This window comes from Neisseria mucosa (assembly GCA_003028315.1).
GTDB lineage: Bacteria > Pseudomonadota > Gammaproteobacteria > Burkholderiales > Neisseriaceae > Neisseria > Neisseria mucosa.
Genome location: CP028150.1, coordinates 1552477 through 1609613, shown reverse-complemented (window position 1 = coordinate 1609613; position 57137 = coordinate 1552477). Strand labels below are relative to the sequence as shown.

General features: G+C 51.5%; 54 protein-coding genes and 6 pseudogenes (2 of these 60 only partly in view). 35 read left to right on the top strand and 25 right to left on the bottom strand.

Annotated features, from left to right (window positions below; translation table 11 throughout):
- The 6 genes from trpB to NM96_08060 form a co-directional block, all read left to right on the top strand.
- Positions 1-400 carry the 3' end of a tryptophan synthase subunit beta gene (trpB, locus tag NM96_08085; protein ID AVR79296.1) on the top strand. It extends 803 nt beyond the left edge of the window, so 400 of the gene's 1203 nt are visible here — the last part of the coding sequence; its start codon lies beyond the left edge, outside the window; its stop codon occupies positions 398-400.
- Between the two features lie 163 nt (positions 401-563).
- Positions 564-1232, top strand: a complete 669-nt coding sequence (locus tag NM96_08080) for a methyltransferase domain-containing protein (GenBank protein ID AVR79295.1) — start codon at positions 564-566, stop codon at positions 1230-1232.
- 352 nt (positions 1233-1584) lie between these two features.
- On the top strand, positions 1585-2412 hold the full coding sequence (locus NM96_08075) for a bifunctional DNA-formamidopyrimidine glycosylase/DNA-(apurinic or apyrimidinic site) lyase (GenBank protein AVR79294.1): 828 nt from the start codon (positions 1585-1587) through the stop codon (positions 2410-2412).
- 98 nt (positions 2413-2510) lie between these two features.
- Positions 2511-3281, top strand: coding sequence for a 1-acyl-sn-glycerol-3-phosphate acyltransferase (locus tag NM96_08070; GenBank protein AVR79293.1), 771 nt, complete (start codon positions 2511-2513; stop codon positions 3279-3281).
- 188 nt (positions 3282-3469) lie between these two features.
- Complete coding sequence (locus NM96_08065; protein AVR79292.1) at positions 3470-4207, top strand: glutathione peroxidase; 738 nt, start codon at positions 3470-3472, stop codon at positions 4205-4207.
- Between the two features lie 252 nt (positions 4208-4459).
- Positions 4460-5866 (top strand): dihydrolipoyl dehydrogenase, encoded by a 1407-nt coding sequence (locus NM96_08060; GenBank protein AVR79291.1) that lies wholly within the window; start codon positions 4460-4462, stop codon positions 5864-5866.
- A 282-nt stretch (positions 5867-6148) separates the two neighbouring features.
- Here NM96_08060 and NM96_08055 read toward each other — a convergent pair whose 3' ends face one another.
- The gene (locus NM96_08055) at positions 6149-7108 is read right to left on the bottom strand and encodes an AraC family transcriptional regulator (protein ID AVR79290.1); all 960 of its coding nucleotides are present in this window, start codon (positions 7106-7108) and stop codon (positions 6149-6151) included.
- A 129-nt stretch (positions 7109-7237) separates the two neighbouring features.
- Here NM96_08055 and NM96_08050 point away from each other — a divergent pair, with 129 nt between their 5' ends.
- From NM96_08050 to NM96_08040, 3 genes are all read left to right on the top strand, one after another.
- On the top strand, positions 7238-7573 hold the full coding sequence (locus NM96_08050; protein AVR79289.1) for a carboxymuconolactone decarboxylase family protein: 336 nt from the start codon (positions 7238-7240) through the stop codon (positions 7571-7573).
- Between the two features lie 126 nt (positions 7574-7699).
- Positions 7700-8065 (top strand): rhodanese-like domain-containing protein, encoded by a 366-nt coding sequence (locus NM96_08045; GenBank protein ID AVR79288.1) that lies wholly within the window; start codon positions 7700-7702, stop codon positions 8063-8065.
- 54 nt (positions 8066-8119) lie between these two features.
- A complete protein-coding gene (locus tag NM96_08040; GenBank protein ID AVR79287.1) occupies positions 8120-8614 on the top strand; it encodes a DUF302 domain-containing protein in 495 nt (164 codons plus the stop codon).
- Between the two features lie 76 nt (positions 8615-8690).
- Here NM96_08040 and NM96_08035 read toward each other — a convergent pair whose 3' ends face one another.
- Both NM96_08035 and NM96_08030 read right to left on the bottom strand, forming a co-directional pair.
- Complete coding sequence (locus tag NM96_08035; protein AVR79286.1) at positions 8691-9158, bottom strand: recombination regulator RecX; 468 nt, start codon at positions 9156-9158, stop codon at positions 8691-8693.
- A gap of 276 nt (positions 9159-9434) precedes the next feature.
- Positions 9435-10145: a phosphoglycolate phosphatase gene (locus tag NM96_08030; protein ID AVR79285.1), complete on the bottom strand. Its 711-nt coding sequence runs from the start codon at positions 10143-10145 to the stop codon at positions 9435-9437.
- 113 nt (positions 10146-10258) lie between these two features.
- On the opposite strand from NM96_08030, the pseudogene NM96_08025 reads away from it, so the two are divergent.
- Positions 10259-10528 (top strand): annotated as a pseudogene (locus NM96_08025) (hypothetical protein).
- A 12-nt stretch (positions 10529-10540) separates the two neighbouring features.
- Positions 10541-11806: a Glu/Leu/Phe/Val dehydrogenase gene (locus tag NM96_08020; protein AVR79284.1), complete on the top strand. Its 1266-nt coding sequence runs from the start codon at positions 10541-10543 to the stop codon at positions 11804-11806.
- A gap of 81 nt (positions 11807-11887) precedes the next feature.
- Here the strand turns inward: NM96_08020 and NM96_08015 are convergent, their stop codons facing one another.
- Genes NM96_08015 through NM96_08005 form a run of 3 tightly spaced genes read right to left on the bottom strand, consistent with a single transcriptional unit; the run spans position 11888 to position 13704 of the window.
- On the bottom strand, positions 11888-12502 hold the full coding sequence (locus NM96_08015) for a hypothetical protein (protein ID AVR79283.1): 615 nt from the start codon (positions 12500-12502) through the stop codon (positions 11888-11890).
- Between the two features lie 25 nt (positions 12503-12527).
- The gene (locus NM96_08010) at positions 12528-13127 is read right to left on the bottom strand and encodes a septum formation inhibitor Maf (GenBank protein AVR79282.1); all 600 of its coding nucleotides are present in this window, start codon (positions 13125-13127) and stop codon (positions 12528-12530) included.
- Between the two features lie 40 nt (positions 13128-13167).
- Positions 13168-13704, bottom strand: a complete 537-nt coding sequence (locus NM96_08005) for a gamma carbonic anhydrase family protein (GenBank protein AVR79281.1) — start codon at positions 13702-13704, stop codon at positions 13168-13170.
- Positions 13705-14157: 453 nt separating this feature from the next.
- Here NM96_08005 and NM96_08000 point away from each other — a divergent pair, with 453 nt between their 5' ends.
- Positions 14158-14781, top strand: a complete 624-nt coding sequence (locus NM96_08000; GenBank protein AVR79280.1) for a heme oxygenase — start codon at positions 14158-14160, stop codon at positions 14779-14781.
- Between the two features lie 212 nt (positions 14782-14993).
- Positions 14994-16910 (top strand): transferrin-binding protein, encoded by a 1917-nt coding sequence (locus NM96_07995; GenBank protein ID AVR79279.1) that lies wholly within the window; start codon positions 14994-14996, stop codon positions 16908-16910.
- A gap of 111 nt (positions 16911-17021) precedes the next feature.
- On the opposite strand, the gene NM96_07990 is transcribed toward NM96_07995, so the two are convergent.
- Positions 17022-18152 (bottom strand): deacetylase, encoded by a 1131-nt coding sequence (locus NM96_07990; GenBank protein ID AVR79278.1) that lies wholly within the window; start codon positions 18150-18152, stop codon positions 17022-17024.
- Between the two features lie 245 nt (positions 18153-18397).
- Here NM96_07990 and yajC point away from each other — a divergent pair, with 245 nt between their 5' ends.
- The 3 genes from yajC to NM96_07975 all read left to right on the top strand — a co-directional run bounded on the left by yajC (position 18398) and on the right by NM96_07975 (position 21532).
- The gene (yajC, locus tag NM96_07985) at positions 18398-18664 is read left to right on the top strand and encodes a preprotein translocase subunit YajC (protein AVR79277.1); all 267 of its coding nucleotides are present in this window, start codon (positions 18398-18400) and stop codon (positions 18662-18664) included.
- A gap of 75 nt (positions 18665-18739) precedes the next feature.
- Complete coding sequence (gene secD / locus NM96_07980; GenBank protein ID AVR79276.1) at positions 18740-20593, top strand: protein translocase subunit SecD; 1854 nt, start codon at positions 18740-18742, stop codon at positions 20591-20593.
- Positions 20594-20596: 3 nt separating this feature from the next.
- On the top strand, positions 20597-21532 hold the full coding sequence (locus NM96_07975; protein AVR79275.1) for a protein translocase subunit SecF: 936 nt from the start codon (positions 20597-20599) through the stop codon (positions 21530-21532).
- A gap of 90 nt (positions 21533-21622) precedes the next feature.
- Here NM96_07975 and NM96_07970 read toward each other — a convergent pair whose 3' ends face one another.
- Together NM96_07970 and NM96_07965 are read right to left on the bottom strand one after the other, a co-directional pair.
- Entirely contained in the window at positions 21623-22519 is an 897-nt protein-coding gene (locus tag NM96_07970; protein AVR79274.1) for a hypothetical protein, read from the bottom strand.
- A pseudogene (locus NM96_07965) lies at positions 22423-22830 on the bottom strand (transposase). Before NM96_07965 ends, NM96_07970 begins: the two are co-directional and overlap by 97 nt.
- On the opposite strand from NM96_07965, the gene NM96_07960 reads away from it, so the two are divergent.
- Positions 22820-23026: a hypothetical protein gene (locus NM96_07960; GenBank protein AVR80298.1), complete on the top strand. Its 207-nt coding sequence runs from the start codon at positions 22820-22822 to the stop codon at positions 23024-23026. The pseudogene NM96_07965 and the gene NM96_07960 sit on opposite strands and share 11 nt — an antisense overlap.
- Before the next feature lie 79 nt (positions 23027-23105).
- Here NM96_07960 and NM96_07955 read toward each other — a convergent pair whose 3' ends face one another.
- Positions 23106-23663 (bottom strand): hypothetical protein, encoded by a 558-nt coding sequence (locus tag NM96_07955; GenBank protein ID AVR79273.1) that lies wholly within the window; start codon positions 23661-23663, stop codon positions 23106-23108.
- 123 nt (positions 23664-23786) lie between these two features.
- Positions 23787-23969 (bottom strand): hypothetical protein, encoded by a 183-nt coding sequence (locus tag NM96_07950; protein AVR79272.1) that lies wholly within the window; start codon positions 23967-23969, stop codon positions 23787-23789.
- A gap of 27 nt (positions 23970-23996) precedes the next feature.
- On the opposite strand from NM96_07950, the gene NM96_07945 reads away from it, so the two are divergent.
- Complete coding sequence (locus NM96_07945) at positions 23997-25433, top strand: succinate-semialdehyde dehydrogenase (NADP(+)) (protein ID AVR79271.1); 1437 nt, start codon at positions 23997-23999, stop codon at positions 25431-25433.
- Between the two features lie 68 nt (positions 25434-25501).
- Here NM96_07945 and NM96_07940 read toward each other — a convergent pair.
- From NM96_07940 to NM96_07930, 3 genes are all read right to left on the bottom strand, one after another.
- A protein-coding gene (locus tag NM96_07940) for an IS5 family transposase (protein AVR79270.1) occupies positions 25502-26294 on the bottom strand; the annotation gives its coding sequence in 2 pieces (ribosomal slippage) (positions 25502-26030 and positions 26029-26294; 795 coding nt in all).
- 215 nt (positions 26295-26509) lie between these two features.
- Positions 26510-27829 (bottom strand): DUF445 domain-containing protein, encoded by a 1320-nt coding sequence (locus tag NM96_07935; GenBank protein ID AVR79269.1) that lies wholly within the window; start codon positions 27827-27829, stop codon positions 26510-26512.
- Positions 27830-28099: 270 nt separating this feature from the next.
- Entirely contained in the window at positions 28100-28780 is a 681-nt protein-coding gene (locus tag NM96_07930; protein ID AVR79268.1) for a hypothetical protein, read from the bottom strand.
- Positions 28781-29229: 449 nt separating this feature from the next.
- Here NM96_07930 and NM96_07925 point away from each other — a divergent pair, with 449 nt between their 5' ends.
- The 4 genes from NM96_07925 to NM96_07910 all read left to right on the top strand — a co-directional run bounded on the left by NM96_07925 (position 29230) and on the right by NM96_07910 (position 36744).
- Positions 29230-32484 carry a receptor gene (locus NM96_07925; GenBank protein ID AVR79267.1) on the top strand — a complete coding sequence of 1085 codons (3255 nt, stop codon included), beginning with the start codon at positions 29230-29232 and terminating at the stop codon, positions 32482-32484.
- A gap of 314 nt (positions 32485-32798) precedes the next feature.
- Positions 32799-34571, top strand: coding sequence for a DNA primase (locus tag NM96_07920; protein ID AVR79266.1), 1773 nt, complete (start codon positions 32799-32801; stop codon positions 34569-34571).
- 73 nt (positions 34572-34644) lie between these two features.
- Complete coding sequence (locus NM96_07915; protein AVR80297.1) at positions 34645-34791, top strand: endonuclease; 147 nt, start codon at positions 34645-34647, stop codon at positions 34789-34791.
- Between the two features lie 3 nt (positions 34792-34794).
- A complete protein-coding gene (locus NM96_07910) occupies positions 34795-36744 on the top strand; it encodes an RNA polymerase sigma factor RpoD (GenBank protein ID AVR79265.1) in 1950 nt (649 codons plus the stop codon).
- 84 nt (positions 36745-36828) lie between these two features.
- On the opposite strand, the pseudogene NM96_07905 reads toward NM96_07910, so the two are convergent.
- From NM96_07905 to NM96_07895, 3 genes and pseudogenes are all read right to left on the bottom strand, one after another.
- Positions 36829-36936 (bottom strand): annotated as a pseudogene (locus NM96_07905) (IS5/IS1182 family transposase).
- A 280-nt stretch (positions 36937-37216) separates the two neighbouring features.
- Complete coding sequence (locus tag NM96_07900; GenBank protein AVR79264.1) at positions 37217-37966, bottom strand: 1-acyl-sn-glycerol-3-phosphate acyltransferase; 750 nt, start codon at positions 37964-37966, stop codon at positions 37217-37219.
- Between the two features lie 114 nt (positions 37967-38080).
- A complete protein-coding gene (locus tag NM96_07895) occupies positions 38081-38830 on the bottom strand; it encodes a hemolysin (protein ID AVR79263.1) in 750 nt (249 codons plus the stop codon).
- A gap of 327 nt (positions 38831-39157) precedes the next feature.
- Between NM96_07895 and NM96_07890 the strand changes: the two genes are divergently transcribed.
- The 9 genes from NM96_07890 (at position 39158) to NM96_07850 (ending at position 47516) form a co-directional block, all read left to right on the top strand.
- Positions 39158-40489: an adhesin gene (locus tag NM96_07890; GenBank protein AVR79262.1), complete on the top strand. Its 1332-nt coding sequence runs from the start codon at positions 39158-39160 to the stop codon at positions 40487-40489.
- A 139-nt stretch (positions 40490-40628) separates the two neighbouring features.
- Entirely contained in the window at positions 40629-41747 is a 1119-nt protein-coding gene (locus NM96_07885) for an NADH-dependent flavin oxidoreductase (GenBank protein ID AVR79261.1), read from the top strand.
- A gap of 174 nt (positions 41748-41921) precedes the next feature.
- Entirely contained in the window at positions 41922-42701 is a 780-nt protein-coding gene (locus NM96_07880) for a 16S rRNA (adenine(1518)-N(6)/adenine(1519)-N(6))-dimethyltransferase (GenBank protein ID AVR79260.1), read from the top strand.
- 17 nt (positions 42702-42718) lie between these two features.
- A complete protein-coding gene (locus tag NM96_07875) occupies positions 42719-43447 on the top strand; it encodes an amino acid ABC transporter ATP-binding protein (protein AVR79259.1) in 729 nt (242 codons plus the stop codon).
- A 122-nt stretch (positions 43448-43569) separates the two neighbouring features.
- Entirely contained in the window at positions 43570-43929 is a 360-nt protein-coding gene (locus NM96_07870) for a hypothetical protein (protein ID AVR79258.1), read from the top strand.
- 4 nt (positions 43930-43933) lie between these two features.
- Positions 43934-44368, top strand: coding sequence for a transcriptional regulator (locus NM96_07865; GenBank protein ID AVR79257.1), 435 nt, complete (start codon positions 43934-43936; stop codon positions 44366-44368).
- Positions 44369-44500: 132 nt separating this feature from the next.
- A complete protein-coding gene (locus tag NM96_07860; protein ID AVR79256.1) occupies positions 44501-45775 on the top strand; it encodes a bifunctional tetrahydrofolate synthase/dihydrofolate synthase in 1275 nt (424 codons plus the stop codon).
- A gap of 12 nt (positions 45776-45787) precedes the next feature.
- The gene (locus tag NM96_07855) at positions 45788-47017 is read left to right on the top strand and encodes a cell division protein FtsN (GenBank protein ID AVR79255.1); all 1230 of its coding nucleotides are present in this window, start codon (positions 45788-45790) and stop codon (positions 47015-47017) included.
- Complete coding sequence (locus NM96_07850; protein ID AVR79254.1) at positions 47010-47516, top strand: CvpA family protein; 507 nt, start codon at positions 47010-47012, stop codon at positions 47514-47516. Before NM96_07855 ends, NM96_07850 begins: the two co-directional genes overlap by 8 nt.
- Before the next feature lie 312 nt (positions 47517-47828).
- Here NM96_07850 and NM96_07845 read toward each other — a convergent pair whose 3' ends face one another.
- The 5 genes from NM96_07845 to NM96_07825 all read right to left on the bottom strand — a co-directional run bounded on the left by NM96_07845 (position 47829) and on the right by NM96_07825 (position 52203).
- Positions 47829-48194: a 50S ribosomal protein L19 gene (locus NM96_07845; GenBank protein ID AVR79253.1), complete on the bottom strand. Its 366-nt coding sequence runs from the start codon at positions 48192-48194 to the stop codon at positions 47829-47831.
- A 13-nt stretch (positions 48195-48207) separates the two neighbouring features.
- Entirely contained in the window at positions 48208-48957 is a 750-nt protein-coding gene (locus NM96_07840) for a tRNA (guanosine(37)-N1)-methyltransferase TrmD (GenBank protein ID AVR79252.1), read from the bottom strand.
- Positions 48957-49466 (bottom strand): ribosome maturation factor RimM, encoded by a 510-nt coding sequence (locus NM96_07835; protein AVR79251.1) that lies wholly within the window; start codon positions 49464-49466, stop codon positions 48957-48959. The genes NM96_07840 and NM96_07835 overlap by 1 nt, the downstream gene beginning before the upstream one ends.
- Before the next feature lie 18 nt (positions 49467-49484).
- Positions 49485-49733: a 30S ribosomal protein S16 gene (locus tag NM96_07830; GenBank protein AVR79250.1), complete on the bottom strand. Its 249-nt coding sequence runs from the start codon at positions 49731-49733 to the stop codon at positions 49485-49487.
- A gap of 76 nt (positions 49734-49809) precedes the next feature.
- Positions 49810-52203 carry a GNAT family N-acetyltransferase gene (locus NM96_07825; protein AVR79249.1) on the bottom strand — a complete coding sequence of 798 codons (2394 nt, stop codon included), beginning with the start codon at positions 52201-52203 and terminating at the stop codon, positions 49810-49812.
- A gap of 276 nt (positions 52204-52479) precedes the next feature.
- On the opposite strand from NM96_07825, the pseudogene NM96_07820 reads away from it, so the two are divergent.
- Positions 52480-52633, top strand: a pseudogene (locus tag NM96_07820) (IS5/IS1182 family transposase).
- 44 nt (positions 52634-52677) lie between these two features.
- Here the strand turns inward: NM96_07820 and NM96_07815 are convergent.
- The 3 genes and pseudogenes from NM96_07815 to NM96_07805 form a co-directional block, all read right to left on the bottom strand.
- Complete coding sequence (locus NM96_07815; GenBank protein ID AVR79248.1) at positions 52678-54093, bottom strand: sensor histidine kinase; 1416 nt, start codon at positions 54091-54093, stop codon at positions 52678-52680.
- 15 nt (positions 54094-54108) lie between these two features.
- Positions 54109-54786, bottom strand: coding sequence for a DNA-binding response regulator (locus NM96_07810; GenBank protein ID AVR79247.1), 678 nt, complete (start codon positions 54784-54786; stop codon positions 54109-54111).
- A 285-nt stretch (positions 54787-55071) separates the two neighbouring features.
- Positions 55072-55216, bottom strand: a pseudogene (locus NM96_07805) (IS5/IS1182 family transposase).
- 93 nt (positions 55217-55309) lie between these two features.
- Here NM96_07805 and NM96_07800 point away from each other — a divergent pair.
- The 3 genes and pseudogenes from NM96_07800 to NM96_07790 form a co-directional block, all read left to right on the top strand.
- Entirely contained in the window at positions 55310-56398 is a 1089-nt protein-coding gene (locus NM96_07800) for a prephenate dehydratase (protein AVR79246.1), read from the top strand.
- 101 nt (positions 56399-56499) lie between these two features.
- Positions 56500-56785, top strand: a pseudogene (locus tag NM96_07795) (helix-turn-helix domain-containing protein).
- Positions 56754-57137, top strand: partial view of a hypothetical protein gene (locus NM96_07790; GenBank protein ID AVR79245.1) — the 5' portion only. It continues 513 nt past the right edge of the window; only the first 384 of its 897 coding nucleotides appear in the window; the start codon lies at positions 56754-56756; its stop codon lies off the right edge, out of view. Before NM96_07795 ends, NM96_07790 begins: the two are co-directional and overlap by 32 nt.

Below are 57137 nucleotides of genomic sequence, written 5' to 3'. Positions count from 1 at the left end.
CACCCCCGACCACGCCGCGCCGATTACCAGCAAAGCCCCCATCGGCGTATTGCACGGCTTCCGCAGCTACCTGATGCAGGATGAAAACGGTCAAGTCTTGGGTACACACTCCGTTTCCGCAGGCTTGGATTACCCCGGCATCGGCCCGGAACACAGCCACCTGAACGACATCAAGCGCGTCGAATACACCGTCGCCAAAGACGACGAAGCACTCGAAGCCTTTGATTTGTTGTGCCGCTTCGAAGGCATCATCCCCGCGCTCGAATCCAGCCACGCCCTCGCATGGGCAGTCGCCAACGCGCCGAAAATGGGCAAAGACCAAGTGATTCTAGTCAACCTGTCCGGCCGCGGCGATAAAGACATCAATACCGTGGCGAAGCTGAAAGGGATTGAGTTGTAAGCATCTCCGTTGAGCGGATAAAGACAAGAGGTCGTCTGAAAACTGGGTAAATAAGTTTCAGACGACCTTTTACCTTTTCAATAACAAATTAAAGTTATGGCGGTTTGGTCTGCCGCATCATGCCGTTATAATGCGGGTTGCAGCATTTTGAAAGGGCAGGGTGATGGAAGAATGGTTTGAACGGACTATTATCGGCCGCTATACGGCGGAGCGGGAAAAGCAGTTTTTTGCGCATTACTTGGAGCGGTTTGCGCCTTGCGGTGTTCAAACCGTCGTCCAACAGGGCGGCGAATGGCTGAGATCGTCTGAAAACGTGGTTACTGTGCCCCGTGATGTATTGATGACAGCGGACGCTATGGCTTGGGAGAGTCATTCTATTGATGTGCTGCTGATGCCGCACAGTCATGAAACTGCCGCGCTGACGCAAGTGCTGCATGAAGCGTCCAGGGTGTTGAAACCTGAAGGGCGGTTGGTTTTGACGGGGTTTAATCCGAAATCTTTGTGGTTTTTCAGCAGGTGGTTTGATGGAACGCGCTTGCCTAAAAAGGAGCATTGCCTGACTTTGCCGGCTTTGAAACAGCGGCTGGCGGATTTGGATTTTGAAGTGGAATTCGGAAAGTTTATGGTGTACCTGCCTGCTGTGAATTCGCAAAAGGGGCTGCGGTTTTGGCGTTTTATGGAGAAGGCGGGGGACAGGTGGTGGCCGCAGTGCGCGGCGGTGTACGGTTTGGTTTTGGTCAAGCGTATGGCGGGGGTAACGCCCTTGCCGGAGTTTGAAAAAATATTGGGAACGCAGACGGTGGCTTTGGGCGCGGCGCGGATTTCGGATTGAGAAATGCGGCGTTGGTAAAACCGGAATGACTGGTTTTCAGACGACGTTTTGAGGCGGAATATAGTGGATTAAATTTAAATCAGGACAAGGCGACGAAGCCGCAGACAGTACAAATAGTACGGCAAGGCGAGGCAACGCCGTACTGGTTTAAAATTAATCCACTATATTTGAAAACGAGAGGTTTGACTCCATAAAAATAGCCTCTTCTATATTTGTCATTTTGCCTTGGATTTGCTGCTTGCTTCCTGTAAAGCCGATTGGTTGCAAATTGTCAGGCCGCTTTGGCATCGGTAGAATCTTAGGTCGTCTGAAAAAGGCGATGTTGATTGTATTAGCTTGAGGATAAAGAAAAATGCCGGAATTGCCTGAGGTGGAAACGACGTTGCGCGGTATCAGCCCGCATATTCAAGGTAAAAAGGTGGCGGATGTCGTGTTGCGCCAAACCAAGCTGCGCTGGCAGGTCAATCCGCAGTTGGCGGAGCTTTTGGCGGGGCAGGAGGTGTTGAGCTGTCGTCGGCGGGCGAAATATTTGGTTATCGGTTTTGCAACGGGTATCTTGTTGATTCATCTAGGCATGTCGGGCAGTCTGCGGATTTTTACGGACGGCGATGCGCGGATTGACCATCCCGACAAACACGACCATGCGGACATTGTGTTTGCGGACGGAACGGTGTTGCGCTATCACGACCCGCGTAAGTTCGGCGCGATTTTGTGGTATGAAGGCATTGCGGAACATCATCCGCTCCTTGAAAAACTGGGCCCCGAGCCGCTTTCAGACGACTTCTCCGCCGATTATCTGTATCAAAAGCTCAAAACGCAAAAACGTGCGGTCAAATTGGCTCTGATGGACAATGCCGTCGTGGTCGGTGTAGGCAATATTTATGCGAACGAAAGCCTATTTAAATCAGGCATATCGCCGACCCGTCCTGCGGACAAGGTTAAGAAAAAAGAATGCGTTGTGTTGGTAGAGACGGTCAAGGCAGTGTTGCAGCGCGCGATTGAAACCGGCGGCAGCACGTTGCGCGACTTCGTCAACAGCGACGGCAAAAGCGGCTATTTTCAGCAGGAATATACGGTGTACGGCAGGCACAACGAACCCTGCGTCCGTTGCGGCGGTTTGGTGCAGAAGGAAGTTTTGGGGCAGCGCGGGACGTTTTATTGTCCGAACTGCCAAAAATAATGTATGAACCTGTTTTCAGACGACCTCTTTGTCATCTGGGTCGTCTGAAAATTTTATTGATATGATTTGATACACATAAGACGAAAAGAAAAACAGTTATGCACTCACAAAAAGCACCGTTTTTTACCCGTTTAGGCAGGTTGTTCCGCCTGACGGGATGGCTGTTCCGAACCGGAAGGCATTTGCGCCGTATCGATGCCGGCAATCCTGCCGAACGCGATCATGCGGTCATCACTTTAGGCAAAGGCGCGCTGGAAGCCTTGGATATCGAATTGGAAATCGGCATGCCGCCTGCTGATAATGTGAAGGGTGTTTTGGTGGCGGCAAACCATGTGTCTTGGCTGGATATTTTCGCCATGAGTGCGGTGTATCCGAGCAGCTTTATCGCCAAGCAGGAAATCAAAGACTGGCCGGTCTTGGGCAAAATGGGGCAAAACGCAGGCACGGTGTTTATCAATCGAAATTCCCGACGCGATGTCGAGCCGATTAACCAAGCCATTTGCGCCGCGTTGAAAGCCGGGCAGAATGTCAGCTTTTTCCCCGAAGCGCGGACTTCTTTGGGCTTGGATATTTTGCCGTTCAAAGCCGCGCTCTTCCAATCCGCCATTGATGCCGACGCGCCTGTTCAGGCGGTTACGCTGCGCTATTATGATGATGCCGGTAAAAGGACGACTGTGCCGTCTTATGCACAAGTTGATTTGGTGCGCTCACTTTGGCGCATCGTTTCCATGAAAAAACTGCGCATCCGTATTGATTTTGCCGCCCCGATTCGCCCCGGCAAAGACGAAGACCGCTTTATGTTGAAAGACAAAGTAGAAAGCAGCATCCGTGAAGTCGTATTGTCCGATGCACACGATTCCGAAAAATAATTCCAGGCCAGGGGCTTGTTTTCTTTCAGACGACCTCTATTTAAATGAAACATTCGCAGGTTGGGTTTCATAGTTTCAGGTAATTAATATTATTTGAACTATAAATTATACAAATCAAACTCCCTGCGCTAGAATGCACACATTCACTCGTATCATTCCCTAAACCTAAAATTTCAAGGAGATCCAAAATGGCTTTGCAAGATCGTACCGGTCAAAAAGTACCTTCCGTCGTATTCCGTACCCGCGTGGGCGACACTTGGAAAGATGTTTCCACCGATGATTTGTTCAAAGGCAAAAAAGTAGTCGTATTCTCTCTGCCCGGCGCATTTACTCCGACTTGTTCTTCTTCCCACCTGCCACGCTACAACGAATTGTTCGGCGCGTTCAAAGAAAACGGCGTTGACGCAATCTACTGCGTATCTGTAAACGATACTTTCGTGATGAACGCTTGGGCTGCTGAAGAAGAAGCTGACAACATCTACATGATTCCTGATGGCAACGGCGAATTCACCGAAGGCATGGGCATGCTGGTCGGCAAAGAAGACTTGGGCTTCGGCAAACGCTCTTGGCGTTACTCCATGCTGGTTAACGACGGCGTGGTTGAAAAAATGTTCATCGAGCCTGAAGAGCCGGGCGATCCTTTCAAAGTGTCTGACGCTGACACTATGTTGAAATTCATCGCTCCTGACTGGAAAGCTCAAGAGTCTGTTGCCATCTTCACCAAACCCGGCTGCCAATTCTGCGCTAAAGCTAAAAAAGCTCTGCAAGACAAAGGTCTGTCTTACGAAGAAATCGTATTGGGCAAAGATGCAACTGTTACTTCCGTTCGCGCCATCACCGGCAAGATGACTGCTCCTCAAGTCTTCATCGGCGGCAAATACATCGGCGGCAGCGAAGATTTGGAAGCTTACTTGGCTAAAAACTAATTGCTGATGCTTGAGACGGTTTAAACAAAGCCGTCTGAACAGAAAAAATAGAGTTATTCAGACGATACGCTACACGGTCGTTCTGAATAGCTCTATATTTACAAGTAGAATTTGAGATTATTGTTTTAAATCGAGATTTTAAAAATAGCTATTGATTTTATATTATCGATAGTTTATTAAAAGGTCGTCTGAAAACCTGATACGCTTCACGCTGATACTGCTTCGGACGCTCAACAAAAAAGGACAAAGATTATGAAAAAAATTCAAGCAGATGTCGTCGTAATCGGCGGCGGTACTGCCGGCATGGGCGCGTTTCGCAATGCCCGTTTACATTCGGATAATGTTTACCTGATTGAAAACAACGTATTCGGCACGACCTGCGCGCGCGTGGGCTGTATGCCTTCCAAACTCTTGATTGCCGCCGCAGAAGCGCGCCATCACGCATTGCATACTGACCCGTTCGGCGTGCATTTGGATAAAGACAGCATCGTCGTCAACGGCGAAGAAGTCATGCAGCGCGTCAAATCAGAACGCGACCGTTTTGTTGGCTTTGTCGTTGCCGATGTGGAAGAATGGCCTGCTGACAAGCGCATTATGGGTTCGGCTAAATTTATCAATGAGAATACCGTCCAAATCGACGACCATACCCAAATCACGGCAAAAAGCTTTGTGATTGCTACCGGCTCGCGTCCCGTTATCCTGCCGCAGTGGCAGTCTTTGGGCGACCGTTTGATTATCAACGACGACGTTTTCTCATGGGATACGCTGCCTAAGAGCGTTGCCGTGTTCGGACCGGGCGTTATCGGTTTGGAACTGGGGCAGGCATTGCACCGTTTGGGCGTGAAAGTTGAAATTTTCGGTTTGGGCGGCATCATCGGCGGCATTTCCGACCCCGTCGTTTCAGACGAGGCGAAAGCCGTGTTCGGTGAAGAATTGAGATTACATTTGGATGCTAAAACCGAGGTTAAACTCGATGCGGATGGCAATGTAGAAGTTCATTGGGAGCAAGACGGCGAAAAAGGCGTATTTGTTGCCGAATATATGCTGGCAGCCGTAGGCCGCCGTCCGAACGTTGATAATATCGGTTTGGAAAACATCAATATCGAAAAAGACGCGCGCGGCGTACCTGTTGCCGATCCGCTGACCATGCAGACCAGCATTCCGCATATCTTCATCGCGGGCGATGCGTCCAACCAACTGCCCCTGCTGCACGAAGCTGCCGACCAAGGCAAGATTGCCGGCGACAACGCGGGCCGCTACCCGAATATCGGCGGGGGGTTGCGCCGCAGCACCATCGGCGTGGTGTTCACCAATCCGCAAATCGGCTTTGTCGGTCTGAAATACGCGCAGGTTGCCGCGCAATACCAACCCGACGAATTTGTCATCGGCGAAGTATCGTTCAAAAACCAAGGCCGCAGCCGCGTGATGCTGGTAAACAAAGGCCATATGCGCCTGTATGCCGAAAAAGCCACCGGCCGCTTCATCGGCGCGGAAATCTTAGGCCCGGCCGCCGAACATTTGGCGCACCTGTTGGCATGGGCGCATCAAATGAAGATGACCGTTCCGCAAATGCTGGACATGCCGTTCTACCATCCCGTTATCGAGGAAGGTCTGCGCACCGCGTTGCGCGATGCCGATGCGAAGTTGAAACAGGCTTGATGGGCTGACCTAATCGGTCTGCTAGAATGAAAGGTCGTCTGAAAACCTGATTTAAGGTTTTCAGACGACCTTTTTGTTTTTGCGTTGCGAAATAAAATCAGTTGTGGCGTCATTGCTGTGTAATATGTAGTTCGGATACCTGTATCCGACGAATATTTGATGCTTCTGTTTTCTTTACGCGTTTTTGCAGATGGAGATGTCGGATTCAAGAATCTGACCTATGGCTTTTCCGCAGTATTCCAATGGCTGAACGATAAATCAAAGGGTTATGACGCTTTTGACTTAGCCGTTTTCAGATGACCTTTCGGGTTCAAATGCCATGGTAGCATCATCTGCCGTTTCATTTTTCCGATACTGCCCCGGCGAAATCCCGTATTGTTTTTTAAACGCTTTGCCAAAGTGGGTTTCGGATTGGAAACCGACGTTCAAGGCGACGGATAAGACGGAATCGGCGGTTTGCCGCAGCAGTACGGCGGCTTGGCGCAGGCGGATGAGGTTGACGAAGGCGTGGGGGCTGATGCCGGTTTGCTGTTTGAACAGGCGCATGAGTTGGGCGCGGGAGAGGTTGGCAAGCGCGGTCATTTTTTCGATGTTCCATTCGTCTTCGGGGCGGCTGACGACGGTTTGGATGAGCTGGCGCAGGCGTTTGTCGCGCAGGCCGTTGAGTATGCCGCCCAAAGGCGCTTCTCCGCCTTGTTCGAGATGGGCGCGGACGATGAGGACGAGGAGGACGGAGGAGAGGGCATTGACGATGGCGCGCGAGCCGGAAAGCGTGTGCGCGCTTTCGTATTGCAACATGGAGATAAGGCATTGTAGCGAGGGATGGTCCATCTTGATGAGGACGGTTTCGGGCAGGTCGTGCATGATGTCGGCGTGTTCGTCGTATTCGAAGCGGGCGCAGAACAAATCGAGGCTTTTTTCGCCGCCGCTGCCTGAAGATTCGATGGTAAACGCGCCATCGTTGCTGATATGAATGGTATCGCCGCAGTTGTTGCAGTCTGCTTCGCTGCTGATGATGTGTTCCGCGCTACGCGGGAAAAAGATAAGGTCGCCGGTTTGCAAGAGACGCGCTTCGGGTTCGCCTTCGATTTTGATGTAGCTTTCTCCTGCGACGACGAGGTGTGCGATACCGTGCGCACGCCTGCGTTCGTGTGGGGCATACCATTTGTCGCGGAACAGGCACTGTATGTCCACACTGCCGGTGATTTGCGCCAGTTCGATGAGTTTGTCCAAAGTGTCCATAAGTGTTTTTTGCAAGTGAATGAGATGATTTGACGATTATAATAGTCAAATTATTGCAATAATGCCATTCATCGGATGTAAAAAAGTGCAACATCCTTCATTTGCAAACACATTAGAAAGGAAATCAAAATGTTTCAAAATTGGCCCGAACACACCGCACACGTTAAAAAATCATTCGGCGAGCTGGGTAAAAACCACCCTAAAATGCTGCAAGCCTACGGCGCGCTGGAACAAGCCGCCGCAGCCGAAGCATTGGATGCGAAAACCCGCGAACTGATTGCCCTCGCCGTCGCTATCACCACCCGTTGCGAAAGCTGCATCAGCGTACACGCCGCTGCAGCCGCCAAAGCGGGCGCGACTGAAAGCGAAATCGCCGGTGCGCTGGCGACCGCCATTTCCTTGAACGCAGGCGCAGCCTACACTTATGCCCTGCGTGCTTTGGAAGCGGTTGACGCGCAGCGTTGATTTTGTCTCAAAGGGTCGTCTGAAAACAACTCCCGTTTCAGACGACCCTTCTGTTGACGGAACATTGCTTTTTGCCGCCGAACCGTTTAGATTGATATTTTTGTTCAACCGTTTGGAGAAACGACCATGAAAAAATTGCTGACTGCCGCGCTGACTGCCGCCGCACTCGTCCTGCCTGCCGCCGTATCCTATGCCGCGCCCGCCGCCAAAGTCGCCGGCGCGCAACCTGCCAAAGCAAAAGGCGTATGGATTGACGTACGTTCCGAAGAAGAATTCAAATCCGGCCACCTGCAAGGCGCGGTCAACATTCCACACGACCAAATCGTCGAACGCATCAAAAGCGTCAGCCCCGACAAAAACGCACCCGTCAACCTCTATTGCCGCAGCGGCCGCCGTGCCGAAGCCGCGCTTACCGAGTTGAAAAAAGCAGGCTACACCAACGTAACCAACCACGGCGGTTACGAAGACTTGGTGAAAAAAGGTTTGAAATAACCAGCAACAAGGTCGTTTGAAACGTTTCAGACGACCTTTTATCCAAGGAAAAATATGAAACCGATACGCACCTTCGCCGCAGCCGCCATCCTCGCCGCCCTGACCGCCTGCGCTTCACACGGCGGCGATGCCGCCCGACAACCCGATTCCCGACAAAGTTCCGCCATGAATCAAACCCATACCGCCGTCAGCAAATACAGTTTTGACGATACCGTCCGCCGTTTGGAAACCGCCGTCAAAGAAAAAGGCATGACCGTGTTCGCCGTCATCGACCACCAAGCCGCCGCGCGTCAAAGCGGTTTGGACATGCAGCCCGCGAAAGTCATCGTCTTCGGCACGCCCAAAGCCGGCACGCCGCTGATGCAAAAAGACCCCGCCTTCGCCCTGCAACTGCCGTTGCGCGTCCTCGTTACCGAAACCGACGGCGCAGTCCAAGTCGTATTCAACGACACGCGCGCGCTGGTGTCGGGCAGCAAAATCGAGTTTGCCGAAGTGGAAAACACACTCGCCAACGCGGAAAAATTGATCCGTAAAACGGTAACGGAATAGGGATAAACCAAATAATCGAAAGGTCGTCTGAAACCGAAAAAAAGGTTTCAGACGACCTTTATTGTTAATAGGCTTATCATTCTTCAGAAGCGTCGAATATTTCTTCGTCCCAGCTGCTTTTGAGCGCGGCGTGGATGGTGTCCATGTCGAATCCGCGATAGGCGAGGAAGCGCGCTTGTTTCTGTTTGTCTTTCAAATCGGCGGCGGGTTGTTTGAATTTTTTGCGCAACACGGCGACTGCGGTTTGCAGTTCGCTCGCTTTGTCGGGCATGAATTCGCGGCTGAGGGTTTCGGCTATGCCTTGCTGCGCCAATGCCTGTTTCAGACGCAGGGAACCGTGTTGGCTGCTTTTGCTGTGGATGTAGGCTTCGGCGTAGCGTTGGTCGGATTGCCAGTTGCGTTCGGCAAATTCGTCCAACACGTTTTCCAATTCTTCTTCGCTTTCGGCATACGGAGCGAGCTTGCGCTTGAGTCCGACACGGCTGATTTCCTGTCGGGAAAGAATGTCCATCGCGCGGGCGTGCAGGGATTTTTGGGGTTTCATGCAGAGGTCGTCTGAAAAAGGTCGATTCGTAGGTCAGATTCTTGAATCTGACTTGCAGGTTGCAAGATAGTGGGAGATAAGAAACTTGCATTTCGTCATTCCCGCGCAGGCGGGAATCCAGTGATTTGAAATCAACACAACTTTTAAACAATTCTGAAAAATTAAAGTCTAGATTCCCGCCTGCGCGGGAATGACGAATCTTTTTATTTCCACTGCTTTATTTTCAGACGACCTTTTGAAGCCGGAATAAAGGTCGTCTGAAAACAAGGATACTGATTACTCGTCGTCTTCTGCTTTTTTCGGTCGCAGGTTTTCATAAATTTCAGGCAGTGAGCCGATAATCCAGTCGGGTTGGGTCGCTTTGTCTTGCGAGAGCAGGGTCATGTCGCCGTAGCCAAAGGTAACGCCGACGCTGAGGCAGCCTGCGGCTTTGGCAGCGATGATGTCGTTGCGGGAGTCGCCGACCATGATCATGTTGGCGGGATCGATGCCCAAGACTTCGGCGGCGTGTTGCAGCGGCAGTGGGCTGGGTTTCTTTTCGGGCAGGCTGTCGCCGCCGAGAATCAGGCTGAAGTAGTCGGCGAGTCCGAGCTGTTTCAAGAGTTCGGCGGCGAGGATTTCGTTTTTGTTGGTGATGACCACCAGCGGGATGCCCAGCGATTTGAGCAATGCCAGCCCGGCTTCGGTTTCGGGGTAGGGACGGGTGAAGTCGCTCAAGTGGTCGCGGTAGTATTTCATGTAGAACACGAAACCTTTTTCCCATAAATCGGGCGCGGCTTCTTGGTCGCGGTCGTTGGTGATGACGCGGTGGACGAGTTTGCCGATGCCGTCGCCGACGTAGCTTTCTACTGTTTTGGCGGGCAGCGGCTCCATACCGAGATATTCGCGCATGGCTTCGGCTGCGGCGGCAAGGTCGGGGACGGAATCGCATAATGTGCCGTCCAAATCAAAGGCGGCGGCTTGGACGTGTTCGATGGCGGCGGTCATAATGTGTTTTGCTCATGAATGACAGGGACGCGTATTTTAACATTGTTTCCCGACAGGTAGTTTTCAGATGGATTGTTAACAATATAGTTGGAGCTTGAAATGGCATTTCATTGATTTTCAGAAGCTTTGACTTTGAAAGGCAGGCTGATTCAATTTTCAGACGACTTTTTTTAAAAACAAAGGTTTTTGGGGTGTGTTCGGAAAACGGGGATGTTTTGTAAAGGGATGGGAGAAGCAGTTTGAATGTACCCTTTTGTCGTCTGAAAAATAAAACCATATATAAATTAACTAACTCTCGTTTTTGCGACTACATGCTATTACATTTCATTTGGAAATTGGTTATAGTTACAAATGTAAAGCCTTTAAACTTCAACCCGACATAAGAAGGAAGAGAAATGTCCCAATCCGCCGCAAAAGAAACCCTTAATCCTTTCGAAATCGCCCGCAAACAGGTCAAAACCGCCTGCGACCGGCTCAATGCCGACCCTGCGGTGTATGAAATCCTGAAAAGCCCGCAACGCGTTTTGGAAGTTACCTTCCCCGTCAAACTCGACAACGGTACGGTCAAAACCTTCACCGGCTACCGTTCGCAACACAACAACGCCGTCGGCCCCTACAAAGGCGGCGTGCGTTTCCATCCCAATGTGAATTTGGACGAAGTCAAAGCCTTGTCGATTTGGATGACCATCAAATGCTGCGTTGCGGGCATTCCTTACGGCGGCGGCAAAGGAGGCATTACTTTGGATCCGCGCGATTATTCCGAAGCAGAGTTGGAACGCATTGCACGCGCTTATTCCGAAGCCATTTCCCCGCTCATCGGCGAGAAAATCGATATTCCTGCACCTGACGTGAACACCAACGGCAAAATCATGTCGTGGATGGTCGATGCCTACGAAAACGTCGTTAAAAAATCTGCGCCGGGCGTGTTCACAGGTAAACCGGTCGAATTCGGCGGCTCTTTGGCGCGTACCGAAGCGACAGGTTACGGCGTGAACTTCGCCGCCGTCCAAGCTTTGGAAAAACTCGGCAAAGACGTGAAAGGCGCGACCTACGCCATTCAGGGCTTCGGCAATGTGGGCTATCACACAGGCTATTACGCGCATCAATCCGGCGCGAAAGTCGTTGCCGTTTCCACCGTTGACGTCGCCATCTACAACGAAAACGGCTTGGATATGGAAGCCCTCTTCAAAGAGTTCCAAGAAAAAGGCTTCATTACCAACGAAGCGGGTTACGGCAAAGAAATCAGCAACGCCGAACTCTTGGCATTGGATGTGGACGTACTCGCCCCTTGCGCGCTGGAAAACCAACTGACTTCCGAAAACGCGGGCAAAGTACGCGCCAAAATCGTAGTCGAAGGCGCAAACGGCCCGACTACACCTGAAGCCGATGCCATCCTGCGTCAAAACGGCGTATTGGTCGTGCCCGATATTCTGGCGAACTGCGGCGGCGTGGTCGTTTCCTATTTTGAATGGGTGCAAAACCTGCAAGGCTATTACTGGGAATTTGACGAAGTTCAGGAAAAAGAAACCGTCGTCCTGCGCCGCGCGTTCCGCGATATTTGGAATCTGGCGCAAGAGTATGATGTGGACCTGCGTACCGCGTCTTACATGATGAGTATCCGCCGCGTTGAAAAAGCGATGAAGCTGCGCGGTTGGTACTGATCAAATTTTGAAGCGTTAGCTTGAGAAAAGGTCGCCTGAAAAATTTTCAGACGACCTTTTGGTTTGTGCGGCGGATAGTGCTTAAAAATGGAGCGGGCGGACGGGTGGCATTGCGGGACGTATGTTTGCGGATAGGGGAGGTACGTCGATGGTCAGGTTTTTGTCGGAAGAACGGGTGTGGATGTCGAGATTGACGTGCAGCGGCAAACCCGAACCGGCAGCCGGGGCGGGTTGATAGATTTTGCCGTCGAGGTTGATGCACCTGAATGGCGTTTTTTCCCCTTTACTGGAGGTGAACGCCAATTTTTCCAGTGTTTTTTCTTCATCTTTATCGGCATGGGGGTAAGACAGGCAAAGCAGTGTGCTGAATCTGCGATCCTCCTGCCAAACGGTAACCCCTGCCTTTTTGATATTCTTCACAGAATAGGCAAACTTGATTTCGTAGGGATGTTTCAGTTTGGCCTTAAAGACGGGAGATAGCTTTTCAGACGACCCTTTGTCTAACACATAGGTGTATTGATCACCGAGCATGACCCAGCCGCCTGCAGGCGCATCTTCCGTAGCAGAGCCAAGCTTTCCGAAAGAGAGGATGCTGTCGTTGCCTTTGTGGACGGAGGGTGTGCCGTCGTCTGAAAAAGCAGTGCAGCCTGCAAGAAGGAATACTGCGGATAAAAAGGGGAAGGCGTATGTTTTCATAATGTTTGTTTGGAGGTATTTAAAATCAGGCAAATGGGGGAACGCTCAATCCGAATCGTTCCAACAAGCCGGCCGTTTCGTAAACGGGCAGGCCCATCACGCCGGTGAAGCTGCCTTGCAAATGCTCGACAAACATGCCGCCCAGACCCTGAATGCCATACGCGCCCGCTTTGTCCATCGGTTCGCCACTTCGGATATAGGCGGATATTTCGTCGGCAGACAAGGTTTTGAAACGCACGTCGCTGGTTTGCAAAACGCCGCGTGTCTTTCCTTGCCAATATACGCATACGGCGGTCAGCACCTGATGCGTCTGCCCCGAAAGCCGTGCGAGCATTTCGGCTGCTTGGGCTTCGGTTTCCGGTTTGCCGAGAATGTGGTTTTGATAGGCGACCGTAGTGTCGGCGGTCAGAATTGGATATTCGGGCTGCGCGTCGTGGGTGGCAAACCATTGCTGGACAGCGGCGGCATTTTTTTCCTGCGCCATACGTTGCACATAATCGGCGGCGTTTTCGTCGGAATGCGGTGTTTCATCGATGTCGGCAGGGATACGGATAACCGCATATCCGAGGTTTTCGAGGATTTCGCGGCGGCGCGGGCTGCCGGAAGCTAGGTAGAGTGTGTGCATAACACTTTCTTTTTTAAGAGGATATAAGGTCGTCTGAAAATTATTTTGACTGTTTGTGTTGTCCGGACAGGCGCACATAATGCGCGGACGAGTATTTCAAAAATTCTTTTTCCTTGTCGGTCAGCGGGCGGACTTGTTTGACGGGCGAGCCGACATAGAGATAGCCGCTTTCCAGCCGTTTGCGCGGCGGCACGAGGCTGCCTGCGCCTATCATCACGTCGCTTTCGACGACAGTATCGTCCAGAATAATTGTTCCCATACCGATTAAAACGCGGTCGCCGATGCGGCAGCCGTGCAGCATGACTTTGTGTCCGACGGTTACGTCTTCGCCGATGACAAGGGGCGAACCTTCGGGTTTTTCGGCGTTTTTGTGCGAAACGTGCAAGACGCTGCCGTCCTGTACGTTGCTGCGTGCGCCGATGCTGATGCTGTTCACGTCGCCGCGCAAGACGGCATACGGCCAGACGGATACGTCTTCGGCAAGCGATACTTCGCCGATGATGACCGAAGTTTCATCGATAAGGCAGGATTCGTGGATTTGCGGGGTATGGTTTAAGAATGGGCGGATGGGGTTCATGTTGTCTCTTTCTTTTTGACGGTATGGCAGGTTTCAGACGACCTGCGGCTCGGTATGGCGAAAGTATGCCGTTTTGACGCAGGCGGGGCAAGGGCGGTATCTGCCAAGATGCAGTCATGTCTTTGTAAACAATATTCTTTATGGTTAAGAAACCATTTTCTGTTAAGCCGGAATCTTTTGTTTGCCGAAGGTGGGAAATTGTCCGTTATTATCTTGTAGTTGCAAGTAGCTGCAAATCATTCTCTTGCCATTTGAATTAGAATGATATATATTTTTAAAAAAATATTTCACAAAATAACGAAACCCGATGGTTTGTTTTCAAACGGATTTCGCGGGTTTCCCATCCCGCAAACCTCCGCTTCCATCCCATATTCGTTTTCAAACCTATCCAATCCACCTTGTTTAAATAAAGGCGGCCTGAAGGTCGTCTGAAACTTTATGAAGGATATTCACATGAGCGAAACACAAGAGCTGACTTTTGCCAAACGGCTGAAAGAGCAAACCACCACCATTCACGACAGCGTGGACAATTTGGTCATGTCTGTCGAGCCGTTTACCAACAAAGAGAATTACATCAAATTCTTGAAGCTGCAATCCGTGTTCCACAAAGCGGTCGATCATATCTATAAAGACCCCGAATTGAACAAAGCCATTCCCGAGCTGGAATACATGGCGCGTTACGACGCGGTAACGCAAGACTTGGCGGATTTGGGCGACAAACCTTACGAATACGGCAAACCGCTGCCGCACGAAACTGGCAATAAAGCCATCGGCTGGCTGTATTGCGCCGAAGGTTCCAATTTGGGCGCAGCATTTTTGTTTAAACACGCGCAGAAGCTGGATTACAACGGCGAACACGGTGCGCGCCACCTCGCCCCCCATCCGAACGGACGCGGTAAACATTGGCGTGCCTTTGTCGAGCATTTGAATGCTTTGGGCTTAAGCCCTGAAGCTGAAGCCGAAGCGATTCAAGGTGCAAAAGATGCATTTGCGTTCTACAAAGTCGTTCTGCGCGAAACATTTGACCTGCCTGCAGGTGCGGAAGCTCCGGAAGGCTTTGTTCCGCATCGTCATTAATGGTTTGACGATATAAGTAGAGGTCGTCTGAAACACATCTGTATGCACGGATTCATAAATTCCGTTTTCAGACGACCTTCATACTGGTGCAAGTTTAGTACCGTTTGGTTATCCGCATTTGCGGTATATTTTAATTGGTTTGATGTAAATAATTATCAAATATTTTATCACCATCATTCCAAAATACCATTATCACATTCAGGAGTTTTACCATGAAGGAATCATTTAAATTAAGTATGTTGGCGATTGCTTGCAGCATCGCATTGAGTGCATGCGGCTCAAGCGGTAGTGGCACGCCGTCTGCACAGCCTGCACCGACCCCGCAACAGCCGGGCAATAATTCCGGCTCGGGCGGAGGAGGTGATTCAAAACAAACTGAAGACGCTAAGAAAGCCGAAGAGGCCAAGAAAGCTGAAGAGGCCAAGAAAGCTGAAGAGGCCAAGAAAGCTGAAGAGGCCAAGAAAGCTGAAGAGGCCAAGAAAGCTGAAGAGGCCAAGAAAGCTGAAGAGGCCAAGAAAGCTGAAGAAGCTAAGAAAGCCGAAGAAGCCAAGAAAGCCAATGAGGCCAATTCAGGTCAAGGTTTTGGCGGCGAAGGCAAAGTAATGGGCAAGGCTTTGGATGGCGGTGTCTTGGTAGCGAAAAAACGTGAAACCGGCGATTTGGAATATGCCAAAACCGAAGCTCCGACTGCCTCGGATAAAAACAGCGTCGTACTTGATGGTGTCGCCATTAATACCAAAGACGTTAAAGCGGGTGAGTTTACGTTGGGCGAAAAAAGTATGAACGGCGGTAAAGCCGATGCAGCACAATATGCGGTACACAGCGGCGACCTGTTGCCTGACGTTCGTTACGGCGGTGTTGCCGATGTCAGCGATCTGCGTGATGTGAAACAGGCGTTGTTTGTCCAAGGCACGCCGTCAGGCAGTGATACCGTTGCAGCCCAAAGAGGGGATGCAACCTATAAAGGCATCGGCCTGCATTTCCAAAACGGACTGCCGATCAATACAAGAGGTCTGCAAGAAATTTTTGAAACCGGTTCGCAAGCCAAGCTGGCCAATCTGTATCCTGCCGCCAAAGCAACCGATGTTACCGCAAGAGTCAATTTCGACCAAAAAACCATCAATGTCGGCATCAACCGCTATTCCGATCAAACGGTTGGCGGTGGTAGTGGTGGCAACAGGATTGCAGGTGTCGTCAAATCCAATGCGCGCGATATGGCAGAAAACCTGTCCTTCGATGGCGATTTGCACGGAAACACCTTCTCCAACAAGCAAGGTACGATGCAAGGCGGATTCTTTGGTGCGAAGGCAGACCAACTTGCCGGCACATATAGTGCGGCAGGCAAAAACCAACGTGATGAAGACGTAGTGGCGCGCGGTGTGTTTGGTGCAAAACGCCAAGATGCGGCAGCTCAAGCAGGCGGACAGCCTGATGCGCCGGTTGCCAAACCTGATGCGCCCGTAACCAAACCTAAAGATGATGCCGCCGCAGCCGAATTGAAAAAAGGTGAAACAGGCGAGCAATACGTCTTATCGAATATCGCGGACTTGACCAAAGTCGTCATCAACGGTACGGCAATCGCTTTGTCACCTGTTACCAACAAGCTCTATCAAACTGAATTGGGTTCGGACTACAAGTCGTTTGTTGCTTCAGGCAATTTGAGCAATGTCGTCTTCGGTGCGGCAAAACTTGCCGATAATGCCTACTCCTTGTTTGTTCAGGGCGTAATGAGTGCCTCTTTGCCGTCCGGTACGGCCAAATACGCCGGCGAGGTGTTGAATTTCCGTGCCCGCAACTTGGATGATAAGGAAAACTGGGTGGGTGATACAGGAGGCTACCGTACTACCGGTTCGTTTACCGCCGATGTCGATTTTGATGCCAAAACCATCGCCGGTAAAATCAATAGTGGCGACAGATGGTACATGAATGAACGCGCCTTTACTGCCAATATTGCAGGCAGCAGCTTTAACGGCAAATGGACTTCAGGTGCACAAGGCTCTGTAACCGGTGGATTCTACGGCGACAAGGCAGCCGAAATGGCGGGTCGTTACAGTTACAATGAAACCCCAGGTGATAATGGTCCTTCAAGTAATAACGCCTTTGGCGTATTCGGCGGTAAAAAACAATAACCGTCTGTTGAAGCTGAAAACAAACCGCCTGAAAGGGCGGTTTGTTTTTGATTAGATAGGATTTTCAGACGACCTTTTACGGTAACAACAATCCGGAGAGCAATCTACCCGCTAAAAGGTCGTCTGAAAACCTTGAATCTTATTTTCAGATAATCTTTCGTTTAATAATTTAGATTGCCATTCGGAAGACTGGGAATCTCCCCTTTTTTGCCCGCGTTTCAAGTGTCTTTGATAGGCGGTAACATAGTCTGCTTTGGGGAGTCCTGCCAAGACGCCGATATGGGCTGCGGCGGATTTTGCCAAAGGTTCGAGCGTGTAGCCGCCTTCCAGTACGGAAACGATTCTGCCGGGGCAGCTTGATGCGGCTTGGATGATTTTGTGGGTTAGCCAAGCAAAATCGGCTTCGTGCAGGTTCAGACGACCTGTTTCGTCTTGTTTGTGTCCGTCGAAACCTGCGGACAGTAAGACCAGTTCGGGTTTGAATGCGGTCAGTTTGTTCAACCATTTTTCGCGTACGGTAGTGCGGAAGACGCGGCTGCCGGTGTTGGACGCGAAAGGCAGGTGCAACATATTGGCGCCGTTGGCGGAATGGTTGGTTTCGGGAAATGGGAAGAGGTCGGTTTCAAAAAGGTTCATAAACAGGACGCGCGGGTCATCTTTGAAGATTTCCGCTGTGCCGTCGCCGTAATGGACGTCGAAGTCGATGACGGCGATGCGTTGGAGTCGATATTCGGCGATGGCGTGCATGACGCCTGCGGCGACGTTGTTTAATAGGCAGAAACCGCCTGCCTTATCGCTGTGCGCGTGGTGTCCGGGTGGGCGGATGGCGCAAAAGGCGTGCCATGCTTTCTTATTCATCACCATATCTACCGCCTGAACGACAGCCCCTGCGGCGTAACGGGCGGCTTTAAGCGAACCATGGTTCATGACGGTATCGTCGTCGATGCGGTAGATTTTGTCCGGTTGGGGCTGGCAGGCTTCGAGCGAGCGCAGATATTTGCGCGGGTGAACCAAGGCGAGGCGGGTATCGCTGATTTCTTCGGCTTCGGCAGTTTGCAGATGCCGCCAAATATCCTGACGTTTGAGCTCCGCCTCGATAACGGCAGTGCGTTCGGGCGAGTCGGGATGACCTGTGCCGGGTTGGTGTTGCGCAAAAACGGGATGAGAAATCCAGACCGTACGCGCATTTTTACCCAAGAGGCGGCGTAGGCGCGTACGCAGTCGTCGAATGAGTTTTTTCATGAGGAAAAGGGCGCGGGGCTTGTCGTTGGTAGGAAGGAATCAGGTTTTAAATGTCGTTGAAAATTCATTTTCAGACGACCTGACATGATAAATATGGTTAATAAATAGGGAAAAGCTTGGAAATTTTTCAGACGACCTTTAGAATAGCTTAATTTTGCGGCTGTACCAATGCTTTTTTCTGCCGCAAGCGGTGTTTTACTTAATTTTAATCTCTTAATTTTAATCTCTTAGAAAACGGATAAGTTATGAATCAAGCAGTGTCCCAATTGGTCCCTTTCGTACTGATTATGGCGTTGGCCTACTTCCTGCTCCTACGCCCTCAAAACAAGAAATTCAAAGAACACCAAGCCATGCTTACCACTTTGAAAGTCGGCGATAAGGTTGTTTTGGTAGCAGGTTTCAGAGGCCGTATTACCAAAGTCGGCGAACAGTTTTTTACCGTGGACATCGGTCAAGGTGCAAAAATCGAAGTCGAAGTGGAACGTAACGCGATTGCCGCCAAAGCCGAGTAATTCATCTTTTCGCCAAGAGCCGCCTCGGAAAGCTGAGCGCGGCTGTTTGTCTTCATAATAAATCGAAGGTTTACCATGAACCGTTATCCTTTATGGAAATACCTGCTGATTGCGTGCACGATTTTGGTTGCTGTAGTGTATTCGCTGCCTAACCTTTTCGGTGAAACGCCCGCAGTGCAGGTATCAACCAACCGACAAGCTATCATTATTAACGAACAGACCCAGTCTAAAGTCGATGCCGCGCTGAAACAGGCAGGTATTCAGACTGACGGGATATTTATTGCGAACAACTCGCTGAAAGTGCGTTTCAAAGATACTGAAACCCAGCTTAAAGCCCGCGATGTCATCGAAAACACTTTAGGCGAGGGCTATATCACCGCACTCAACCTGTTGGCGGACAGTCCCGAATGGATGGCCAAAATCGGCGCCAACCCGATGTTCTTGGGCTTGGACTTGCGCGGCGGCGTGCATTTCACCATGCAAGTGGACATGAAAGCCGCGATGCAGAAAACGTTTGAACGTTATTCGGGCGACATCCGCCGCGAAATGCGCCGCGAAAAAATCCGTACCGGCACCATCCGTCAGATTGAAAACGGTTTGGTTGTCCCGATGCAGGACGCTGCTGATGTACAAAAAGCCATGCCTAAGCTGCGTCAGCTTTTCCCTGAGGCAAATTTGAACGCCGACGGCAATAACATCACGCTGACATTATCCGAAGAAGCGATTAACAAAGTACGCTCCGATGCGGTGAAACAAAACATCACTACTTTGCATAATCGCGTCAATGAGTTGGGCGTGGCTGAGCCTGTCATCCAGCAATCCGGCCTCGACCGTATCGTCGTACAGTTGCCGGGTGTACAAGATACAGCCAAAGCAAAAGACATCATTGGCCGTACCGCAACTTTGGAAGTGCGCATGGTGGAAGACGACCCTGTCAAAGTGCGCGAAGCTTTGGAAGGTAATGTTCCGAGCGGTTTCGAGCTGTTGTCCAGTGGTGGCGATCATCCTGAAACCTTGCTGATTAACAAACAGGTTGAATTGACCGGTGACAATATCAATGACGCGCAACCCAGTTTCGACCAAATGGGTGCGCCTGCCGTCAGTCTGAGCTTGGATAGCGCAGGCGGCAGTATTTTCGGCGAATTGACCGCCGCCAACGTCGGTAAACGCATGGCGATGGTGTTGATCGATCAAGGCAAATCCGAAGTGGTTACCGCACCGGTTATCCGTTCCGCTATTACCGGTGGACGCGTGGAAATTTCCGGCAGCATGACGCAGGCGGAAGCCAATGATACTTCCTTGTTGCTGCGTGCCGGTTCTCTCGCCGCACCGATGCAAATCGTGGAAGAGCGCACCATCGGCCCGTCTTTGGGTAAAGAAAACATTGAAAAAGGTTTCCATTCGACCTTATGGGGCTTTACCGCCGTTGCTTTGTTCATGGTGGTTTACTACCGCCTGATGGGTTTCTTCTCGACCATCGCCCTGAGTACCAACATCTTGTTCTTGGTCGGTATTTTGTCTGCCATGCAGGCAACGCTGACGCTGCCCGGTATTGCCGCATTGGCGTTGACGCTGGGTATGGCGATTGACTCCAACGTATTGATTAACGAACGTATCCGTGAAGAGTTGCGCGAAGGCGTGCCGCCGCAACAGGCAATCAACCTCGGTTTCCAACACGCATGGGCAACCATCGTCGACTCCAACCTGACCTCGCTGATTGCCGGTATCGCCCTCTTGGTATTCGGTTCCGGCCCGGTCCGCGGTTTTGCCGTCGTACACTGTCTGGGTATCCTGACTTCGATGTACTCATCCGTCGTCGTCTTCCGCGCCTTAGTGAATCTTTGGTACGGACGCCGCCGCAAATTGCAGAACATTTCCATCGGCGCAGTATGGAAACCTAAAGCCGAAACAGCGGCTGGCAAGGAGTAAGACATGGAACTCTTTAAAATCAAACGCGACATCCCGTTTATGAGCTACGGCAAACTGACGACCTTTATTTCGTTGGTAACCTTCATTGCCGCCGTATTCTTCCTCATTACCAAAGGTTTGAACTTCTCCGTCGAATTTACCGGCGGTACCGTGATGGAAGTGCAATATCAGCAGGGCGTGGACGTCAACAAAACCCGTGAAAAACTCGATACCCTGAAAATGGGTGATGTCCAAGTTCAGGCGTTGGGTACGAACAAACACATCATGATCCGCCTGCCCAACAAAGAAGGCGTAACTTCCGCGCAGCTTTCCAATCAGGTTATGGAATTGCTGAAAAAAGAGCAGCCTGACGTTACCCTGCGCCAAGTCGAATTTATCGGCCCGCAGGTCGGCGAAGAGCTGGTGACCAACGGTCTGATGGCATTGGGCTTTGTCGTAGCAGGTATCATCGTTTACCTGTCGATGCGCTTTGAATGGCGTTTCGCCGTATCCGCCATCATCGCGAATATGCACGACATCGTGATTATTTTGGGCTGCTTCGCCTTCTTCCAATGGGAATTTTCACTGACCGTGTTGGCGGGTATCCTTGCCGTATTGGGCTATTCCGTAAACGAATCCGTCGTCGTCTTCGACCGTATCCGTGAGAACTTCCGCAAACCGAGTATGCGCGGACATACCGTTCCGCAAGTCATCGACAATGCGATTACCGCCACCATGAGCCGTACCATCATCACCCACGGCTCGACCGAGGCAATGGTTGTTTCCATGCTGGTGTTCGGCGGCGCAGCGTTACACGGTTTCTCAATGGCATTGACCATCGGTATCGTGTTCGGTATTTACTCTTCAGTCTTGGTAGCCAGCCCGCTCTTGCTGATGTTCGGCCTGAGCCGCGAAAATATCGCGAAGGAAGTGAAGAAAAAAGAAGAAGTCGTGGTCTGATGGCTATGATTGCGATGTGAAGGGGTCGTCTGAAAACTTGGCAACAGGTTTGAACTGGCCCCCAAATCTTGGACACTCATAAAAGCCTATTCAGGCGCTCTGTGTAAGCTGGGTTCTGTATGCGACAGGACTCAGCTTTTTCAACTTCAAACTGCAACGCTCCCGGTTGTAGTAGTCTATATAATCGTCTATCTGTTTCATCAATTCATCTACCGTCAATTCACCTGCGTTATAGAAACACTCCGTCTTCAACACCGCAAAGAAGCTTTCCATCGGCGCATTGTCCCAACAGTTCGCCTTTCGCGACATGCTTTGAACCATGGAATGCTCCGCAAGCAATTCCCTATACCCCGCCGTACGGTACAGCACGCCTTGGTCCGAATGCAGCATCGTTCCTTTATCAGTCAGACGGGGGGCGGCTTTTTCGAGCATTTCCTTCACCATTTCGCTGTCGGCTCTGCGGCTCATGGCGTAGGCGACGATCTCGCGGTTGAACAAGTCCAAGATTGGCGAGAGGTACAGTTTGCCGTCCTTCCCTTTGAGTTCGGTAACGTCGGTCAGCCATTTTTCGTTGGGCTTTCGGGCTTTGAACCGGCGTTTGAGGAGGTGTTCCGATATCTCGCCCATGGCGGGATGGCGGTAGGCTTTTTTCGCCCGTATGAGGGCTTTCAGTTCCAACTGCTTCATCAACCGCGCCACTTTTTTGCGGTTCCAACCCAATGCGGCGGCAATGCGCCTTTGCCCGTAGCGTCCTTTATGCCGCTGGTAGGTTTCGACAAGGAGGGCTTTGTCGGCTTCGTCGGGGTCGGGTCGGTCTTGGTGGTGGTAGTAAAAGCTGCTTTTGGGCAGGTTTGCGATGTGCAGTAGGTATTTGAGCGGGTGTTGCGCCCTCAGTGTTTGGACGGTTTGGCTTTGTCCTTTTCGGTCTGTTTTTGGCTGAGGGCTTTTAACTCCTTTAGGTAGGCAACCTTTGCGCGCATATAGCACAGTTCTTCAATAAGCTCTGCCTGCGTTTTTTCTTGGTCGGGTTTATCTGCGATGAAGGGGTTTTTGCGGTGTTGGGGCATGGTTTTGGATTGGGGATGTCCGAGTGCGCCGATACCGCCTTCCTGATAGGCGCGTATCCATCGCCGCAGGTGGGTTCGGGAAATGCCGTAGTGGTTTGCGGTACGCTGCTGGCTGCGTATATGCAGATAGTGGAGTACGGCTTGGTATTTGAAGTGTAATGTATATTTGCTCATAAAAAAACTGCACCTTGTGAGTTGGAGGGGATGTCCAACTTTTGGGGTGCAGTTCAGTTTTCAGACGACCTTTTTGTTTTGGGCAGTTGATTTGATAGTTGTGATGCGAATATGGCGGTATTGTTTTGACTGTATGGAAAGGAACACACTTTTCTTGTTTCAGATAGAGGAAGGGAAAGATTGGCTTAAAGGGAAGGATTCTTTGAAAGTAATCGACTGTATAAGACGGACACTTCTATGCCGCTCTTGGTAATGAATTACACAAAATGCAAAAAAGTCGTCTGAAAATTTTCAGACGACCTCAGATTAATTTCTACGGTTAGAGTTAGAAATTAACGTTTTGCTTTTGCGGCAGGTTTTTTAGGAGCCGGTTTGCCTGCTTTGGCAGGGGAGTTGGCAACGGAGCAGTATTTGGCAACGATTTGATCAACGACTTCTTCTTTGCCGTTAACGGTCGTTTTACCGCGTACGGTCAGCATATTGCCGTCCACTTTGTCGATATTGCCCAAATTGGCACGACCTGCCACCCATGCGACGTTTCCGCCCCAGAAGGCATTAATATCGTCGCTGGAGCCGACGACGCGGAACAGGTTGGGGGTCAGTTCGTTTTTGTATTTCACTTGTGCTACAACAGGCTCGTTGCCTTTGAAGCCGTACATAACGCTCAATGGGTCTTGACCGTTTTGACCGCAGCGGTAGTGTACCTCTTTGGTGCTGTCGATAGCGTCCACTTTCACGGTTTGAGGAGTGAAAGGTTGGTTTTGTTGCGCTGCTTGTTGCGGAGCAGGAGCAGGTTGCGCAGCAGGTTTTCCTTTGGAAGAGCTGGAACATGCGGACAGCGCGGCAGCGGCAATAACGGCAGAAATCAGTAACTTGGTATTTTTATTCATCGGTTTACTCCATATGAATTATTGATAAAAGTGGTGCTAAACGTTAACACAATAGCAGAGATAACATGCTTTGTCTTTGGTTTAGACAAATCTTTAATAAAAGCATCAAATGGAAAAGTAAATTTACTTTTGAAAGGACATTCCAATATTTGGATCCCTGTATATTTGCAGGTTGTTACTGGATGCCTTCCCGCTTCTGTCTTTTTTGCCGTTTAGCTCAATATAAAACGGTAAGGTCGAAAAATCGGCGACGCAACGTTTCAGCAGTTTGCGCTTTTCCCCTATGAAGAGAATAATGACCTCCATCCATCATCTATACACACGAGGGCAGGCATGAACTCTTTTGCATCATTGTTAAACCATCCCGATATTTCTTTTTCCCCGATTCCAGACAGTATCAAAGTCGATAATCCGGCGACGGGCGAGACTTTGGCGTTTGTTCGAACAACCCATTCAGACGACCTCAAATTACTGATTCAAAAGGCGGAGGCCGCACAAAAATTATGGGCGACAAAAACTGCGTTGGAGCGCGCCGATGTGTTGTGGCGTTGGTATTTTCTGATGAAGGAAAACAAAGAAGAGCTGGCGCGCATCATGACGATGGAACAGGGCAAAAGCCTGACCGAGGCACGCGGCGAGATTGATTATGCGGCTTCGTTTGTGCGCTGGTTTGCCGAAGAAGCGCGGCGGATTGACGGCGATGTGCTGACAAGCGTGAAAGCGTCGCAAAAACTGGTCGTGTTGAAACAGCCCGTCGGCGTTACCGCTGCGATTACGCCGTGGAACTTCCCGTCCGCGATGATTGCGCGCAAGGCCGCGCCTGCTTTGGCGGTGGGCTGCGCGATGATAGTCAAGCCCGCGTCGCTCACGCCCCTGAGCGCGTATGCGCTGGCCTTGCTGGCTTACGAAGCGGGCGTGCCGCAGGATTTGCTTCCCGTCGTCAGTGGTCGCGCTTCGGAAATCAGCCATGAATTTGCCACGAACCCGACCGTGCGCAAAATCAGCTTCACCGGTTCGACCGAAGTCGGCGCGAAAATTTTTGCCGACAGCGCGGCGGACATTAAAAAACTCAGTTTGGAACTGGGCGGCAACGCGCCGTTTATCGTGTTTGACGATGCCGATTTGAACAAAGCCGTCGAAGGTGCGCTCGCCAGCAAGTTCCGCAACAGCGGTCAAACCTGCGTCTGCACCAACCGCGTGTACGCTCAATCCGGCATTTACGACGAATTTTGCCGCAAATTAAGTGAAAAAGTAGCCGCGCTCAAATTGGGTAACGGCTTGGATGAAGGCGTGAACCAAGGGCCGCTGATTGAGGAAAAAGCGGTGGAGAAAGTCGAGCAGCACATCGCCGACGCGCTCTCCAAAGGCGCGGTCTGTCTGACCGGCGGCAAACGCAGCGCATTGGGCGGAACGTTTTTCGAACCGACCGTTTTAAGCGGCGTAACGGCGCAAATGGCGGTGGCGCGCGAAGAAACTTTCGGGCCGTTGTGCCCCGTGTTCCGCTTTGAAACCGAAGCCGAAGTCATCGCGGCTGCCAACGATACGGAATACGGTTTGGCGGCTTACCTCTTCACCGTCGACACCGCCCGTCAGTGGCGCGTCGGCGAAGCCTTGGAATATGGCATGGTCGGCATCAATACCGGCCTAATCAGCAATGAAGCGGCACCGTTCGGCGGCGTGAAACGCAGCGGACTGGGACGTGAAGGCAGCAAATACGGTGCGGACGAATATTTGGAATTGAAATATTTGTGTATCGATGTGGCGGATTGAGTTTGCTATTAGAAGCAACAGGTCGTCTGAAAAACAAATTTCATTGAAACCTTGTTTTAAGAGCGTGTTCATAGTCTTCGTAGCAGGACTCCCAAGAAAGCCAAAGCTACCATTTGCAGACTGGTACTCAACTTACGCTCGCAGTTTTTCCAAAGCCGCCTGTTCTTTTCCAACCAGGAAAAGCTGCGCTCTACTACCCATCGCTTCGGCAATACTGCAAAACGGTGCAATTCGTTTCGTTTGGCAATCTCTACCTCCGCACCAATCAACTCCTGTACCGACGAAGCAAATGCCTTACCCGTGTAACCACCGTCAGCAAGGATTTTTTGTATCGCACCAAGATTATCCCGCCCACGTTCCAATGCCACCAGGCAGCCTTTTCTATCCGTAACATCCGCCGTCGTTACCGCAAGGGCATGCGGCAAACCTTGCGTGTCAACCGCTATATGCCGCTTGATACCGCTAACCTTCTTGCCCGCATCGTAGCCTTTTTCCATGGCGGTATCCGTGTTCTTCACACTCTGCGCATCAATAATCAGGAAAGTAGTTGCTTCATGGCGCCCCTGCTTGCGGCGCTCCGCAACTACCTGATTTTTTTAATGCTTCCTCAAGGATGCTGATGCCACTCTCGCGTGGTTCGGTCCATCTCTGGAAGTAGGAATGCACGGTGCGCCATTTGGGGAAGTCGCCCGGCAAAGCGCGCCAGGAGCAGCCAGTGCGTTGCAGGTAGAGAATGGCACAAAAGACATCGTACAAGTCCACCTGGCGTGGCGCTGTGCGTTTACGGGCACTTTCCAGCAGGGGAAGGAGAGGCGCAAATTGCTCGCGACTGATATCGCTTGGGTAGGTTTTTCTGTTCATGCCGATAGTTTACAGCAGAGGCTGAGACAATGAACACGTTCTCAGACGACCTTTTTCATATAGTGGATTAAATTTAAATCAGGACAAGGCGACGAAGCCGCAGACAGTACAAATAGTACGGAACCGATTCACTTGGTGCTTCAGCACCTTAGAGAATCGTTCTCTTTGAGCTAAGGCGAGGCAACGCCGTACTGGTTTAAATTTAATCCACTATACTATCCCGCCAGCCACAGCGATACCGTATAAATCGCCAATCCGACCAGTCCGCCGACAAGCGTGCCGTTGATGCGGATATATTGCAAATCCTTGCCCACGCTCAATTCCAGTTTTTCCACCATCAGGCGGCTGTCCCAGCCTTTGACTTTGTCCGAGACGAACAAAGCGGCCTTATCTTTATAACGCATCACAAAATCCCGAACCAAAAGCGAAATCCGCACATCCGCCCGACGCATAAATTGCGGGTATGCCTGAGCTTGCGAACGCATATGGTTCAGCAGCTTTTCCAGTTGCGCTTGGCACAAAGAGTCTTGTTTTTCCACATCTTCCCGCGCCCAGTCCAGAATGCCGCGCCATAAGGTCATGATTTGACGTTGCAGGGCGGGCGATTGCGCGAGCTGTTTTTTGAATTTGTCCAGGCGGCGGTGCCACAGGCGCGATGTGCTCAGGCGTTCGGTCAGTTCGTCGTATTGCACCAAGAATTGTCGGCGCAGCGTGTTATCCTGCTTGTCTGCGGTTGCCAAATAGCCGTCTATCCATGCCAACGCTTTTTCTGCCGCCCAATCATCGACTTTCTCCACCAAGGTCGATTTCACCGCCGCTTTAAGCCTGTCCCAAGTTCCGGGATTGCCGCCTTCGATTTTCGCCGCCCATTCGCGCAGGTTCTGCTCCAGCATTTCACGGGTTTCCGGCGTTTTCAGCCAACGCCGAATCTGACGGAGCAGGCTTTCAAACGCTTTTTCGTGCATCCCTTGCGCTTTCAGCAGCCGCAAACCGTCGGCAAGCGCGTTGCCGATTTGTCCGCCGCTGTAACGTTCTTCCAGCAGCATCGCCGTAAAACGCGCCGTCTGTTCCGGTTTGGCGATGGCAAGCAGCGTCGGAATCTGCTTGGAAAGCCACGGCAGCCAATGCGATTTCACGTCTTCGCCGTCCAGCCATTTCAATAATTTATCGCTGGGCTGTGCTTGGTAAATGCGCATGGCGATGGGTTTGCCCTGCAAAAAATTGTGTTCGATAAACCGTCCCAATTCATCGCCGATACGCGCCTGATTACGCGGCAAAATCGCGGTATGGGGAATCGGCAGCCCGAGGGGTCGTCTGAAAAGCGCGGTTACGGCAAACCAGTCCGCCAGCGCACCCACCATCGCCGCTTCGGCAAAAGCTTTGACAAATCCCAACCAAGGATATTGGCGCACATAAATGGCGGAGGCTGCAAACAGCCCGCACGCCGCGAGCAGCAAGCCCGTCGCCCAACGCCTGCTTTTTGCCAACTTTTTGCGCGCCTCATTTAAGCGGACTTGTTCCGAAAGGGTGTGCATTTCTATTCCTGTCTTTTTTGTCTTTAGAGGGTTGCGAATAGATTGATTATTTTTTAATCAGCTAAAAATATTCAATAGGTTTCAAAATATTATCTAAGTTTTCCACAGAATGCACACATCAATCCGAATGCGGGTTGTGGGCAATATTTTGTATTGCCTGTTTTTTAATCATGATATTTTTATTTTGGAAAATCAAAAGGAAAGGAGAGTTGTTCACAAGCTGTTCACATGATTCTGCGGTATGGCTGTGTACAGGTTTTCAGACGACCTTTATGCCGTCCAGCCTGAAACCGAAACCCAAAGCCGCCACAAGGCCCAAGCCGCCACCGTCAACCCTGCCAAAAGGCGGATGCTGTGTTTTTGCAAAAGCGTTTTCAACTGCGCTGCAAAGATGCCCATCGCCAAAAGGTTGGGCAGCGTGCCGAGCGAAAAAGCCAACATATATAAAGCACCGTGAACCGCGCTGCCGCTGCCCAAGGCGTAAAGCGACGCGCTGTAAACCAGGCCGCACGGCAGCCAGCCCCAGAGCATCCCCACGCCGAAACAGGCTGGGACGGAACGGATGGGCAAAAGCTTGTTTAAAAAAGGATTCAGCCGCTTCCATATCGGTTTGCCGATGCGTTCGATACGCGTTGCCGCCGTCGAAATCCCCGCCAGATAAAGCCCTAAAAGCAACAACAGAATGTTTGCCGCGATATACAGGCCCTGCTGCAACACACGGGTGTCATCCAAAGAAATCCCTGCCTGCCCGATCAGTCCGACTAGGAAGCCGATGAGGACATAGCTGCTTACACGTCCTAAGTTCAACAGGACAATCAATCCGAAACGGTTGAGGTTGGGCGGAAGCTGCAAGGCAAATGCGCTGCTTAACCCGCCGCACATACCGACGCAGTGGCCGCCGCCGAAAAAACCGAGCAGAAACAGAGTGAGGAAGGTAAGGTTTTCGTCCATATCAGATATATTTGAAATTGTTATCAGGCTGTTTCGTATTGTATCAACAACGGAGGAATGAGGATAAGAAAGGATGGAATAGGGGCGGATTATTGCGCATCTGTTTGGAAAGGTCGTCTGAAAATCGCTTTGCCTTTATTGGAGGGCACCGGGTTTTCAGACGACCTTTGGACTACTGCGTATTTGTGCAGCTTTATTTTGAGGAAAATAATTTGATTTTATTTAAAAACAAAATGTTAAACGAATCGAATATTTCTGAACAAGATACCGAAGAAGCAAGCAAATGTTTGCATATTATCGAGATTTGGTTAAAATTATCGAAAAATATATAAATAATAATCAAAATCATTATATTTATATTCAATCTGACTTGCGGCAAAACCTTTCCGAGGTCGTCTGAAAACTTTCAGACGATGCTGTCTGACATTCCGCCACACAAGGAATCTGTTATGAAGCCAGTCAAAGTCAACACCCTTGTCGCCTGCATCGCCGCCATCGGTTTCTCTCCCATCATTTATGCTGCCGATAATACGCCGACCGTCATTCTCGATACCGTCACCGTCAAAGGCACGCGCAATAAAGACGAAATCGGTAAAAACCGAGTTTATACCCGCGAAATCGTCAATCTTTACAAAGGCAAAAACGAAGTCGAAACCTTCAAAGGCAACACCGTATCCGACCTTTTAAGCGGTATGTCCGGCGTGTACAGCGGCGATGCGCGCAACAGCGGCGCGTTGGATCCCAATATACGCGGCGTACAGGGGCAGGGACGGATTCCCGTTACCATCGACGGCACGGAGCAGGCGATTACCGTTTGGCGCGGCTACGCAGGCGCAAACAACCGCAACTACGTCGATCCCAACATCATCAGCAGCGTTTCCATCGAAAAAGGTCCCTCGTTCAGCCGCGATATGAAAAGCGGCATAGGCGGCTCCGTCGCCCTGAAAACCATCGATGCCGACGATATTGTCCCCGAAGGGCAGAAATACGGATTTGAAGTGAAGGCGGAGGCTGCCAACAATTCCATTAAGCGGCGTGAGAATGCTTATGAACATTCAGTCGATTATCGAACCTTGCCTGTTCCCGCAGTAGCGACGGGCGGTATTTGGCGTTCGTTTTTTGACGATACCGACCGAATCGACCAGCGTTTCAACGGACGCAATAAATTTGGGGAAGATAAAGCCTACCGCATTGCCGCTGCCACCAAGCAGGACAATTTTGATGCCATGCTCGCCTATGCCTACCGCAGTAAAGGCAATTATTTTTCCGGCAAAAAAGGGGCGGAACGCTACGGCTATATCGGTCCTTGGACACAAGAAACTTTAGACGAATTAAAACGTCGTCAAGAAGAAGCCGCTGCCAAGGGCGAGAAATTTTACGGCAGTGAAAACATGCTGGGCGCACCTGATATTTCAAAAATCGGACTTTTCTACCATCCGGGTGGAGAAGTCAGCAATACCTCGCTCGAAACCAAATCATGGGTAGGTAAAACCACTTTCCGTCTGCCGAACCGCCAAACGCTCAAATTCGGCCTGCGCCATACCGATTCCACGTTCGGCGAAATCATGCCTTCGCGCATTATCGGCCCCATCAGTTGGGATGCGTCCGTCCTCAACAAAATCGCCGAATGGCCGCAGGCATGGGTAAAACAGCGTTCCTACAATATCGACTATTCGTGGAAGCCGGAGGGTAGTCGTTGGATAGATTTCGATGCCACGCTTTGGACAACGCGCACCAATTCCAAAACCAATACCGCAGGTGGCTCGCCCGGCGATACCGTTTATGAGGACAACAAATTTCAAATAGCATGGGACGAATACGACAGATGGCAGAAATACACCCCCGCAGAGCGGCAGGAATTGCTGGATGCAGGAATAGAAGCCCCCAAACCGCCCAAACCTGAAACGCCCAATACCAACGGCAGGTTCAACACCATCGAAGGCAACGCCTATTACGCCCGTAACAACCGTACAGGCTTTCAATTCTCCAACCGTATGAAATTGAGCGACAAACTGTCGTTGACCTTGATGGGCGATTTTCAAAACGAAAAACTGACATCGCGCAATGATTTTTCAGACGAGCTGGAGCGGGGAGGATACGACAAATATCGGGAAGAACTCGAAAACAGCACCATCAGGGCAAATTATGAATTGAACCAATACGGTGTACCTCGAAACGGCAAGCGGCGTGAATACAATCTGGGCTTCAATTTCCGCTACGAGCCGTTCCGCTGGCTGACGTTGACGGCAGGCGGGCGATATACCAATTTCCAACTTCAGGATAAAAGCAAACGTTTGGAAAGCGGTACGTATAAGACCGGCTATCCATTAGAGATGAACAGGGGGATGAAATATTCGGTCGTGAGGGTGATTACTCCACAGGAATATGCGGATTACAAGGCGATCAATGATGCTTTGGCAGATGGCAGTTTGGATTGGGGAGACTTATATATCAAAGAGGAATATGCAGAAAAATTAAAGAAATATAAGCAAATTGACTGGAATTCGACTATACCGACCTTGAGTAGTGATCGAAGTACATGGGTCAATCCCAATGAACAGACAGATTTTTACTGGCTGAAAGACAATAAAGGTCGTCTGAATATGAAGGATCACCCCCTTACCAACGGCAGCATTCCCGATTTGCACGCCCAAGTCCCCAATCCCGTTTACGACCCGTCCAATCCCGACAGCCCGCAGTTTGTGCCTAAGTATTATAACGTTGATGCAAGCGTATATACGACTCCAATGACCGAAGCCGAAAAACAGAGAGCAATGAAGCAGAAAGGCAGCGGTTGGGTGCCCGCATTTTCTGCCACTGTCAATTTTACTGATTACAGCCGCGCCTATTTGCGCTATACCGAAACCCTGCGCTACCCCAGCATTTTTGAAGGGACTTACGGCTTTTCTACTGCCGCCGGCTCATTCAACCGCATGGGCTATGGCTGGCGGCCCGAACACGCCAAAAACTGGGAAGTCGGCTACATCCATGATTTGACGGGACTGTTACCGAAAATGAAAAAAGCGGATTTCCGCATCAACTACTTCCATAACAAGACCAAAAACGTTATCGATAGGGACAGCAATCTCGAATTCGAACAATTCGACAGACAAATCCGCAGTGGTGCCGAGCTGTCCACCCGCTTCGATACCGGACGCGTCTTCGGCAGCCTGAACGTATTCCGCAGCCTGAAAAACAAAATGTGCGACGAAACCTTCCAATGGTCGACTGTGACTGCGGGAGATGTCGATGCAACATATTTTGCCGAAACCGGCAAAACCATGAGTCGCCCCGTCTGCAATCACGGAGGTTTGAGCGATTCGGGCTATCTGGCAAGCGCGCTTCAGCCACGCTGGTCGATTGATGCCGAATTGGGCAGCCGCTTTCTTGCCAACAGACTGGAAACAGGCGTGCGCCTTCATTACCACAGCCGCGTCTATGAAAACCGCAATGATGCGTGGCAGCCCCACTACAACGTATTCAATCAATATAAGGGAACTAATCATAAACCCCAATATAACGATATGCGCTGGCAGCCTGTTGCGGTATGGGATGCCTACCTGCGCTACAAAATCGGCAAAAACCTGACTGCCGAGCTGGTGGGCAGTAATCTGACCAACCGCTACTACCTCGACCCGATGAGCCGCTCCTACCTGCCTGCACCGGGCAGGACGATCAGGATAGGGATTACGGGCAAGTTTTAAAGTAATTTCAAATTAGGATTTCCCCATATTTCGATATTGGGAAGAGGATATTCAGGGGCTTTGTCACCAAAGCAGAATACAGGTTTTAAGTACCCAAGGTCGTCTGAAAACGAATTTTCAGACGACCTCGTGGGTTTCTGTTGCATAAGCTGTCCGCTAAGGAGTCGGTTTTGTAAGAGTGCTATTTTTATCCTGAATACACGTTATAATACGAACCTTGTTTTCAAACCGATTCGAGATTCCGTTTTCAGACGACCTTTAAGATAAAAGGTCGTCTGAAAACGTTTGTCCCGTCCATACGCATCCGCCGAACTATGATTCCATCCGATTTCATTGACGAGCTTCTGGCCAAAGTCGATATTGTCGATATTATCGACGAGCAGGTTCCGCTGAAGAAGGGCGGGGCGAACTATATGGCTTGTTGTCCGTTCCATAAGGAAAAGACGCCGTCGTTTTCGGTCAGTCCAACCAAGCAGTTTTATCATTGTTTCAGTTGCGGGGCGCATGGTTCGGCGATTGGTTTTGTGATGGAGCATCAGGGGCTGTCGTTTCCGGAGGCGGTGCAGTTTCTTGCCGACCGTGTGGGTATGGCTGTGCCTAAAGTGCGCGGGCAGAACGATAATCCCGAAGTCCGTGCCGAACGTAAGAAAAAACAGCAGACGCTGGAGGAAACGACGGCTGCGGCGGCTGATTTTTATGCGCAACAGTTGAAATTCAATCCGGCTGCGAAGGCTTATTTGGACAAGCGCGGTTTGAGCGCGGAAGTCATCGCGCATTATGGTTTGGGCTACGCCCCCGACGGCTGGCAGCCCTTGGCGCAAGTGTTCCAACCGTACCCGAATACCGCGTTGGTGGATACGGGGATGGTGATTGACAATGAGGGTCGGCATTATGACCGCTTCCGTCATCGGATTATGTTCCCCATCCGCAATCCGCGCGGGCAGGTCATCGGTTTCGGCGGCAGGGTGCTGGACGACTCGAAGCCGAAATATTTGAATTCTCCTGATACGCCTTTGTTTGATAAGGGGAAAAACCTTTACGGATTGTATGAGGGGCGTGCCGCGGTCAAGGAAGCAGGGCGGATTTTGGTGGTCGAAGGCTATATGGATGTGGTCGCGCTGGCGCAGTTCGGCGTGGGCTACGGCGTGGCGGCTTTGGGCACGGCGACGACGGCGGAACACGTCAAAATCCTGATGCGTCAGGCGGACAGTATTTATTTCTGTTTCGACGGCGACAGCGCGGGGCGGAAGGCGGCTTGGCGCGCGCTGGAAAACGCGTTGCCGCAGTTGAAAGACGATAAATCGCTGCATTTTTTGTTCCTGCCGGAAGAACATGACCCCGACAGCTACATCCGCGCCTACGGAAAAGCGCAATTTGAAGATGCGCTGTTGAATCAAAGCAAGCCCTTGTCGGAATATTTCTGGGAGCATCTTTCAGACGACCTCAATCTCAATACGCAGGAAGGTAAGGCGGAATTGGTGAAAACCAGTTCGCCGCTTTTGGCGCAAATCACCGCGCCGGCATTGGCTTATCTGTTGAAACAACGGCTTAGCGAGCTGGTCGGCATCGATCCCGACAATCTCGCCCAACTGCTGGGGCAGGAAGCGCCGAAGCGGCACGTCAAACAAAAAAGCTACAAACTGCCTCCGATTTCCGTCAAACAACCTGTCATGTTGACGCTGGTGCAACGGCAAATCCGCAGCCTCTTGATAAATCCGGATTGGGCTGCATATATAGACCTGCCCGATTATGTGGCATTGGACGGCGATTTCGCCTGCCTTGCCAATCTCGCCGAAACCATTAAAAGCCATGCCGCCGTACCTGCTACCGCGCAGGTTTTAGAGTATATGCGTGGTTCTCCTTATGAAGAAACCGTGAACCAAATCTTCCAATCGACACTCTATTCTGAAGAAATGGAAGGCGGAGGCGAAGAAGACCGCGAAAACTTCCAAATCGGCATGAAGAAACTCCTTAACGAGTTAAAATACCAACAAATCGAAACCCTCAAGCAGAAAAGCCTGCAATCAGGTTTGAATGAAAATGAAAAAAAACTCTTGCTGTCGCTTTTGACGGCAAAGCAAAATTGAACGAACGGCAATCCCTGCCGAATCCAGCAACCTTCAGGCCGTCAGAAAAGCATTGTCCCAAGCTGCGAACATGATGATCCCGCAGAACACCCGTTCCAAAGAGCTTTCAGACGACCTCAGCGTTACAACCCGGCAGATTGAATTTAAATCGGTTGTAACTCTGTTCCGCCTTCAGGTGCATCATGCAAACCGTCGGCACACCATCAGATCAAGAAAGTAATCCATGTCTAAAGACCAAAATCACGAAGACTATCAAGAACAGGACGACAACCGTCCGCTGACCCTCGAAGAGCAGCGCGCCCGCCTGCGCCAGCTCATCATCATGGGTAAGGAACGCGGCTACATCACTTATTCCGAAATCAACGACGCCTTGCCCGACGATATGTCCGATGCGGATCAAATCGACAACATCGTCAGCATGATTTCCGGCTTGGGTATCCAAGTGACCGAGCAGGCGCCTGATGCGGAAGACATTTTGTTGAGCGACAACGCCGCCGCCGTAACCGACGACGATGCCGTTGCCGAAGCCGAAGCCGCCTTGTCCAGCGCGGACTCCGAATTCGGCAGAACCACCGACCCCGTGCGTATGTATATGCGCGAAATGGGGCAGGTTGACCTGCTGACCCGCGAAGACGAAATCATCATCGCCAAAAAAATCGAAAACGCCCTGAAAAACATGGTGCAGGCAATTTCCGCCTGTCCGGGCTCCATTGCCGAAATCCTCGAGCTGATCGAGCAAATCCGCAAGGATGAAATCCGCGTGGACGAAGTGGTTGAGGCCATCATCGATCCGAACGAAGTGTTGCTCAACGAATTGGGCTTGGGACACTTGGAAAGCGCGTCAAACGACGACGATTCCGGCAGCAGTGAAGAAGATGAAGCGGATGAAGACGACGATGACGACGATTCCGGCAGCGACTCCGAAGCCATGTCCGCCGCCCATCTTGCCGAATTGAAGCAAAAAGTGCTGGAACACTTCGCCTTCATCGAAAGCGAATACGGCAAGATGATCAAAAAGCTGGAAAAACACGACAGCCGCCACCCCGATTATCTGGCACACCGCGACGCCATCGCCAACAAGCTCTTGGAAGTCCGCTTCGCCACCCGCCAAATCGAAAGCCTCAGCGGCAACCTGCGCAGCCGTGTCGAAAACATCCGCAAGCTCGAACGCGAAATCCGCGACATCTGCCTTGACCGCGTCCATATGGAACGCGACTACTTCATCCAAAACTTCCTGCCCGAAATCACCAACCTGAAATGGGTGGAAGAAGAAGTTGCCAAAGGCAGGGTCTGGAGCGACGCGCTCGACCGCTTCCGCCACGCCATCCTCGAAAAACAAACCGAGTTGGCAAACATGGAAAAAGAAACCCGCATTTCCATCGAAGAGCTGAAAGAAATCAACAAAAACATGGTGTCGAGCGAAAAAGAAACCGCAGCCGCCAAGCAGGAAATGATTCAGGCAAACTTGCGTCTGGTGATTTCCATCGCCAAAAAATACACCAACCGCGGTTTGCAGTTCCTTGATTTGATTCAAGAAGGCAACATCGGCTTGATGAAGGCGGTCGACAAGTTCGAATACCGCCGCGGCTACAAATTCTCCACCTACGCGACATGGTGGATCCGCCAAGCGATTACCCGCTCGATTGCCGACCAGGCGCGCACCATCCGCATTCCGGTGCATATGATTGAAACCATCAACAAGATGAACCGTATCTCCCGCCAGTATCTGCAAGAAACCGGCGAAGAGCCCGATTCCGCCAAACTTGCCGAGTTGATGGAAATGCCGGAAGACAAAATCCGCAAAATCATGAAAATCGCCAAAGAACCGATTTCGATGGAAACCCCGATCGGCGACGACGACGATTCGCACTTGGGCGACTTCATCGAGGACGCCAACAACGTTGCCCCTGCAGACGCCGCGATGTATACAAGCCTGCACGAAGTCACCAAAGAAATCCTCGAAAGCCTGACCCCGCGCGAAGCCAAAGTCCTGCGTATGCGCTTTGGTATCGACATGAATACCGACCACACGCTCGAAGAAGTCGGCAAACAGTTTGACGTAACCCGTGAACGTATCCGTCAAATCGAAGCCAAAGCCCTGCGCAAACTGCGTCATCCGACCCGCAGCGACCGCCTTAGAAGCTTCCTCGACAGCGAAGACAGCAAACTGTAAAACAGCAAACCGCAGGTTTATACCTGCGGTTTTTTATGGGTAAGAGGTCGTCTGAAACAGAAGTTGTATAGTGGATTAAATTTAAATCAGGACAAGGCGACGAAGCCGCAGACAGTACAGATAGTACGGAACCGATTCACTTGGTGCTTCAGCACCTTAGAGAATCGTTCTCTTTGAGCTAAGGCGAGGCAACGCCGTACTGGTTTAAAGTTAATTCACTATACGTTTTCAGACGACCTGTTTTGCATTCATTGCACTATGGTCGGTTAAAACCCGTAGCGCGGGCTTTGTCCGTGGATAATAGAGAAAGTTTCGGCAGCCTTTTTTACTCATCATCTTCGTGGGCAAAGCCCACGCTACAAGGCGGCATCATTCTTGAATGGGTGCGCAATTAAAACATGATTGTAAAAAAGGTCGTCTGAAAAAACAGGAAACCGGTTTTTTCAGACGACCTTTCATTTGTTTTGACTCTTCAGCCCAACTCTTTCAATTTCCGGCTCAAGATGCCATGTACTTCCTGCGCCGTTTCATAGCGATCTTCTTTAGCGGGAACCGGCTCTAGGAAATGCAGCTCCACCTTGCTGGAAGGCTGGCTGATGATCATGCAGATGGATTGCCATAAGCTGGTATCGCCCACATAAGCCGCCTGAAGGTTCGGACTGGTGCCGTCGGGATTGGGGTAGCGGCAGAGCATGGGGATAATGGGAACGCCTGCATCGTAGGCGGTTTGGAAAAAGCTGGGCTTGAACGGGAGGATTTCATAACCTTCCGTACTCGTCCCTTCCGGGAAAATGGTTACGGTATCGCCGTTTTTGAGGGCTTCGGTTACCGTGGCGATTTTAGCGGTATTGCCTTTGGTGCCCTTATTGCGTGAAACGTAAACGGTCTGCGCCTGCGTGGCGAGATAGCCGACTACCGGCCATTTGGCGACATCGTCTTTCGCTACAAACCGACCCGGAAATGCACCGTTGACCGCCATGATGTCCAACCAAGAGATATGGTTGCTGATTAACAACTGCGCCTGTCCTTCCTGAGGCAGTGTGCCGAAGGTTTCCAGCTTCATGCCGCATGAGGCGAGGACGCGCAGCGACCAGATTTGGATGGCGCGCAGTTTGCGCCGTTTGCTGTAAAAGGGAAACAGGAAGAACATTTCCGCCATACCGTAAAGCAGGCAGATGCCGATGCAGAGCAGGCGGAAGGTAAAACGTAGTTTGGCAATCATAAGGTTGTGGTGTGTGCAATCTTGGTATAGGGTGAAACCGCTAAAAATCGGTTATTTGCTGATTTCACAATAGTTGAGGTCGTCTGAAAAGGTTTTCAGACGACCTTTTGGTCTTTATGGTTTAGGGGCAAAACGTTGGAGGTAACGGTCTGCCAGGCGGGTGATGTCCATCATAATGAGCACGTCGGCGCAGTTGAACGCTTCATCGACGCAAGGCTCGCCGCAGAACCATGCGCCCGCATTGAGGTAGCCTTTAATCAGCGGCGGGACATCAGGTTTGTCCGACGGGGTAATTTCGTCCCACTTGAGCGGATTGAGCGGCTTGACGCACCATTTTTCAGGCGCGAGGTATTTGGATTTCAGGGCATGATACAGACCCGCCGCATCGCTGCCGCCGTCGTGCATATCAATGCTGCCGCAGCCTATCATGAAGCGCAGGTTTTCGTCTTTCATGAATTTGACCAAACCCGACCACAAAAGCATGACCAAACCGCCGTTGCGGTAGTCGGGATGGGTGCAGGCGCGGCCGAGTTCGACAGTTTGCGGCAAGATGTCTTTCAAAGGGGACAGGTCAAATTCGTGTTCGCTATACCAGCCGCCGACTTTTTTGGCGGTTTCTTCGGTAATCAGGCGGTAGCAGCCGATGACTTCTCCGGTTGCGTCGTCAAAAGCCAAAAGGTGGTGGCAATGTTCGTCGTAAGGATCGACATCGCGACCGTCGTCGCTTTCGATTTCTGCACCCAGTTCTTGGGCGAATACCTGATAACGCAAGCGTTGTGCTGCTTCAATTTCCGCCCGCGTTTCAGCAAGGCGTACGCTCAGACCGATTTTGGGGCCGGTTTGGTTGAAACGGCTGGAGAACATTTGACTTCCTGTCGGATTAAAAGAGTTGATTATAGCGGATATGGTAGAGGATTTATATTTCTACCCCTTTGGATGCCTTCATTTGCCGGTTGTTAGACGGAAAGTGTTGGTAAAAGGTCGTCTGAAAACACCTTGGCGTGATTTCATAAGATTACCCAGTATGGCAAAAGCAGCATAACTGACCACTGATTTAAATCAATTATTAATTACATATAATTAATAATATTGTAATAATACTATACAATATAACTAATTCTAAATAGTTAAATATAGTTATTTAGAATTGGTTGATATTTTTTAAAAAATTCAAAAATGGAGAATGAAAAGATGAAACTAAACTTATCCGTCAAACCGCTGTGTTTGGTGTTGTCCCTTGTTTTTGCAAATGTTTGTGTTGCAGAAGGTATTGCGACAGGAGCGATGCACAAAAACGGTTCGGTCGCGTTGGGCAAAGACTCGAAGGCTGGGGAGAATGCGACCGCGTTGGGCGACAAAGCGGCTGCGGCGGGTTATAAGTCTGTTGCTGCCGGCTATGATTCAAACGCTTCAGGTTTGAGTGCGTCGGCGCTTGGCAGTGAGGCTAAGGCGGAAGCATTGCGGACGGTTGCCGTCGGTTTCAGGGCGAATGCAAAAGGAACCAACGATATTGCCGTCGGCGGCGCATCGAAGGCTTCCGGCGGACAGTCGGTGGCGGTCGGTTTGATGTCGCAGGCAACGGGTTTGCGTTCTATTGCGGTTGGCGATAGCGCGAAGGCTGCCGATATTGATGCGGTTGCGTTTGGACGCGGCAGTGAAGCCAATGCGCTCAGTTCCACCGCTGTCGGGGATAGGGCAAAAGCCAATGGTACGCAGGCGGTTGCGCTGGCATCTGCTGCCGAGGCAAACGGTTATCAGGCGGTTGCAGTCGGTACGCGCGCGGTTGCCGAAGAAACCAACAGCGTGGCATTGGGCGTGGAATCTTCGTCCACCGCGCTCAACGGTCTTGCCGCAGGCACGCGCGCACGGGTACGGAAATCGGGCGGAACGGCTTTGGGCGCAGGTGCTGCCGCATTTGAGGAAAAATCCGCTGCTTTGGGCTATAAAGCAGAAGCACGCCAACAAAACTCCGTAGCGCTCGGTACGGACAGCGTTGCCGATACTGCGGCAGGTGTTGCAGGCCATGACTTTGCTACCGGCGCGGCAAGTACGGAAACAGGCAAAACATGGGTATCGACTTTAGGCGCGGTATCTGTCGGCAGCGAACAAAACAGCCGCCAGATTACTAATGTTGCTGCGGGTAAGGAGGATACGGACGCGGTCAACGTTGCCCAAGTGAAGAGCCTTGCCCGTCAAACCCAAAGCAGTCTTGCCGCAGCCGAGAGCAATCACCAGACACAAATCGCCGCTTTGCGCAACGAAGCCAAAGTCCGTATGGACAAACTTGAAGAGCGCGCTGATTCAGGCTCTGCCGCTGCAATCGCGGTTGGCAGCCTCGGACAGGCATATCAGCCGGGACAAGGCGCGGTTTCCGTCGCAAGCGGTATCTGGCGCGGTAAAAGCGGTTACGCCGTAGGTATTTCCAAAGTATCCGCCAGCGGTAAATGGCTGGTTAAAGGCTCGGCAGTCGGCGCGGCGAAAGGCGGTGCGGGCGGCGGCGCCAGCGTAACCTACCTCTGGTAATCGTCGTTAGGCGTATTGCCGAAAGGTCGTCTGAAAACATTCCGTTTTTTCGAAACCGTGTTTTTTCAGACGACCTTGTTCTTGATAATTCCATATTTGTCCCAATTTTGTAGATGTTATTAATTTTCGAAAGAATAAAATGAATCCCAAATACGCTCCGCTTTTCCAATCTTTCACACTGAACAACGGCGTAACCGTCAAAAACCGCCTTGCTGTTGCACCCATGACCCATTTCGGTTCGCACGCCGATGGTTTAATCAGCGACCAAGAACGCACGTTTCTCGGCAACCGCGCAGGCGATATGGGGCTCTTTATCTCCGCCGCCACTTTGGTTCAAGAAGGCGGCAAAGCCTTTCGTGGACAGCCCGAAGCTACGGGTGAAAACTGCCTCGACAGCCTGAAAGAAACCGCCCAAATCATTCAAAAACAAGGTGCAAAAGCGATTTTGCAAATCCATCACGGCGGCTCCCAAGCGATGGTAGAACTCAACCACCGCGACAAAATCAGTGCGTCCGCCAGCGAAAAGGATGGAGCGCGTGAAGCGAGTGCCGCAGAAGTGGAAGAACTCATCGCCTCCTTCGCCCAAGCTGCCGATTTGGCACTTCGCGCAGGCTTTGACGGTGTGGAAATCCACGGCGCGAACGGCTATTTAATCCAACAGTTTTACTCCGCCCAAAGTAATCGCCGTAACGACCAATGGGGCGGCAGCTTGGAAAACAGAATGCGCTTCCCACTCGCCGTCGTCGATGCCGTTGCCGCAGTTCGTGAAAAACACCAACGCAACGACTTCATTATCGGCTACCGTTTCTCGCCCGAAGAAGCAGGCGAAGACGGGTTGACCATGACCGAAACCGGCGCACTGATTGACGCCTTGGTGCAAAAGCCGCTGCAATATCTGCACGTTTCCTTATGGGAATTCGACAAGAAAATCCGACGCGGCGGCGATACGGCGCAAACCCGTATGCAGTTTATCCACGACCGTATCAACGGCAAGCTGCCTCTTATCGGCGTGGGCAACCTGTTTACCGCTGATCAAATTTTGGCGGCGTTTGAAACCGGCTGGGCGGAATTTATCGCACTGGGCAAAACCGTCATGATCAATCCGCACATCGCCACACAAATCAGCGAAGGCCGCGAAGCCGAAATCGAAACGCAACTCGACCCGACGCGCGCCGACCATTACGGTTTGCCCGACATCCTGTGGGAATTTTCCGCCAGCGGTACCCAATCTTGGCTGCCGCCGGTAATGTTTGTTTGAACAATTCAGCCGCCTACCCATTTTTTGAGCGGGGTAGGGGATGAAATTACCGTTATAGCTAAAGAGGTCGTCTGAAAAACGTTTTCAGACGACCTCTTTCTTGTCCGACAAAATGCTATGTTTTTCAGTTACAATACGCGCTTACTATAATGATCGACAGTTTGAAGAGACGCGATGAAAGAACATAAGGCCCGGAAACGCTTCGGGCAGAATTTTTTGCAGGACACGCGCATTATTGCCGATATTGTCAACGCCGTGCGTCCGCAGGCTGATGATGTGGTGATTGAAATCGGGCCGGGCTTGGCGGCGATTACCGAGCCTTTGGCGAAAAAGCTGAACTGCCTGCACGTTATCGAAATCGACCGCGACATCGTACGTCGTCTGAAAACGCTGCCGTTTGCGGATAAGCTCGTGATTCATGAAGGCGATGTATTGCAGTTTGATTTCAACAGCATCGCGGGCAAAAAGAAAATCGTCGGCAACCTGCCGTACAACATTTCCACGCCGCTTTTGTTCAAGCTGGCGGAAGTGGCGGACGATGTCGTCGATATGCACTTTATGCTGCAAAAGGAAGTGGTCGAGCGCATGGTTGCTGCGCCGAAAAGCAACGACTATGGCCGATTGGGCGTAATGCTGCAATATTTTTTCGATATGGAGCTGCTGATTGACGTGCCGCCCGAATCGTTCGACCCCGCGCCGAAAGTTGATTCGGCAGTGGTGCGCATGATTCCGGTGAAACACTGCATCGGCAAGGCAGACGATTTCGAGCATTTCGCCAAACTGGTGAAACTCGCCTTCCACCAACGCCGCAAAACCATACGCAACAATCTGAAAGAGCTTGCCGGCGACGAGGATTTACAGGCAGTCGGCATCAGCCCGCAAGACCGTGCCGAACATATCGCGCCGGAGAAATATGTGGAACTGAGCAATTATCTCGTCCGTAAGGTCGTCTGAAAACATCTGGAAACAACATGATTAAATTCAAAAATGTACATAAACATTTCAAAGACCTGCACGTCATCAACGGCGTCAATCTGGAAGTGAAGCAGGGTGAAGTGGTGGTGGTTTGCGGACCTTCGGGCAGCGGCAAATCGACGCTCATCCGTACCGTCAACCAGCTTGAAAGCATTGAGAGCGGCGAGATTTGGGTGGACGGTATCAATGTTGCCGATCCGCAAACGGATTTGAACAAGGTGCGTGAGGAAGTGGGTTTTGTGTTCCAAGGCTTCAATCTGTATCCGCATCTGACCGTATTGGAAAACATCATCCTGTCGCCGATGAAGGTGAAAAAACAAAGCCGCGAACAGGCTGAGGAAAAGGCGATGGAGCTGTTGGAACGCGTGGGTTTGGCGCATAAAAAAGATGCATTCCCCAGCCAGCTTTCCGGCGGACAGCAGCAGCGTGTGGCGATTGCGCGCGGGCTGGCGATGGAGCCGCGAGTGATGCTGTTTGACGAACCGACTTCCGCACTCGACCCGGAAATGGTCGGCGAGGTGTTGAAAGTGATGCAGGATTTGGCGGAAAGCGGCATGACCATGATGTGTGTTACACATGAAATGGGCTTTGCGCGCGAAGTGGCAGACCGCATTATTTTCGTGGATAAAGGACAGATTTTGGAAAACGAAACGCCTGAAGAGTTTTTTACCAATCCGAAACACGAACGCGCCAAACAGTTCTTGCAGCAAGTGATGACGCATTAACAGCTTGTCAAAAGGTCGTCTGAAAGACAGATTTGGGCTTTCAGACGACCTTTGGCGAATGCAACCGATAGATATACACGGCAAAGAAACCATTTCTCATTTTGCCGTAGCAAAGGAAAACCATGTATTTTGTTGACCGTACCGCCGTCGTGCTTAAGCCGACCGCCCGCTTTTTGGAATGGCTGAAATCCGCCGACGAAAATATGCCCGATCTGACCATCGAGCAACTCCGTGCTAACTGCTCCGTATTCCTCGTGCCGCAGTTTGACGAGCCGGAAGAGGTGATTGCCTATTTTGACGAACGCTACCAACAGATTTTCGAGGCAGAACTCGCAGGCTGGGACATCGACAAAAGCAAGTGGCCGCAAGACATGAGCCTGAAGGCGTTTTGGGAATTTTTCGATACCGAAATCCACGATATGGTTTTGGACATGGAAGAGGCGGAATTGAGCATTACGCCCGTGTTTGACAATATGATGTAGGGCGATGCGCGCTTTTCAGACGACCTTGAAGCCGTCCCGTTCTTTAAAAGCCTTGTCCGTTTGGTTGCATTTGTCCGCAGTGGCCGTGTGCCTGATATGGTTTTACGGCTGGATGATGTGGTTCGGGCTGGTGGCGTTGGCGGGCAGTTTTGTTCACGCTTGGCGCGTGGTGAATTTGCGGACGGCGGGTGCGGTAAAGAAAATCGCCATCGACCGCCATGCGCGCGCTTCCGTGTTTTGCGGAGACGGAGAAGGGCAGGGCGCGGTGTTGGACGGTGCGACGATGCTGACTCCTTACGCTTTGTTTTTACAGTGGAACGCCGACGGTAAAACGATACGGCAATGCGTCACGCCCGATATGGCGGATAAAGAATCTTACCGTCGTCTGAAAGTTTGGGCGCGCTGGTGTCAGGTTCAGGATGCCGGGCATCCGCTTTAATTCGGTAAAGCGGTTTTCCGCCTTGTTCTCGTCAAATTAAACCCAATATAAAAACAGTCCACACAAGCAGCCGAAGCCGCCCCATTATTCGAAACGACGGTTTCAGACGACCTTTTAAAAAACGAAACACACATGAAAACATTACAAGACTGGCTCTCGCATTTGGAAACCGCCCACAGTGGCGGCTTAATCGACATGGGCTTGGAACGCACGGGTGAAGTGAAAAAACGCATGAAACTCGAGCCGCAATGCCCCGTCGTCGTCGTTGCGGGAACAAACGGGAAAGGTTCGGTCTGCGCCTACCTGACGCAGATTTACAAACAGGCAGGCTTCAAAGTCGGTACGCTGACCAGTCCGCATTTATTGCGTTACAACGAACGCATCGCCGTCAACGCCGAGCCGGTTTCAGACGACCTCATCACCGCTTCCTTCGAGCGCATCGAAGCGGCGCGCAGCGAAATATCGCTGACTTATTTTGAATTCAATGCCTTGGCGGCGGTCGATATCTTCATACGCGAACAAGTCGATGTGATGATATTGGAAGTCGGCTTGGGCGGACGTTTGGACGCGGTCAATGTGTTCGACTGCGATTGCGCGGTGGTTACCAGCGTGGATTTGGACCATCAGGCGTTTTTGGGCGATACGGTCGAGCAGGTCGGCTTTGAAAAAGCAGGCGTGTTCCGCAGCGGCAAACCCGCAATCTGTGGGCAAAACCCTGCGCCCGAATCGTTGGTCGCACACGCCGAAGCCATAGGCGCGAAACTGCTGATGGTGCAGCGCGATTTCGATTTTTCCTCATTGGAAAACATCCAATGGAACTACCGCTTCCATCCGCAGCATTCAGACGACCCCGCGCGCAACCGCAATTCCCTGCCGTTCCCCGCATTGCGCGGCGCATACCAGCTTTCCAACGCCGCCTGCGCGTTGACCGTGTTGGAATGTTTGAACGAAAAATTGCCGGTGGACATCGGCGCCATCAAGCGCGGATTGCTGCTGGTTGAAAACCCCGGGCGCTTCCAAGTCCTGCCCGGCCGTCCGCTGACCGTTTTGGATGTCGGACACAATCCCCACGCCGCCCGCGCCTTACGCCGCAGCCTGATTAATTTGGCTTTTGCGCAAAAGCGCACCGCCGTGTTCAGCATGCTGTCCGACAAAGACATAGACGGCGTGTTGGAAATCGTTAAAGACCAGTTTGACGAGTGGTATATCGCACCTTTGGACGTGCCGCGCGGCATGACCGCGGAAGCCTTGCAGGCGAAACTGGAAGCACAAAATATCGAAAATATACAAACTTTTACCTCCGTTCGCGAGGCGTACCGCGTAGCTTTGGCTAAGGCGGGCGAAAATGATAGAATCGTTGTTTTCGGCTCATTTCATACCGTTGCCGACGTGATGGCGGCGTTGTAAAAGGAAATCTCCATGTCTGACAATAAGCAAAATGAAGTTCTGACCGGTTACGAACAGCTCAAACGCCGCAACCGCCGCCGCTTGGTTATGGCATCGGGGTTGGTGGCGGCATCGACTGTTTTATTGGGCGTCGCCCTGTCCACCGGACCGGAAAACAAGCCAGAAGAAGAAAACGCCCAAACTACAACCATCCAACAGAATAATGCCAACGCAGAACCTGCCAACTTGGCGGATGCGACCGTGTTGGAACCTTCTACCAAAGAAGATTTGGAAGCAGCGGCAGAAGCGGCTAAAAATGCCGATGCCGAAGTAGCGGACAAACCGCAGGAAACCGCCGCGCCGGAGCAAAATGCGCAAGCCGAGCCGCAACCTGATGCGCCGCCAGCCGCGCCCGAAGATGTAGGTCCGCCTTTGGTGCTGATTAACGATACGTTGTCAGACAGCGACATCAAAGGTTTGGAAGAGTCTGAGAAAATCCAAAAAGCCGAAGCCGCCAAACGCGAAGCAGCCGAGCGACGCGCGGAAGAGCGCCGCCGTAATCGTGAAGAACAACGTAAAGCGCAGCAGCTTCAAGCCCAAGAAGCAGCGGAACGCGAAGCCAATGCCGCCGCCCGCAAACGTGCGCTTCAAGCTGCCAAAGCCGAGAAGGCGGAACGTGCCGCCGCAGCCGAACGCAACAAGCTGGCACAGTTGGAAAAAGCCGAGAAAGCCGTTGCCGAACGTAAGGCGTTAAAAGCCAAAGAAGAAGCGGCGGCGAAACACAAAGCGGCAGCGGAAAAAGCCAAAGAAGCCGTCACGGCATCCGCATCCGAACCTAAAGAAAGAATTCGGGTAGATGCTTCCAAATACGAAAAAATCGAAACAGCCGGCAAAAAAACTTCCGCAGTAAGGGAAGCAGAAGCGAAAGTTGCCAAAGCCAAAACAGAGCAGACAGCCAAGGCAGAGAAAACCGCTACCGCTACTGCCGAAAGGTCGTCTGAAAAGGCAAAAACCAAAACCGCCGAAGTCAAATCAGGTAAAAAAGCCGCCATTCAGGCAGGTTATGCTGAAAAAGAACGCGCCTTGAGCCTGCAACGCAAAATGAAAGCGGCAGGTATCGACTCAACCATTACCGAAGTGATGACGGATAAAGGCAAGGTTTACCGTGTCAAATCAGGTGCATACAAAAACGCCTACGAAGCCGAACGCGACTTGAACAAACTGCGCGTACACGGCATTGCCGGACAGGTAACCAATGAATGATATTCCGTTAGCCGACATACTCGCCTTCGGCGTGATTGCGGCGTGTATCGTGATGTCGATGATACGCGGCGTCATTGCCGAAGCGGGTTCGCTGTTTGCGTGGGTGATTTCCTTTTTGTTGGCTAAAACGTTTGCCGTTCCGTTTTCGGAAGTGGCGTTCAAATCGATTCAACCGCGCGCCTTGGGCGTTGCCATTTCGTTTGTCGTGATTTTCTTTTTGGCGCGTTTTTTACAGCAGTTTTTACGCACCATACTGACCAACGCAGCGTCATCGATGGGCTTGGGCAGCGTCAACAGAGTATTGGGCGGCGTGTTCGGCGCAGCCAAAGGCGTGTTGCTGGTCACTTTGGCGGTCATGGTCTGCGCCCACACCGATTTGCCGGAAACGGAAGATTGGCAAAGCTCGTACAGCATTCCTTATTTTCAATCATTGTCTGAAGTCATCATGCCTTATCTGCCCGGTCAGAAGGAAAAGGCGGAAGATAAGGCGGAATCGTAAATCCACCGGTTTCAGACGACCCCGATTACATCAAAGGTCGTCTGAAACCGGTTTTTATTGGGATATATTGTTATATAGAGAGTTAAGTTTAAACACCTGCACAGCTTTACTTTACTCTGGTTTGAAAAGAATAATTTTTTATTGAGTTATCAGGGTAATAAGTGAAATAGTTTTATACATTTTGCTGTCGGCAACCTCATTGCCTTGCTCTGATTTATTTTTTAGATCAAATTTCTGCGAAGATCCGTTATAAGAATTGCAAAATAAAAATCCCCACTGAAAAGTGGGGATTTTGTTTTGCAATTCTTTTGCTTAACCTTTACGGGCAGGCAATTTTTCTTTAATGCGGGCCGCTTTACCGGTCAGGCCGCGCAGGTAGTACAGTTTGGCGCGACGGACGTCACCGCGGCGTTTTACTTCGATTTTTTCTACGGTAGGGGAGTAGAGTTGGAAAGTACGCTCAACGCCTTCGCCGCTGGAAATTTTGCGGACGATGAAGTTGCTGTTCAAGCCGCGGTTACGACGGGCGATAACAACGCCTTCGTAAGCTTGCAGACGGCTGCGTGAACCCTCTACTACGCGTACGGAAACGACTACGGTGTCGCCCGGTGCGAATTCGGGGATTTCTTTGTTCAGGCGAGCGATTTCTTCTTGCTCTAATTGTTGAATCAGGTTCATTGTTTTTCCTAAATTATGATTGGATTTCCTGTTGCTCTTGCAAGATTTCTTTTAAGAGGCGGGATTCCTTTGGGATTAAACTGCGCTTTTCCAGCAGGTCTGGTCTGCGCTCTAGGGTGCGCCGCAGCGATTGTTTCAACCGCCATTCGGCTATCAAGCCATGATTGCCCGAACGCAATACGTCAGGGACGGTCATGCCTTGGAATTCTAAAGGTTTGGTGTAATGGGGGCAGTCTAATAGGTCGTCTGAAAACGAATCCTGCTCGGCTGACTGTATGTCGCCCAATACGCCGGGTATCAGTCTGAGTACGGCATCCATCAGCATCATGGCGGGTAGCTCTCCGCCGGAAACGACAAAGTCGCCTATGCTGATTTCTTCATCTACGCTGCTTTGCAGTAGGCGCTCGTCAATTCCTTCGTATCGTCCGCAAAGCAGTATGAGATGCGGGGATTTTGCAAGTTCTACGGCTTTTTTGTGGGTCAGCGGTTGACCTTGCGGGCTAAGGTAGATGACTTTTGCAGGTGCTGAAGATGTTTGTTTGGCTTCTTCTATCGCTGCTTGTAGCGGCGGCGCCATCATAATCATTCCTGGACCTCCGCCAAAGGGGCGGTCGTCAATATAGCCGAGTTTGTTGTCGGCGAATTTGCGGGGATTGATGGCTTGGAATTGCCAAAGGTTTTGTTTTTTTGCGCGACCGGTTACGCCGTATTCGGTAATGCTGTCGAACATTTCGGGGAAGATGGTGATGGCTTGAATCAACATCAGTAGTCTAAGCCCCAGTCGGCGGTAATGGTTTTGCTTTCGGTATCGACGGTTTCAATGTAGTTGGATACGAACGGGATCAGGATTTGACCATGTTCTCCATTAATCATCAAAACATCGTTGGCACCGGTTTCCATCAGGTTTATGACTTTGCCGAGCACGATATCGTCTTTGTTGACAACGGTCATGCCGACTAAATCTGCCCAATAATATTCGTCTTCCTCAGTAGGAGCGAATTCTTCTCGGGGGATTTCGATAGTATAGCCGCGCAGGGCAAAAGCTTGATCGCGATCGTCTATGCCTTCGAATTTGACCTGAAGCTCTCCGCTGACGATTTTGCCGGCTTCGAGTGTAACATTCAGGGTTTTACCGTCTTTGCTTAACTGCCACTCAGGGTAGTCCAGGAGGCTGTCGGCGTATTCTGTATTGGCGGCTATTTTGAGCCAGCCTTTGATGCCGAATACGCCTTTGATGTAGCCCATGGCTACCCGTTGTCGAGTGTCGGTCATAGCAAGATTAGCCGGTGATTAAGCAGCAGCTTTTTGTTCTTTGATCAGTTTTGCAACTGCGTCGCTGACTTGTGCGCCTTGGGCGATCCAGTGGTTCAGGCGGTCAGCTTGGAGGCGTACGCGCTCTTGTTTTTCATTGGCAACAGGGTTGTAGAAGCCAACGCGCTCAATGAAGCGGCCGTCGCGGCGGTTGTGGGAGTCGGCAACGACTACGTGGAAGAAGGGACGGTGTTTAGAACCACCGCGAGCCAAACGGATAACTACCATTTTGAGTCCTTTTGAGAAAATCGGATAGATAAGAAACCGCTAATTTTAGGATATTTTGCGTTGTTCATGCAAGTTTTTATTTGTTTTTGTTGCTGTTTTGCGTAGTGGTCAGGCTTAGGCGTGCTTGGCACAAAGTGTTGTCTTCTTCTGAAGGGGTGATGGTAAAGCCTGATTTTTCAGCAAGTTTAAGCATAGGGGTGTTGGATTTGAGTATTTGGGCACTCATGACGCGGTAGCCTTGTTGTGTTGCCGATTGGATAATCAGCTTCATCATTTCCGCTGCCAACCCTTTGCCGCGCACGTTTTCGGCAAGTGTGATGCCGAATTCGCATTCGTTGCGGTTGATACGGCTGAAGCGGCTGACGGCGACGATGAGGTCGTCTGAATTGCGCGCCGTCCATGCGGCTTCGCTGTGGTAGTCGAGGTTGCTGAAGCGTGCGAGGGTGGGGATGGGCAATTCGTTGGTATGGGTCATGAAGCGGGTGTAGCGCGCTTGTGGAGACAGGCTGTGGACGAATTGTTGCTTGGCTTCCGCGTCTTCGGGGGTGAAGGGGCGGATGGTTACGGTTTCGCCGTTTTTGAGGGTAAGCGTAGCAGGATGTTCGCTCGGGTAGGGGGCGAGCACGTTTTGGATGGGGGCTTCGCTTTCGGTTTTTGCGCCCAAAAGTTCGGCGGCGGCTTCGCCGGTATTGCGGAGGAACTCGGCGGCAGCAGGATTTTTGCTGCGCAGGTATTCCGCTGCGGTCTGTACTTTGGCGGCGGCTTGTTCGAGCTTGAGGGTGGCTATATTGGTTGGTTTATTTTTTGGGGAGGGGCGTTCGTCAGCCTGCAAGACAAAGTCGCTGCTGTATTGGTCGCCGTTGAGGTTGAGCAGGATTTCGCCGATGTATTGCTGCCGTTGGCTGAGTGTGTTTAGGGTATACAGGAGCTGGTTGAGGGTGTGTGTATTGTCGAGTTGGGCGAAACGGGCGATGTGTTCGCTGTCCAGCGTAGAGAACGGCGGGAGCGCGGCGGTGGTTCTGCCTTGATGGCATACGGTCAGGATGTCGCCATAGACGGCATGGCGTTGAAAACGGAATTGCACGGCGTTATGCACGGTGTGCTGATAGGTAGGTAGGCACAGGGCTTCGGCAAGCAGGGGCAGATCTTTTGAGGCGAGGGCTTTGTTAATGTTTCTTGCCTGCGGGGTTTTCAGACGACCTTTTTTTGGCGTGGCGATGCGTAGCTGCTCTTTTTGCAGTTGGTCGGCAATGTTGCGGAACGATACGGCTTGCAGGGCTTGTTCGGGACGGTCGAAATGCAGGAGGTCGTCTGAAAAGCGGCTGCTGACAAGCAGGGGTTTGGCAGTGTGTTTCGCCAGCATGCTCAGGGTGCGGGTTAGATTTTTTTCGTCAGGACTGTCGGTCGGGGCAACGATGGCGAGCAGGGCTTCGGTATGGGTATTTTGAAGGTGTTGGCTGGCAATGCTGTGGTAATGGGCGGGCGTGGGTGTGCTGCCGATGTAGCCTTGTCGGATGTGCGGCTGCTTGGTGGGGAATTGGAGTTTTAGGTTTTTGGGGGCGCAGGTTTCCAGCCACTCGGCAGGGGTGTCGGACAGGATGTCGATGCTGTTCAGAGGGGGAAGGTCAGACAAACGCGCGTGCAGGGCGGTTTCGAGTTCGCTGCTGCTGAATGTGGCGAGGAAGTTGCAATGGCGCGCAAGGCAGCGTAACACGGCTTTTTCGGTGTCGTCCGAACGGTGGGTAACGTGGAGGATGAGCGGGGTGTGGCGGGTGAAATGGCGGATGGCGCTGAACAGGTTGCGCTGGTTTTCGGCTAGGTTGTGTTCGATGACGGCAACTTTGGTATGGCGGTTGTGGCCGAAACGGTTGAGCCAGTCGGCAGAAGTGGTGGGGCTGAGCGGATAGTTGAGGCTGATGTGGCGCGAAATGCCCTGTCCCATTTTTTGCAGCATGAGGTTGATTTCGCTGCTGACGGAAGCGTGTCCGGTCAGAAGGGCGGTGTAGCCTGCCGGATGGTCGGGTTGGGAACTGATGTTGAGGCTTTGCGATGGAAGCTGCACGCCGGCGGGGCTGCACACGCTGATGTTGAGTTCGTTGCCGTGGTGTTTTTTGATGGCGGCTTCGGCGGTGTGCCATTCGTCGTCGGACAGGCTTTCCCAGTCTTGGATGAGGATGATGTGGCCGAACTGTTTTTTGCGGCAGGATTTGAACAGGGCGTCGTAGCTGTCGGGTGGTGTTACGGCGATGACGAGGTCGGCACTGCCGGGGATTTTGTTGAGGTTGGTGTAGGAGGCGAGTCCCGCAACCGTGCGGTGGCGGAGGTTGACGGGTGTAATTTGACCTTGAAACGGTGCGCTCAGGAGGTTGCTCAGGATGCGTTCGCCCAAGCTGTATGGGCGTTCGCTCGCGCCCACGAGAATGATGTGGTTGGGCATGAAGAAGTAGCCGGACATGGATTGGGCGGACATGGTGCCTCCTTTTCGGTGTGTGGACGCTGCGTTTCAGACGACCTTTCGGGCGGTTTGGGTTGGAAGGGGTGTGTGATGAGTGAACGGGATTGGGCGTTCGTTGTTGGTTTTGTTATCAATGGACAGTCTGTTCCTCTGCTCTTTATGGCGGAACATGCAGACTTTAAATGATTTAATTATTCACTTGCATTATATATGACAAATGGCATAAAAGGTCGTCTGAAAGGCGGGAACGTAAGGGTTTGTTCTTTTTAGACGACCTTTTGTAGGCTTGGGGTGTGGCAATTTGTTTATAGTGGATTAACTTTAAACCAGTACGGCGTTGCCTCGCCTTAGCTCAAAGAGAACGATTCTCTAAGGTGCTGAAGCACCAAGTGAATCGGTTCCGTACTATCTGTACTGTCTGCGGCTTCGTCGCCTTGTCCTGATTTAAATTTAATCCACTATACAAACCCCGATGGGCAACATTCATGGTCAAGAGTTTTTAGGATGCGGCTTTTCCGTTTTGCCGTTCACTTTCTTTTTGGGCAGGATAAAGTGCATTTTCAAACCATTCGGCTTGATGTTTTCAGCCATGATTTTGCCGTTGTGCTGCTCCATGATGTGTTGGGTCAGGGCAAGGCCTAAGCCGGTACCGGGTTTGCTGGCGCTGGAGTCGGCACGGTAAAAGGCGGTGAAAATGTGCGGCAGTTGCATTTCGTCCACGCCGGGACCGTTGTCGGTAACGTCCACAATCCAATGCTTGCTGTCTTGTCCGATATTGACGCGGATGGTGCTGCCTTCGGGGCTGTAATTGATGGCGTTGCGGATAACGTTATCAAACGCGCGGTACAAATAGCCTTCGTTGGCGCAGACCGTGGCATTTTCGGGGATTCTGGGTTCGACCGAAAGGGTAACGGTTTGTTTGTTCTGCTGGGCGATGCTTTGGTTGTCTTCCACGATGTTCTTCAGGAAGGGGACGAGCTTCAGGCTTTCTTTTTCCAGCGGGATATTGGATGTTTCCAAACGGGAAAGCGTCAGCAATTCGCCAACCAAGGTATCCATGCGGGTCAATTCGCCTTCCAGCCTTTTCAGATATTGTTCCTGCTTTTGCGGCTGCGCCTGAATCAGTCCGACAATCGCCTGCATACGCGCCAAGGGTGAGCGCATTTCGTGGGAGACGTGGTGCAGCAGGTGGCGTTCTTTGGCAACGAGTTTTTCCAGTTTTTCCGCCATTTTGTCGAACTGGATGGCAAGGTGGGACAATTCGTCGTCGCGGTCGTCCACTTGCTGCGAAATACGGGTTTCAAGTTCGCCGTTTGCCACCCTGTCCATGCCGCTGCCCAAGATTTTGATGGGCTTGGTAATGTTGCTGGCGAGGATATACGCCATCAGCAGACCGACGACGATGATGAAGGAGAGGATGATAAATTCATGCCAAATCGGGGCGAGCGGCAGGCCCGGGATAAAGAGCGGGCTGGGCAGGCGTTGCGCCTGATGGCTGTCCCAACCTTTGATAAAGAAGAGGTATTCTTCGCCGAAACGGTCGTATTCGATATGTGCCAAATCGGAATTGGGATTATTGATGGCAAACACGCGGGCGCGTTCGATGGTGTGGTTGTCGATGTTGCGGTCAAGGATGTCTTTTTTCTCGTCGCCCAAAATGACGTAAACGGAATTGGAAACGGGGCTGTCTTCCCATTCCGCCAAAATTTCGCGCGCACCGCTGTCCCCGCGCGCCCTAAAGGCGGAGAGGATGCTGTTCATCAAAGTGGTTTCGATGGTGCGGCGTTGGTTGAATTGGTTTTCGGCAAGGGTGTTTTGCACCAGCCAAAAAGAAAAACTCGCCACAAAGATTGCGCAGACGATGACTGCGCAAAATGTGGCGAAGATGCGTTGAAACAGTTTCATTGATCTGTTTTATCTTTAGTTTTTAACAAACAGGTAGCCCAAGCCCCGTACGGTCTGAATCAGCGAGGCATCGCCCAGTTTGTGGCGGATGCTGGAGATATGGACGTCGATGCTGCGGTCGAATTTTGCCAGTTTGCGGTCGAGTGCTTCGATGGATAAAGTCTCTTTGCTGACAACTTGTCCGGCGTGGCGCATCAAGACTTCGAGCAGGTTGAACTCGGTGCTGGTCAGCTCAAGCGGAGTGTCTTTGATGGTCGCCTGACGTTTGGCAGGGTACAGGACGACGTCGCTGACGGAAATGCTGTTTGGCGCGTTGTTCGGCTCGCCGCTTTGTTGCGCACGGCGCAGGATGGCGTTGATGCGTGCCAACAGTTCGCGCGGGGTGCAAGGTTTCGGAACATAGTCGTCCGCACCCATTTCCAATCCGATGATGCGGTCGATGTCGTCGCCTTTGGCGGTCAGCATGATGATGGGAACGGTGCTTTGGGAGCGGACGTTTTTCAATACGTCCAAGCCGTTCATTTTCGGCATCATGGAGTCTAATACGACGACATCGTACTGGCCGGTCAGGATTTCGTGTACACCGGCTTCGCCGTCCGGAACGCTGTGGACGTTCAATCCTTCGGCGGTAAGGTATTCGGTGAGCAATTCAGTCAGCAAAGCGTCGTCATCTACGAGTAATACGCGACTCATGGGATTTCCTTTTCGTGATTGTATGCGCTGCGCAAACCCGAAATAAATGGGTGCGGCGGATAGTGATGGCTAATCTTAACACGCATTTTGAGTTTTTTGATAGCTTGTTTTCCTATGCTTTTGCGCTTTTTTGCATTGCAGGGACGCTGTCTTTACATTTTCAGACGACCCCTGTACCAAATCCCCAAAATATACGCCGGATACGCGCCAAACGGGCGGCAAAATGATGCCGGTAAAGGCTGTGTTCGAGAAAGGACGGAGGGATTCTATAGTGGATTAACTTTAAATCAGGACAAGGCGACGAAGCCGCAGACAGTACAGATAGTACGGAACCGATTCACTTGGTGCTTCAGCACCTTAGAGAATCGTTCTCTTTGAGCTAAGGCGAGGCAACGCCGTACTGGTTTAAAGTTAATCCACTATAAAACAGGTCGTCTGAAAACGTATTCAGCTTTCAGACGACCTGTTTGATGTTAAAATGATTGTTTATATTGATGAATGAATCACAAAGGGGCTTGTCGATATGTCCTTATCCATTGACGAACAGCTTTTGCCGCACCGCAATGCCATCGATGAAATCGATGCCGAGATTTTGCGCCTGTTGAACGAGCGCGCAGGCCATGCGCACGCCATCGGCGAATTGAAAGGAACGGGCGCGGTGTACCGTCCCGAGCGCGAAGTCGCGGTATTGAGGCGGATTCAGAGTTTGAACCAAGGCCCGCTGCCTGACGAATCCATCGCAAGGCTGTTTCGCGAAGTGATGAGCGAATGCTTGGCGGTGGAGCGTCCGCTGACGATTGCCTACCTCGGTCCGCAGGGAACGTTTACCCAGCAGGCCGCCATCAAACATTTCGGCCATGCCGCCCATACCGCCGCTTTTCAAACCATAGACCAGTGTTTCCGACAAGTCGAAACGCGGCAGGCAGATTATTTGGTCGCACCGGTTGAAAACTCGACCGAAGGTTCGGTCGGACGCACCTTAGATTTATTGGCGGTAACCGCATTGAAAGCCTGCGGCGAAGTCATTGTCCGTATCCATCACAACCTCTTGCGTAAAGGCACGCACGAATTGGGCGGCATCACAAAAGTCATCGCACACGCCCAAGCGCTGGCGCAATGCAACGACTGGCTCGGACGCAACCTGCCCAACGCCGAACGCATCGCCGTTTCCAGCAACGGAGAGGCGGCAAGACTGGTGGCAGAATCAGATGACCCAAGCATCGCCGCCATCGCAGGGCGTACCGCAGCCGATATTTATCATTTGAACTATGTCGCCGAATGTATCGAAGACGAGCCGAACAACACCACGCGCTTCTTGGTCATGGGGCATCAAGATACAGGCAGCAGCGGCAAAGACAAAACCTCGCTAGCAGTTTCCGCACCCAACCGCGCCGGCGCCGTCGCCGCGCTGTTGCAGCCGTTTACCGAATCGGGCATTTCAATGACCAAGTTCGAAAGCCGCCCGAGCAAATCCGCGCTGTGGGAATACCTGTTCTTCATCGACATCGAAGGACATCAAAACGACGAAAAAGTCCAAAACGCACTGCGGCTCTTGAGCGAACGCGCATCGTTTGTCAAAGTCATCGGGTCCTATCCGGCAGCCGTTTTGTGATGTAACGGGAATGAAGAAGGTCGTCTGAAAATTCAGATACGGGTTTGAACTGCACCCCAAAAGTTGGACATCCCCTCCAACTCACAAGGTGCAGTTTTTTTATGAGCAAATATACATTACACTTCAAATACCAAGCCGTACTCCACTATCTGCATATACGCAGCCAACAGCGTACCGCAGACCACTACGGCATTTCCCGAACCCACCTGAGACGATGGATACGCGCCTATCAAGAAGGCGGTATCGGCGCACTCGAACATCCCCAATCCAAAACCATGCCCCAACATCGAAAAAACCCCTTCATCGCAGATAAACCCGACCAAGAAAAAACACAGGCAGAGCTTATCGAAGAGTTGTGCTATATGCGCGCAGAGGTCGCCTACCTAAAGGAGTTAAAAGCCCTCAGCCAAAAGCAGACCGAAAAGGACAAAGCCAAACCGTCCAAACACTGAGGGCGCAACACCCGCTCAAATACCTGCTGCACATCGCAAACCTGCCCAAAAGCAGCTTTTACTACCACCACCAAGACCGACCCGACCCCGACGCAGCCGACAAAGCCCTCCTTGTCGAAACCTACCGGCGGCATAAAGGACGCTACGGGCAAAGGCGCATTGCCGCAGCATTGGATTGGAACCGCAAAAAAGCAGCTCGGTTGATGAAACAGATGGGGCTGAAAGCCAAAATACGGGCAAAAAAAGCCTACCGCCATCCCGCCATGGGTGAAATATCGGAACACCTC

Excerpts from the sequence above, each read along its gene's own strand:
- NM96_07865 (AVR79257.1), top strand. The coding sequence starts at position 43,934 with ATGCGCGCTTTTCAGACGACCTTGAAGCCGTCCCGTTCTTTAAAAGCC.
- NM96_08000 (AVR79280.1), top strand. The coding sequence starts at position 14,158 with ATGAGCGAAACACAAGAGCTGACTTTTGCCAAACGGCTGAAAGAGCAA.
- NM96_07845 (AVR79253.1), bottom strand. The coding sequence starts at position 48,194 with ATGAACCTGATTCAACAATTAGAGCAAGAAGAAATCGCTCGCCTGAAC.
- NM96_08035 (AVR79286.1), bottom strand. The coding sequence starts at position 9,158 with ATGAAACCCCAAAAATCCCTGCACGCCCGCGCGATGGACATTCTTTCC.
- yajC (AVR79277.1), top strand. The coding sequence starts at position 18,398 with ATGAATCAAGCAGTGTCCCAATTGGTCCCTTTCGTACTGATTATGGCG.
- NM96_08055 (AVR79290.1), bottom strand. The coding sequence starts at position 7,108 with ATGGACACTTTGGACAAACTCATCGAACTGGCGCAAATCACCGGCAGT.
- NM96_07830 (AVR79250.1), bottom strand. The coding sequence starts at position 49,733 with ATGGTAGTTATCCGTTTGGCTCGCGGTGGTTCTAAACACCGTCCCTTC.
- NM96_07860 (AVR79256.1), top strand. The coding sequence starts at position 44,501 with ATGAAAACATTACAAGACTGGCTCTCGCATTTGGAAACCGCCCACAGT.
- NM96_07955 (AVR79273.1), bottom strand. The coding sequence starts at position 23,663 with ATGAATAAAAATACCAAGTTACTGATTTCTGCCGTTATTGCCGCTGCC.
- NM96_08065 (AVR79292.1), top strand. The coding sequence starts at position 3,470 with ATGGCTTTGCAAGATCGTACCGGTCAAAAAGTACCTTCCGTCGTATTC.
- NM96_07945 (AVR79271.1), top strand. The coding sequence starts at position 23,997 with ATGAACTCTTTTGCATCATTGTTAAACCATCCCGATATTTCTTTTTCC.
- NM96_07930 (AVR79268.1), bottom strand. The coding sequence starts at position 28,780 with ATGGACGAAAACCTTACCTTCCTCACTCTGTTTCTGCTCGGTTTTTTC.
- NM96_08080 (AVR79295.1), top strand. The coding sequence starts at position 564 with ATGGAAGAATGGTTTGAACGGACTATTATCGGCCGCTATACGGCGGAG.
- NM96_07855 (AVR79255.1), top strand. The coding sequence starts at position 45,788 with ATGTCTGACAATAAGCAAAATGAAGTTCTGACCGGTTACGAACAGCTC.
- NM96_07890 (AVR79262.1), top strand. The coding sequence starts at position 39,158 with ATGAAACTAAACTTATCCGTCAAACCGCTGTGTTTGGTGTTGTCCCTT.
- NM96_07950 (AVR79272.1), bottom strand. The coding sequence starts at position 23,969 with ATGGAGGTCATTATTCTCTTCATAGGGGAAAAGCGCAAACTGCTGAAA.
- NM96_07885 (AVR79261.1), top strand. The coding sequence starts at position 40,629 with ATGAATCCCAAATACGCTCCGCTTTTCCAATCTTTCACACTGAACAAC.
- NM96_07815 (AVR79248.1), bottom strand. The coding sequence starts at position 54,093 with ATGAAACTGTTTCAACGCATCTTCGCCACATTTTGCGCAGTCATCGTC.
- NM96_08050 (AVR79289.1), top strand. The coding sequence starts at position 7,238 with ATGTTTCAAAATTGGCCCGAACACACCGCACACGTTAAAAAATCATTC.
- NM96_07850 (AVR79254.1), top strand. The coding sequence starts at position 47,010 with ATGAATGATATTCCGTTAGCCGACATACTCGCCTTCGGCGTGATTGCG.
- NM96_07880 (AVR79260.1), top strand. The coding sequence starts at position 41,922 with ATGAAAGAACATAAGGCCCGGAAACGCTTCGGGCAGAATTTTTTGCAG.
- NM96_08015 (AVR79283.1), bottom strand. The coding sequence starts at position 12,502 with ATGAAAACATACGCCTTCCCCTTTTTATCCGCAGTATTCCTTCTTGCA.
- NM96_07810 (AVR79247.1), bottom strand. The coding sequence starts at position 54,786 with ATGAGTCGCGTATTACTCGTAGATGACGACGCTTTGCTGACTGAATTG.
- NM96_08020 (AVR79284.1), top strand. The coding sequence starts at position 10,541 with ATGTCCCAATCCGCCGCAAAAGAAACCCTTAATCCTTTCGAAATCGCC.
- NM96_08040 (AVR79287.1), top strand. The coding sequence starts at position 8,120 with ATGAAACCGATACGCACCTTCGCCGCAGCCGCCATCCTCGCCGCCCTG.
- NM96_08075 (AVR79294.1), top strand. The coding sequence starts at position 1,585 with ATGCCGGAATTGCCTGAGGTGGAAACGACGTTGCGCGGTATCAGCCCG.
- NM96_08060 (AVR79291.1), top strand. The coding sequence starts at position 4,460 with ATGAAAAAAATTCAAGCAGATGTCGTCGTAATCGGCGGCGGTACTGCC.
- NM96_08030 (AVR79285.1), bottom strand. The coding sequence starts at position 10,145 with ATGACCGCCGCCATCGAACACGTCCAAGCCGCCGCCTTTGATTTGGAC.
- NM96_08070 (AVR79293.1), top strand. The coding sequence starts at position 2,511 with ATGCACTCACAAAAAGCACCGTTTTTTACCCGTTTAGGCAGGTTGTTC.
- NM96_07870 (AVR79258.1), top strand. The coding sequence starts at position 43,570 with ATGTATTTTGTTGACCGTACCGCCGTCGTGCTTAAGCCGACCGCCCGC.
- NM96_07995 (AVR79279.1), top strand. The coding sequence starts at position 14,994 with ATGAAGGAATCATTTAAATTAAGTATGTTGGCGATTGCTTGCAGCATC.
- NM96_07895 (AVR79263.1), bottom strand. The coding sequence starts at position 38,830 with ATGTTCTCCAGCCGTTTCAACCAAACCGGCCCCAAAATCGGTCTGAGC.
- NM96_07835 (AVR79251.1), bottom strand. The coding sequence starts at position 49,466 with ATGACCGACACTCGACAACGGGTAGCCATGGGCTACATCAAAGGCGTA.
- NM96_08005 (AVR79281.1), bottom strand. The coding sequence starts at position 13,704 with ATGAACCCCATCCGCCCATTCTTAAACCATACCCCGCAAATCCACGAA.
- NM96_07935 (AVR79269.1), bottom strand. The coding sequence starts at position 27,829 with ATGCACACCCTTTCGGAACAAGTCCGCTTAAATGAGGCGCGCAAAAAG.
- NM96_07915 (AVR80297.1), top strand. The coding sequence starts at position 34,645 with ATGATCCCGCAGAACACCCGTTCCAAAGAGCTTTCAGACGACCTCAGC.
- NM96_08010 (AVR79282.1), bottom strand. The coding sequence starts at position 13,127 with ATGCACACACTCTACCTAGCTTCCGGCAGCCCGCGCCGCCGCGAAATC.
- NM96_07840 (AVR79252.1), bottom strand. The coding sequence starts at position 48,957 with ATGTTGATTCAAGCCATCACCATCTTCCCCGAAATGTTCGACAGCATT.
- NM96_07900 (AVR79264.1), bottom strand. The coding sequence starts at position 37,966 with ATGATTGCCAAACTACGTTTTACCTTCCGCCTGCTCTGCATCGGCATC.
- NM96_07825 (AVR79249.1), bottom strand. The coding sequence starts at position 52,203 with ATGTCCGCCCAATCCATGTCCGGCTACTTCTTCATGCCCAACCACATC.
- NM96_07910 (AVR79265.1), top strand. The coding sequence starts at position 34,795 with ATGTCTAAAGACCAAAATCACGAAGACTATCAAGAACAGGACGACAAC.
- NM96_07800 (AVR79246.1), top strand. The coding sequence starts at position 55,310 with ATGTCCTTATCCATTGACGAACAGCTTTTGCCGCACCGCAATGCCATC.
- NM96_07990 (AVR79278.1), bottom strand. The coding sequence starts at position 18,152 with ATGAAAAAACTCATTCGACGACTGCGTACGCGCCTACGCCGCCTCTTG.
- NM96_07975 (AVR79275.1), top strand. The coding sequence starts at position 20,597 with ATGGAACTCTTTAAAATCAAACGCGACATCCCGTTTATGAGCTACGGC.
- NM96_07920 (AVR79266.1), top strand. The coding sequence starts at position 32,799 with ATGATTCCATCCGATTTCATTGACGAGCTTCTGGCCAAAGTCGATATT.
- secD (AVR79276.1), top strand. The coding sequence starts at position 18,740 with ATGAACCGTTATCCTTTATGGAAATACCTGCTGATTGCGTGCACGATT.
- NM96_07925 (AVR79267.1), top strand. The coding sequence starts at position 29,230 with ATGAAGCCAGTCAAAGTCAACACCCTTGTCGCCTGCATCGCCGCCATC.
- NM96_07875 (AVR79259.1), top strand. The coding sequence starts at position 42,719 with ATGATTAAATTCAAAAATGTACATAAACATTTCAAAGACCTGCACGTC.
- NM96_08045 (AVR79288.1), top strand. The coding sequence starts at position 7,700 with ATGAAAAAATTGCTGACTGCCGCGCTGACTGCCGCCGCACTCGTCCTG.